Here is a 57,671-nt window from a genome sequence, read left to right as displayed (position 1 = left end):
GCTTTGCATAAGGGATAAGGATGAACGAGAATTTAATTGCTACTTTGAGCATTTTTGTAATTAAATATAAGTGATAAAAATGCTCCCCGATAGACCATTTTCTATTCTGCGGGCGATACCATAGTTGTTCTTGAGATAGTGAATGGAGATGAGGAAGGAACTCGTTCCTTTGTACATGTAATGTATGAAAATGCTTTGAGATATTTTCAGATTTCATATTTTGACACCCTCCACATTTTTTCTAATTATAGCATTTTTCGTGTGGATGTAAGTAGGCCTAGAGCAATTTGCTCTAGGCCTAAAATGTATTGATTAATCGTACTTATGTCGATCTTCCGTAATTCGAATATACTCAATATCCATCAAATCTCTAAGCAATGCACCGTTACTTAGTTCCACACCATGTTTCTCTTTAAAATGAGTACGAATCGTATCTAACATTTCGATTTCTTTCCCATTCACATCTAAAATAATACGTTCAGAATCATCCATGTTGCATCCTCCTTTTTTAAACATATATATTTTGTCCGTCTATTTCTAAAAAATGTATGTTAACGTAATGTTAGGAAATAAGAAAGGGATGGAAAATGAGACGTATTTATTTTATAGGTTTAATTTTGTACACATTAATTGTATTACACAGTGCATTCCCAAATATCTTTTCATTTGAGGATGTAGAAACAGTGCATATCGGGATATTTATCTTTATTCTATTTGTAGTAGACTGCTGTATTTCGATATGGCTTTCGAAAAGAAAACATGTACATGATAAAAAAGAGATAGAACGAAAAAAGAGAAAACGTTCATTTTGGATGACGACGTATTGTTTTTCTTTAGCGATTGCTGCTGCTTTTTTTAGTGAGAATATCCCATTAGAAAGATTAAATATTGGCTTTGGAGCGTTCGTATTTGCATACTATTTTTTCATGCATTTTCTTCCTTATATGAAAGAAAAGCGAGGAGAAGAGGAAGATCCGATTGTAGAAGAAGCGAGAGAACAAGAGCATAAGAGAATAGAAGAAGATATAAAGAAACTCGGGGAACAAAAATGGTATTTGAAATCTAAAATCATATATGTTCTTTGCTTTATTACGCCGCCAATTGGTTATTTGTATGTATTCTGCCTTCGTAAAAAAATGACAGAAGATGCAAGGCAATCTTATTTAACGGTAGCTACGATTATGATGGCACTGTGGTCTTTGAAGTTTCTTCCGCCTTATGTGCTGGCGATTACCGTTGTTGTTATAGCTTGTCTTGTATTTCTAGTAAAATATGTGAAATGAAAACCACCAAGCCCATCTGGACTTGGTGGTTTATTTATAAATTAAAGCTCACCTTGCTCCTCATCACCACGAACAACAAGGACATCGCATTTCGCATAGCGAATAATATGTTCAGAGACGCTACCAATTAGGAAACGCTCAACAGCATTTAAACCAGTTGCACCACACATAATTAAATCTACTTTATGATTTGGAGCGATTTCTTTTGAAATTTTTGATTTAGGATTACCAAACTCTAATACAGTTTCAATTTTTTCAAGGCCAGCTTCAAGCGCAGTTTTTTTGTAGTCTTCTAATAAGTCTTCTGCAAATAGATTTGCACGTTCAGCAATTGCACGGCTATAAGCTTCTACTGCTGAGTATGCTTTTACATCAACGATATGAGCAATAGTTAATGTTGCATTGTTGCGTTTTGCGACTTGAATTGCTTTTTTAAAGGCTTTTTCTGCTTCTTTAGAACCATCCACCGCGATTAAAATATTTGTATATGTATTATTCATAGTAAATTCCTCCCAATCATTTTTATTACCGTTTACAACTTTATTATAAAACAAATTTTGGTAATGTGCTTGTCGGAAACGTTACAGAATTTCGAAAACTCTGTTTTGATTCATTTTAGTTGTAATTGGTGCGAGAACTTGTTACATATGAACTATAGCAATTTAAAAGGAGGCAGTTTTGTGAGACATGCGCTCATTACAGCCGGTACGAAAGGTTTAGGAAAGCAAGTAACAGAAAAGTTATTGGCTAAAGGATATTCAGTAACAGTAACGTATCATAGCGATATCACGGCTATGGAAAAGATGAAAGAAACATATAAAAATATGGAAGAGCGTCTACAATTCGTGCAAGCGGATGTCACGAAAAAGGAAGATTTACATAAAATAGTAGAAGAAGCGATAAGCCGTTTTGGCAAAATTGATTTCTTAATTAATAATGCTGGTCCATATGTATTTGAACGAAAAAAGTTAGTCGATTATGAAGAAGATGAATGGAATGAAATGATTCAGGGTAATTTAACAGCGGTATTTCATTTGTTGAAACTTGTCGTTCCGGTTATGAGAAAACAGAACTTTGGCCGTATTATTAATTACGGATTTCAAGGGGCGGATAGCGCACCGGGATGGATTTATCGTTCAGCTTTTGCCGCAGCGAAAGTAGGACTTGTTTCATTAACGAAAACAGTTGCTTACGAAGAAGCTGAATATGGTATTACTGCAAACATGGTATGTCCTGGTGATATTATTGGTGAAATGAAAGAAGCGACGATTCAAGAAGCACGTCAGTTGAAAGAACATAACACACCAGTTGGTAGATCTGGAACAGGTGAAGATATTGCAAGAACAATTGCGTTTTTATGTGAGGACGATTCCGATATGATTACCGGTACAATTATTGAAGTGACTGGTGCAGTTGATGTTATTCATAGACATCGATAGAGAAAAATAAAGAGAAGTTTCGAATAATTGGACAGTTTATCCTTTATGCAAAGAGGTGCGGATAATACTGTCCTTTCATGTAAGATTAAATCTATCGGAAAACTTGTATTATTTTTTGTCAAATATTGAGATATTATGTTAAAATATAAGAGCGTAGAAAGCGCTTTAAAAAATGATTCAGGGGTCATTTCATAACTCAAGGGGGAACTAATCATGCGTATCGGTATTCCAACAGAAATTAAAAACAATGAAAATCGCGTGGCAATGACGCCAGCGGGAGCAGTACATTTAGTACAAAATGGTCATGAAGTTTTTGTTCAAAAAGGAGCAGGTTTAGGATCTGGCTTTACGGATGAAGAATACGTACAAGCTGGTGCGAAACTTGTTGAAACTGCTGAAGAAGCATGGAATCAAGATATGGTTATGAAGGTAAAAGAGCCAGTAGCAAGTGAATACGGCTATTTCCGTGAAGGTTTAATTTTATTCACATACTTACACTTAGCTCCAGAACCAGAATTAACGAAAGCATTAATCGATAACAAAGTTGCATCAATCGCATATGAAACAGTACAATTAGACAATCGTTCACTGCCATTACTTGCACCTATGAGTGAAGTAGCTGGTCGTATGGCTGCACAAATCGGTGCACAATTCCTTGAGAAAAACAAAGGTGGTAAAGGTATTTTACTTGCAGGCGTTCCAGGGGTAAAACGCGGCAAAGTAACAATTATCGGCGGTGGTCAAGCTGGTACAAACGCAGCTAAGATTGCAGTAGGTTTAGGTGCAGATGTAACAATCATTGACTTAAGTGCAGAACGTCTTCGTCAATTAGATGATATTTTCGGTAACCAAGTAAAAACATTAATGTCTAATCCATACAACATTGCAGAAGCTGTAAAAGAATCTGATCTTGTTATTGGTGCAGTATTAATTCCAGGGGCAAAAGCGCCAAAACTTGTAACAGAAGAAATGATTCAATCAATGGAGCCAGGTTCTGTCGTTGTAGATATCGCGATTGACCAAGGTGGTATTTTCGAAACAACTGACCGTATTACAACTCATGATAACCCAACTTACGAAAAACATGGCGTTGTTCATTATGCAGTTGCTAATATGCCAGGTGCGGTTCCACGTACATCAACTCTTGCATTAACAAACGTAACAGTACCATATGCAGTACAAATTGCGAACAAAGGCTACAAAGATGCTTGCTTAGGCAACACTGCATTATTAAAAGGTATTAACACATTAGATGGATATGTAACATTCGAAGCGGTTGCAGAAGCTCATGGCTTACAATATGCTGATGCGAAAGAGCTTCTTGAAAAAGCTCCTGCTTTATCATAATAGAAATACATTCGAGACCTTCCTTTATGAGGAGGGTCTTTTTTTATGGAGAAATAAAATGTGAATAATTGTTATTTATTGGTGTAAATCGATTTTTATTATGATAATTTAGAATTATATAACAAAAAGAAGGGATTCAATGGGGAGCAAAAAGAGGAAGAAAAAGCAAGCTAAAAGACAAAAGTATATAAAGAAAAAACAGGAACAGAATATACCTCTTTCAAAAAAAGTAGTCCTTATGATAGAAAAAACATTTCGATATATTTGTATGTTCTTGTATGTAATTTTTTGTGTGTTTTTATGTGGGATGGTTAAAAGTTTGGGGATAACCCCTAATGTTATTGAAGGTATTTTTGGCGTTATACTTGTTATGGTAGAAGGAATCTTATTCTTTATATTATTTGATAAAGTGTGGCCTAGTCATGAAAGTAAAAAAGATAGAAAAAGAAGCAAAAAATCTTCATCCGATTCAAGTTTATCAAGTGGATTCGGTGACTACAGTAGCAGTGATTGTAGTAGCTCAAGTGATGGCGGAGGAGATTGTGGAGGTGGTGGAGATTAAATTAGTTTTTTCAGAAGAACGATTAATGAAAGGGTGGGACGAAATATGGAGACTGTGAATTTATTAGAATTAACAAAAGACATTCAAGATCAACATAAAAACTTCGTCGTTTCAAATGTAAATAGTCATTGCCTACGAATTGCTGTATTTACTGGTGAATACGATTGGCACTATCATTCTAATTCGGATGAATTATTTATTGTACTAGAGGGAGAATTACTTATCGATTTTGAAGATGGAGAAACAGTGGTATTAAAGCCGAATGATTCTATCTTAATTCCAGCATGCACGATTCATAGAACGAGAGCATTAAAGAGAACGGTAAATCTTTGTTTTGAAAATATAGAGGCGGATACGATTAAAGTGGAGCAATTATGAAAAAATTATCTGTAGCCGAGTATAGAAAAATCCTTCCGATTTTAGAAAGCCATACAAAAACGACGACGTTTGCTTATGCGGTATGTGATCAAGTAATAGATGGTGAGGTTTTTGCAAACGAGAAATTAACAGCAGGACTAATTCGTACAGCTAACGGTATTTATTATGTATTTGGTCATACGGATGATCAAAATTATAAAGAAGATTTATTTTCTTTTATAAAAAAGGCTATTGAAAAAACAGAGAAGAGATTTACATTGTTCTCTTCGAGTGACGAGTGGGAAATGATGATAGAAGAGCGTTTTAGTCATGTACTTCGGAACATTCCGCGAATGAAATTTCAAAGCGTAACCTTTGAAGAGAGAAAACGAGATTGTAACAAAAATACATATGAAGTGAAGCGTATTGATAGAAGAGATATAGAACGAAGCAGTGAATTTACAGAGGAGTACTACAAAGAATATTGGGGATCAAAAGAAACGTTTTTAAACGGTGGTTTTGGATTTTGTATAGAACAAGGGGGAATGATTGTAGCGGAATGTGTTTCGATATTTAGTGGGAACGGATTTGCGGAGATTGATATTGTGACGCATAAAGCATATCAAGGGAAAGGATTAGCCCAAGCTGTTGCAACACGTTTTATTGAACATTGCATGCAAAATGATATTACACCGTGCTGGGATTGTAATGTAGATAATATTTCTTCTCAAAAATTAGCTAACAAATTAAGTTTTCATAATCCGATAGAATATAGTTTGTTTGTGCGTAAGAAAATGGGGGAATAAAAATGAATGTGGAATTAACGAGATTTAAAGTGAAGCCTGGTAAAAGTCATCGTGTAGATGAATGGATGCAGCTTCTGAATGACAATATGAAAGAAGTGCTTTTGACATTAAACGACGAAAAGATGTACGTTGAGACAATTTTCCGGGAAATAAGAGATGGAGAAGAGTACTTATATTGGTATTCTGTGCAAGGGGAAGGCGGGGCTCTTGTCGAAAATTCTCATCATGAAATTGATAAAAAGCATTTGGAATTTTGGTGTGAATGTATCGATGAGGAAATACCGTCTGTTGATATGAAAACAGAAGTTGTTATGATTCAAGATGTTGTGAAGAACGCGATGAAATAATAGAATAGTATGTCGGAGAGAAGCGCATCAAAATAGATGTGCTTTTTTATTTTGAAAAAAATTAAAGAAAAGCTGTATACATTTTACACTCTTAAACGTTGAGTATATAGAGAGGAGAGCTAGATGAGCCATGATACGTTTGAATCGTTATTAATAGAGAAGTCAAAAGCAGTGTTTGGATACTTAATTAAGATTGGAGCAAACCGAAAAGAAGCAGAAGATATTGTACAAGATACGTTGTATAAAGCTTTATTGCTTATGGAGGAAATACCGTTAGAGCATTTAACACCGTGGCTCTTTAGAGTTGCGATCAATCAGCATCGAGATTTATATCGAAAAGAAAAAAGACTAAATCCCATTGCGATTGAATCTGTTGTTCTTATTGGTCAAAAGTCATTAGATGAGTTGCTTTTAACAAGTGAACTACAAGGCGAGGTGCAAGAAATATTAGAGACGATGACGGAGGATTATCGTCATATTTTACTGTTGAAATATGAATATGAACTATCTTATAAGGAAATTGCCATTTTATTAAACATGAAAGAAGAAACAGTGAAAACAAGTTTGTACAGAGCAAGAAATCAATTTAAAAAATTGTACAGGAGGAGAAACGATGGGGCGGAAGGACTTTGATTTGAATATGGATGATAAGCAGATGAAGACTTTGATGAAGAAGGCAAAGAGGAAGCAGCTTTGGAGAAACCTAGTGATTTCAGTAGTTGTGACATTAATCTTGATTGTAGGTAGTATCAGTTTATTAATTTATTTTAATCAGAAGAGTAAGCGGGAAATGGATCAGAGGGTATATTTACGACAAAGTGTTCAAGGGCCTAATATTATTTTTAATGGACATACAAAACTAAGTATGGGAATAGCTAGTGGTACGATGCTGTACAGTTCCTATAAAAATATTCAAGGACAACCAGTTAAGTGGATTGATGAAATTTATGAGTATTCGATCTTTGGTTATGGTCAAATAAATTATAATGGAAATACAGGTTTAGAAGAAGAGAACATAAATAAACAATCAGAATTTGCGACAAGGCAAGATTATAATAGACAGACAATGCAAAGAGAAATGCGGTTTTATTTACCTTTTGCAGAGTATGTAAACTATGTGAATGATTTAGAGAGGATTAGTGAATTGCAGAATAAGGTTGCAGAGGTAGCACTATCTTTTGATAAGGCATATACAGCGGAGGAAGTAGTAAAAATGCTTCCTGAAGGAATACGACCTGTGTGGCTTTGGGTAGATACATATGATGAAACGAAAGCAGAGACATATACTGGACTAGCAGATCCTGAAACCGGAGCAGTTTTAAATGCAGAGGTATCGATGAATATTTTTGGTTTTAAGGGGAGTTATGCTGATAAGAAGGAAGATGAGTACGAGGATATTAAAGGAAACTCAGCGGGATTTCTTGGATCTATGAAATCTTTAAGTGAAAATAAAGGGGGATATCAAGAGTATTTTAGGACAAACTATGATGAAATAAAAAACACTGAACCGAAAGACTTACGAATATACGGTGTAGTCGTAACAGGTAAAACAGAGGATTTACAAAGTTTACAAGGAGCACCATATATTAAAGCGGCTGTTAGAGGTGTAACAGTTGAGAAATATTAATCACAGTCTATTAATGTGAATAATCAGAAAATTTATGTTATACTATATGAAAAGGAGGTTAATATGAGGCAAATACATGGAGCAATTTATATTTACATAACAATGTTTTTCGTGGCAATATCTTATGGATTAGGGCACGTGTATTCGCATCCTATACTAACTTTTTTAAGCGGAGCATGTATGGCGTTTGCGCTTCTTGTCCACCTTTTCTCAGTTTGGATCGTGAAATTTCAATTAAATATTAGTGAAATAGAAGAAGGCACTTTCTAAGTGGCCTTCTTTTTTTAATAATATTTTGGAAGCTCTTGTAGCAATTTTTCAACTTCACATTCGGTTTCTTCACATATAGAAAGCTTGCGCAGTCTGAAAAATAAGCTGCGTAAGAAAGATTTTATGTTCCCATATAGAAACTCGTACGATTCAATATGTAATGTTTGTTTTTTGACGGGTAATTGAGCTACTAATTCATGAAGGGCTAATAGGAGTACTTCTTCCTTTAAGCCATTTTGCAGCATTGCGACAATTGGATAAACAATACGTTCATCTTCTTCATATTTGTAATAGATGGAATGGACACAAACTTTGTTTAATAAAGTTTGTAATATTTCTTCGTAATGTAAAGTTTCCAGTTTAGGACTACGAACAAGCGCTTCAAATGTATCGGAAGCATGAGCGATACTATGTGCCCAGCCGTGGTCTTGCACATATCCCCGGAAATCATGTTCATTGTTCATATATAGAATCAATTGATCTTTTACATTTAAAATATCATTCTGTGATAAGAAATTATGATTTGTATCGGCATCAATAATGAGCGCAATTAATAATGTTGTAAATGCACGGGTAAATACCGCATCTTCGTCATTTGAATAAATCTTATACAATAAATATTTTTCACTGATGCTTTCTAATAGTAGTTTCTGTAATTGCGTGTGTGAAAGGTATTCCTTTTTGATGAGATGATAAAAAGTAGAGTAAATAAGTTTGTCTCTTAAATAGCTATCGGTAACACCGATGTGCTCAAGCATATTGGAACTTAAAGAATCAATGTTAATTGTGTTATCCAGTATGTAATTATTATTACGAATTTCTTCTAACTGTTGTTGTAACATATAAACCTCCTATTTTAGAAAATTCTGTATTTTAATAGTATAATAAGAGGAAGGAATAAACAATAAATAAGTGCTTTTGAATGGAGGTACATTATGAAGAGAGCATTATTCTTTTTCATTAGTATTTTCTTTTTAGGAAGTTGTTCGATTTCGTATGTTACTTTTTCTAGTGAGAGCAAGAATTGGACGGGGCAATATAAAGGGTATATTAAGGATGACAGTGAAGATGGAATGTTTACATTTCAGTATAAGGGCGGAGATGGAAATACAGAATTTAAAAATTTAGAGATTACTATTAATGGAACCTTTAGTGCGATGACACAAACGTCAGAAAGTCATAGGGGAGCAAGGGTTGAAATGAAATCTTCTTGTGTAAGTTGCGCGCCTCTATCTAAAGATGAACCGATAGAGATTGTGATTAAATGGGATGATAAGTATGAGGAGAAGATGGTTTTAAAGCCGAAATAGCGTAGAGTGAGGAGTTGCGAATGGATAGGCATATGAAATTTTCTATGTTCATGTTTTTAGGTGTAGTTCTAATCATATTAGCAGCGTGTACTACAAAATCAGTAGAGCAAGTAGCGGTAAAAGATGTACCTAAAGAGGGGTATATCATATTAAGAAATGACACAGTGTTTTTGGCCGATGATAAAACGTTTGAAACAAAAGTAGAGTTACAAAATTATATAGAACAACAAATGAATGAAGAACATCTATCACATACGGTTTTAAGTTTTAAGGATAAAAGCGCATATAATCAATTAAAAACAGGGTATAAAATAAAAGTATGGTCTTCTCAAACGCTTAAGAGTTATCCAGCGAAAATGATAGTAGAGAAATTCGAAATAGTAGAGAAATAAGAAGGCAGCAATTAAGCTGCCTTTTTATTATTTCACAAATTGTAATTCTTTCGGGAATTTCGTTAAAATTTCTGATCCGTCTTTTGTGATGTAAATATCATCTTCAATACGAACGCCACCTACGTTTGGTACGTAAATACCTGGCTCGATTGTGAAGACCATACCTTCTTTTAATGGAGATTCGTTGCCAGCTTTTACATCTGGATATTCATGTACGCTAATTCCAAGTCCGTGACCAAGGCGGTGCGGGAAGAAGTCGCCGTAACCTGCATCTGCGATAACAGAACGAGCAGCGTTGTCAATTGCGCCAAGTGTAACACCTGGTTTACATGCTTCAACTGCTTGTAGTTGTCCAGCAAGTACAGTGTTGTAAATACGAGTTTGTTCTTCAGAAATCTCGCCGAATGCTACTGTACGTGTAATGTCAGAGCAATAACCGTCAATGATTACGCCTAAATCAAATAGTACGAAATCGCCGCGTTTCATTTTGTTTGCACCTGGAATACCGTGTGGAAGAGCAGAGTTTGCACCAGCTAATACCATCGTATCAAATGACATTTTATGTATGCCTTTTGTTTTTAATTCGTGTTCAATAATTGCTAATACTTCTAGTTCGCTACGATCTTCTTTAATTGCATTTACACCAACTTCAACAGCATAGTCTGCCATTTTAGCTGCTTCGCGTAAAATAGAAAGTTCTTTTTCGTCTTTAATTAAACGAAGTTCACGAACTTTTTCCTCAGCTGATTTGAAAGCTGCATTTGGGAATAGTTTTGTTAATTCTTCGTAGCGCTCTACGTTTAAATGTTCTTTTTCAATTGCAACTGCATTTGCATTAATACCGCGGTCTTTAATTGCTTTTGCAATCATATCCCATGGTCTGTCAGTATCAGTAAACCCGATAATTTCATGTGCCCAGCCAGCGTTACGTGCTTGGCCTTCTTCCATTTTAGGGCAAATTAAAATAGGTTCTTTTTCTTGGAATACAAACATACCAAGAAGTCTTTCGTGTGGTTCACAGTGGAAGTTTGTCATGTAGAAAACGTTTGGTGTAGAAGTTAAGAACGCAGCTTCTACGTTTTTTTCTTTTAGCCATTGCATTAAATTTTCTAATCTAGCATTCATCGATTGGCACCCCCGAGATATTTAATTACAAATATAACTTTAACTCGGAAGAAAGCGTTATGACAAGTAAATCGATGTTAGAAAAGACAGGGAATTGAAAAATCATGTAGAATAAAAAGTGAGAATGTAATAAGGGGAGGAATGTAATATGAAAGTATCTTATCATGGGCATTCAGTTGTAAAGATTGAAACGAATGGAAAAGTAATTTTAATTGATCCGTTTTTAACAGGAAATCCGAAAACAGATTTAAAGGCTGAAGATGTAAAAGTAGATGCGATTCTTTTATCGCATGGACATGGTGATCATGTTGGAGATACAGTAGAGCTTGCGAAGAAAAATAATGCAGTTGTAGTGGCACCATTTGAACTAGCGACATTTTTAAGTTGGGAAGGTGTAAAAACACATCCGATGCATATTGGTGGTTCACATGAATTTGACTTCGGAAAAGTGAAGTTTACACAAGCATTCCACGGCTCTAGTTATATTGATGAAGAAAATAAGACGATTACATATACAGGTATGCCAGCAGGTATTTTATTTACAGCAGAAGAGAAAACTGTGTACCATGCAGGGGATACCGCTCTATTCTCTGATATGAAATTAATTGGGGAACTAAATAACATTGATGTAGCATTTTTACCAATTGGTGATAATTTCACAATGGGACCAGAAGATGCTGTTTTAGCAGCAGAATGGGTTCAAGCGAAAACGGTTGTACCGATGCATTACAATACGTTCCCGGTTATTGAACAAGATCCATATCAATTTGTAGAAAAGCTACAAAATTGTACAGGGAAAGTATTAGAAGCTGGAGAAAGTATTACACTATAGAAAAGAAACCCTTCATTTGAAAAGACAAGTGAAGGGTTTTTTACGTGTGTAGGACAGCTTTTAAAGGTTGTACTTGTTTTGATGATTCTTTTCTTTTTGGAAGTGGCTGTTCAGGTGTTTCATTCAATTCCATTGCAACTTTTTTCCCGTCTACGAAAGCTAAAAATACAGCACCTACAACTTCTAATAATTTTTTCATCATGTATCCGCTCCTTTGTTTCATTTCTTGTCTTCATTGTATATGGAAGTGGCTGGACAAACTATTGAACGAGATGACAATACCATTACATTGTTGTAATGGAAGCAGTGGTGTAATGTAAGGCGTATTTTGTTATAAAAAAAATAGTACAGATATACAAAGAGAGAGTGTAACAGTTTTGAAAATATAGTATACTGAAAATACAACACATGAAGAATTTAGGGAAAAGAAAGTATGGTGAAACCATTTGGCTACCAAGCATAACCAAATTTTAGAACATATTAATAGCCTGCCAGTAGGGCATAAAATTTCTGTAAGGCAAATTGCAAAAGATTTGAGTGTAAGTGAAGGTACAGCTTATCGTGCAATTAAAGATGCAGAAAATAAAGGGTATGTTAGTACGATTGAACGTGTCGGAACAATTCGAATTGAACAAAAGAAGAAAGAAAATATTGAAAAGCTGACATATGCAGAAGTCGTTAACATTGTCGATGGTCAAGTACTTGGAGGCAGAGAAGGACTACATAAAACGTTAAATAAATTCGTAATCGGAGCAATGAAATTAGAAGCGATGATGCGCTATACAGAAGCTGGAAACTTACTTATTGTCGGTAATCGTACGAACGCACATCAATTAGCGTTAGAAACCGGAGCTGCGGTGTTAATTACGGGCGGATTTGATACGGAAGATCATGTGAAGAAATTAGCAGATGAATTAAAATTGCCGATTATTTCAAGTAGTTACGATACATTTACAGTTGCAACATTAATTAACCGTGCGATTTACGATCAGCTTATTAAGAAAGAAATTGTACTCGTTGAAGATATTTTAACGCCAATTGAAGAAACGTTATATTTAAAGCCAGATGATACAGTGCAGCAATGGCATGCGTATAACGAAGAGACGATGCACGGAAGATATCCGATTGTTGATGAAAATAAAAAGGTATTAGGTATTGTAACTTCAAAAGATATGATCGGTGTAGCGAAAGAAACACCAATTGATAAAGTGATGACAAAGCATCCGATTACGGTAAATGGAAAAATGTCTGTCGCAGCTGCGGCGCGTATGATGGTATGGGAAGGTATTGAGTTACTTCCTGTTGTTGATGAAGGAAATAAGTTGCAAGGTATTATTAGCCGTCAAGATGTACTTCAGGCGTTGCAAATGATTCAGCGTCAACCGCAAGTCGGCGAAACAATCGATGATATTGTAACAAATCAATTCATGACGCCGAAAGAAGCGAAAAATGAGCATCTATATCAATTTTCAGTGACACCGCAAATGACGAATTCAATCGGAACGCTATCTTACGGTGTATTCGCAACGATTGTGACGGAAGCAACAAATCGCGTTATTCGTGCGCAAAAGAAGAGTGATTTAATTGTTGAGAACTTAACAATTTATTTCGTAAAACCAGTTCAAATTGACAATGTTGTATCCGTTCATCCGAAAGTATTAGAAATTGGACGTAAATTTGGTAAGGTTGATGTAGAAGTACATCATGAAGGTAATGTTGTTGGAAAAGCATTGCTTATGGTGCAATTGATCGATAAATAAAAAGATGGAGCAAGCCGCTTTGGTTTGTTCCATTTTTTTTAGAACGCTACAATAGGGAGTTTGTAAATTTAGTTTGCAATCGAATCTATATTCATAAGTATGGGCACGCAATCGTTTGAAGATGCTTGAACAATAATTGTGGAGGTGTCGAATGGGAGTAATAATTCTCTTTTTAGGGGTAGTATTTGCAATAACTTTTCATGTGTTAACACATCGAAGAATGGATACAAAGAAAAAGAAATTGTATGTAGTAAGTTTGATTTTCGCTATTGTTTGTTCCTTTATCTCTACAGCTGGAGAAAATAAGGGCGATTTTCTATACTTTGGTGTACCAGCTGAAACATTTGTTTATTATGGCGGATGGGAAATTTCGTTTCATCCATTAGGCTTTTTCTTTAACTTTATTTTGTTTTATTTTGTTTTGAATTTATTATTTAAGCTACGTAAGGGCTCGGGTAGAGAAGTAAAAAAATAGCAGGATATGTATCGGTGCGGATAGAAAATTGGTGATTACTCGATAAGAAAGTTTAAGCTATTAATTATTACTATGCTTTACTATACGAACTAGGGGGATAGGAATGGATTTTCACACTAGACAATGGTTATGTAAGCAATATGATTTAAATAGTTTTACGAAAGTTTCATTATTGCATGGGGGAGAAAATCAAACATATATATTTGAATCGGACAAAAATAAATTTGTAGTGAGGCAGTATAGAGAAGGTCGTTATACAGCCGAGCAAATAGAAGCTGAAATACATTGGTTAATAGCGATACAAAAACAAATGTTAGTACCAGAAGTAGTTGTAAATAAAGATGGTGACTGGGTCACACCTGTTATGAAAGATGAGGGAAGTATCCAGTATTTTGTTGTCTTTAGGTTTATAAATGGAAGTGAAATTATAGAACCAAAGGATAAAGATTATGAAAAACTTGGATCATTCATGCGCATGTTTCATGAAAAAACAAATGGAGTACTTAAAAGTGTGCCGCAAACTTGGAGAGGTTATGAAAGACCTATATATAGCGAGAAAAAGATGAATCATGAGCCTTTACAATATTTATTAAATACTTCTTTTTTATCTTATGAGGATAAAAATAAATGCTTGAGAATTGCAGAAAGAATACAAGAACTTACAAACTCAATTCAATTGGGAGAAAAACAATTTGTTCACGGAGATATGCATTTTGGAAATATTCTTGTAGACAAAGAGGATTGGTATTTACTCGATTTTGATGAATGTGGATTTGGGTATAAAGAGTTTGATATTGGTGTTCCGAGATTGCATTTAATTGCTTCGGGACAGTTAGAAGATGCATGGGGGAATTTTATGATGGGATATGGGGAACATATTTCAGAACTAGCCATTCGACTTGGAACTGCTTCAAGAATCTTTTATATGGCTGGAAAAATACCATTAAGGCTTGATATTGAACCTATTAGAAAAGATCCTGGCGCTTTTATTCGGCGATATGTTCAGTATGCTGAAAAAGAGTTATGTGGAGAAACAGTTATATAAAGAAAAGACAGAATAGTAATTCATTTAGGTTGTATATTATGTTATGATTATATTGTAAGAAAATGGATTTTAGGAAGGTGGTATGCATTATGTCATCAACAGTACTCTTTTTTGGTAGTATCGCACTATTTTACTTTCTTATAATGATACCGATTCAATATTTATACTTACAAGGTTTACATGAAAAAAAGAAAAAAACAGGATTATCTCAGCGAGAGCTATATGAAAAAATGTCTTTTGGGGAAGAACAATTACACCTTCATGTGCAAGGCAACCCATTTAATATCCCTTCTGCGTTTGTCGCATATATGATTTTAAAAGTTAGAGGACGTAAAAAAGCATCACAATGTTGATGCTTTTTTACGTTGTTTCATAGACTTCGGCTTCTTCAACTGCTAATGGTAAGAAATGTTTATATTGGCGAAATCCATTAAATACACTTGCACTACCAAATAGAACAAATAAAACACCAACGATAATACGAGCGGTTGAAAGTTCTAAAAAGAATTGGTTTATCCCGAAGAATAAGACGAATGAACCGAGTGCCATTGCGGATTTTCCTGAGAGCCAACCTTTCTCCATTGGGCGGTTTGTACGAAAGTATTTTGTTTTGTAGAAGAGATACAACATAAATGAGACGATAATACAGAAGACTAATACTGGCATCATGCACACTCCCATCGTTTTATGAAAAATAATAGTGGAGAAAAAATATCTAAACTTTCTAACTTTTATTATAAAGCAATTGTTCGCATGTATGAAATACTTTCCGTTATAATGGAGGATAAAGTGAGACTTTCATTAGTGTGGGGATGTTTCCGCGCGCTAATGATTAGCCTACATTCATTGTTTTTTTACTGCACGTTGAAGTGAAGAAGTTGAATAAAAAGGAGATTATACATATGCATGAGCAAATTTTAGGAGCAATTAAAGAGTTTGATACAATTATTATTCATCGTCATGTGCGTCCGGATCCAGATGCGTTAGGTTCACAAGGCGGCCTTAGTACAATTCTACAAGAATCGTTTCCAGAGAAAAATATTTATACAGTTGGGTACAATGAACCGTCATTAGCATATTTACGAGTAATGGATGATATTGAAGATAGTGTATACGAAAATGCGCTTGTTATCGTTTGTGATACAGCAAATCAAGAACGTGTTGACGATCAACGCTATACAAAAGGGAAGATGTTAATCAAAATTGATCATCATCCAAATGAAGATCCATACGGAGACATTACGTGGGTAGATACGACAGCAAGTTCTACAAGCGAAATGATTTATGAGTTTTATAATTATGGAAAAGATAAAGGATTACAAATAACAAAAGAAGCAGCTCGTCTTATTTTAGCAGGTATTGTTGGGGATACAGGTCGTTTCTTATTCCCGAATACAACAGCGAAAACACTTCGTTACGTAAGTGAGCTTGTTGATATGGATGTGAAATTCACAGATTTATACAATGAAATGTATAAAACAAAAGAAAAAATTGCTCGTTTAAACGGTTATATTTTACAAAACTTTACGATGGTAGAAGAAGGAGCAGCTTACATTAAATTAACGAAAGAAGTATTAGAAAAGTTTGATGTACTTCCTTCTGAGGCGTCTGGTGTTGTTGGAGCACTTGGTAATATTGATGGATTAAAGGCATGGGTTCTATTTTTAGAGGAAGACGATGTGATTCGTGTTCGCCTTCGTTCAAAAGGACCAGTTATAAATAAATTAGCAATGCAATATAACGGTGGAGGACATCCGATGGCTTCTGGTGCAAAAGCATCTTCTTGGGAAGATGCGGATCGTCTATTTGCTGATTTACGTGAGATTTGTAAATAAGAAATTATATGTTAGAACGAAAAGAAGGAGTGGCGCTAAAGCCCTCCTTCTTTATCCCGCTTTAATGGGCAGTAAGACCCCCACCTCAAATTTCAGCGAAAGCAAAGAAGTTAGGTGGGGATCAACTGCCCATAAAAGCCCGATTGGTTCAACTAATAATCAGTGGGGGATGAAGAAAACCCCCACTGATTAAAGTTTCACTTTATTTTTCTTTCTCTATCGTAATGCTAATTTCAAGCACGGTATCAAAAGATATTGTATCGACTTTAAAACGGTATAGCCGATCGTAATGTTTGTACGTCTTGTTTTCGATTACTTTTTTGAGTAGGTCTTTATTTTTTGCGATACTTTGTATGTTTTTCGTTAAAAGATGCTGGAGGTCATTATGGATAGATGTAGTCATATTTTCGAGTGTAAGATTGTCTAAATCGTATTTTTCTCGATTTATAAGTTTTATTTTAATCTCTTGAATGGTTAAGAGCCGTTTATTTTCAGTATTCAATTTTTCTTGATCTTCGAGAAGGACGTGGAGCTTTGCTTCTTGTTTTTCTATAATTTCTCTTTGTTCTGCTATTTTACTAGCTTGTTCTTCTTGAAAAACACCGTATATGTACAAAAAAATAAACCAGCTCAACACGCCTCCAACAGCAGCGCCAGCTAAAACTAAATACCATCTTTTCGCTGTATTGGCACTTGGTACTCTCATACATGCTCCTGCGTTAGCCATTTAATAATAATAAGACCAGTTTGCATACCACCTGTTGCGAAAAAAATAAGGAGAATTTGTTTTACGATATCTTTCATATCCCCGCCAAAGAAACTTCTTTCAAAACTATAAAAAGTATCAAATGTTCCGCCAATCGCTGCAACGAGTGCCCAAATTCTTAAATTTTGGGCGAATTGATTAATGTAAGTGAGAGTTGGTTTTCCGATAAGAAATGCACCAAATCCACCAATTAATGAACCACCAAGTATAACCCCAAAGGCAATAAAATAACTAATAATAAGCAGAGAGAAAAAAGTATGTTCTCTTACATCCATCGTCATTCCCCTTTCTTCTTCATATATATGGACAAAGTATAAGAAGTATGTTTTGATTTCCTCTTTCCTCTTCACCTATAATAAAAGTAGTCAAATAGGTAAAGAGAGGGTACAACAGTGAAGTTTGTGCATTTACAATGTCAAACCGTTTTTAGTTTATTAAAAAGTGCTTGTAAAATTGATGAACTTGTAGTTAGGGCGAAAGAGCTCGGTTATTCATCACTTGCTATTACGGATGAAAATGTTATGTATGGCGTTATTCCGTTTTATAAAGCATGTAAGAAACATGGTATACATCCTATTATCGGCTTAACAGCTTCTATTTTTAGTGAAGAAGAAGAAAAGTCTTATCCGCTTGTCTTACTGGCTGAAAATGAAATAGGTTATCAAAATTTATTAAAGATCTCTAGTAGCATTATGACGAAGTCAAAAGAAGGTATTCCTAAGAAATGGCTTGCACATTATGCGAAAGGATTAATTGCTATTTCACCAGGTAAAGATGGGGAAATCGAACAATTATTATTAGAAGACAAAGAGAGTCAAGCTGAAGAAGTAGCTCGTATGTATCAAAATATGTTCGGCAATTTTTATATGAGTTTACAGCATCATGCGATTCAAGATGAACTGCTTCTACAAGAGAAATTACCTGTATTTATAAGTAGGATAAATATTCCAGTCGTCGCAACAAACGATGTACGCTACATCAATCAAAGTGACGCACTTGTTCATGAATGCTTATTATCTGTTGAAAGTGGAACGAAAATGACGGATCCAGATAGGCCGAGGCTGAAAACAGATCAATATTATTTAAAATCATCAGATGAAATGGAAGCACTATTTTCTCACGTAGAAGAAGCGATTTATAACACAGTAGAAATTGCAGAACGTTGCAGAGTAGAAATACCGTTTCATGTAAATCAATTACCGAAATTTCCTGTTCCATCTAACGAAACGAATGATATGTATTTACGCCGCGTTTGTGAAGAAGGATTGCAGAAACGTTATGGTACGCCGAAAGAAGTACATATAAAGCGTTTGAATCATGAATTAAACGTGATTTCTAGCATGGGGTTTAGTGATTATTTCCTCATTGTCTGGGATTTTATGAAGTACGCGCATGAAAATCATATTTTAACAGGACCAGGTCGTGGATCAGCGGCTGGCTCACTCGTTTCTTACGTATTAGAAATTACAGATATTGATCCAATTGAATACGATCTATTATTTGAAAGGTTTTTAAACCCCGAACGTGTGACACTTCCAGATATTGATATTGATTTTCCGGATATAAGACGTGATGAGATGATTCGATATGTGAAGGATAAATATGGTCAGCTTCGTGTTGCTCAAATTGTAACGTTCGGGACGCTGGCAGCGAAAGCGGCAATTAGAGATATTGCGCGTGTAATGGGGCTTCCGCCACGAGATATCGACATATTTTCAAAACTTATCCCATCAAAGCTTGGTATAACGTTAAAAGATGCATATGAGGAATCGCAATCACTCCGGGAGTTTATACAAGGAAACCTTTTGCATGAGCGTGTTTTTGAAATTGCAAAACGTGTAGAAGGCTTACCACGTCATACGTCTATTCATGCAGCTGGCGTTATTATGAGCCAAGAGCCATTAACCGGAAGTGTTGCAATTCAAGAAGGGCATAACGATGTATATGTTACGCAATACCCCGCTGATGCATTAGAAGAACTTGGGTTGCTCAAGATGGACTTTTTAGGATTACGTAATTTAACGTTACTTGAAAATATTATAAAGTTTATCGTGCAAAAAACAGGAAAAGAAATCGATATAAGAAATTTACCACTTCAAGATGAAAAGACATTCCAATTGTTAGGTAGAGGGGATACAACAGGTGTATTCCAGCTTGAATCAGGTGGTATGCGAAATGTACTTCGCGGGTTAAAGCCGAATGAATTTGAAGATATTGTTGCTGTTAACTCGTTATATAGACCAGGACCGATGGAGCAAATTCCAACCTTTATTGAATCAAAGCACGGAAAAAGAAAAATTGAATATTTACATCCGGACTTAAAACCGATTTTAGAAAGAACATACGGTGTAATTGTATATCAAGAACAAATTATGCAAATTGCGTCGAAGTTGGCGGGCTTCTCGCTCGGAGAAGCAGATTTATTACGTCGTGCAGTGAGTAAAAAAAATCGTGATATTTTAGATCAGGAACGTAAGCATTTTGTGCAAGGTTGTTTACAAAATGGTTATGACGAGACATCGGCAGAGAAAATTTATGATTTAATTGTAAGATTTGCAAATTACGGTTTTAACCGAAGTCATGCTGTAGCCTACAGTATGATTGGATATCAACTTGCCTACTTAAAAGCGAATTATACGCTGGAATTTATGACGGCACTATTGTCGAGTGCAATTGGAAATGAAGATAAGATTGTGCAGTATATACGAGAAACGAAGCGAAAAGGTTTTCATGTTTTGCCGCCTTCTCTTCAGAGAAGTGGTTACAATTTCCAAATAGAAGGAAATGCGATACGTTACAGCTTACTTTCCATTCGAAACATCGGAATGGCTACAGTGACAGCATTAATCGAAGAACGAGAGAAAAAAATGTTTGAAGATTTATTTGAATTTTGTCTGCGCATGCCATCAAAGTTTGTAACAGAGCGAAATTTAGAGGCGTTCGTCTGGTCTGGATGTTTTGACGATTTTGGTGTTTCGAGAACGAATTTATGGAAAAGTCTTAAAGGAGCCTTAGAGTATGCCAATCTTGCACGTGATTTAGGAGATGCTGTTCCAAAATCAAAATACGTACAAGGAGAAGAGCTCTCTTTTATTGAACAGTTAAATAAAGAGAAGGAAGTACTAGGTTTTTATTTATCAAGCTATCCGACAGCGCAGTATGTGAAGTTAGCGAAAGAATTAGAAATTCCATCTCTCGCTCAGGCGATGCGACATAAGAAAAAAGTACAAAGAGCTATCGTGTACATAACAAGCGTGAGAGTGATTCGTACGAAAAGGTTGCAAAAGATGGCATTTATTACATTTTGTGATCAAAATGATGAAATGGAAGCAGTTCTTTTCCCCGAAACGTATATACATTTCTCAGATAAGTTACAAGAAGGAGCAATTGTTTTAGTTGACGGCATGATTGAGCTTAGAAATCATAAGCTGCAATGGATTGTAAATGGACTATATCCGTTAGAAGAAATGGATGTGTATGAGGAAAAAAAAGATGCGTCTGTTTACGTGAAATTGCCGTCTCAATATGAGAAAAAGCTTTTAAATCAGGTTACTAAAATATTGTTTGACTATTCGGGTTTTGCGAAAGTACTAATTTATTATGAAAAGGAACATAAAATGGTACAATTATCTCGAAGTTTATCGATTCATCCAAGTGAAGAATGTTTAGGAGCACTTCGTGAAATTGTCGGGGAAGAAAATGTGGTTGTGAAAATATAATGGACAATTTCCCTACACTTCGATTATTATAGTAGTAGTGTTCGTGGTCAGACCACTTGGAGAAATTGATATCAGCAAGAATAATTTGAGGAGAGTGGATAGTTTGTCAACACTTCGTGAAGAAGCACTTCACATGCATAAAGTGCATCAAGGAAAATTAGAAACTGTATCAAAAGTAAAAGTAGAAAATGCAAAAGATTTAAGTCTTGCATATTCTCCAGGGGTTGCAGAACCTTGTAAAGAAATTTATGACGATAAAAGTAAGGTATATGAATATACGATGAAGGGAAATATGGTAGCAGTTGTGACTGATGGAACGGCTGTACTTGGTCTTGGTAACATCGGACCTGAAGCATCTCTTCCAGTAATGGAAGGTAAAGCTGTATTATTCAAGAGCTTTGCTGGTGTAGATGCATTCCCAATTGCCTTAAATACAAACGATGTAGATAAAATTGTTGAAACTGTAAAATTAATGGAGCCAACTTTTGGCGGCGTTAACTTAGAGGATATCGCAGCACCAAACTGCTTCATTATTGAAGAACGTTTGAAAAAAGAAACAAATATTCCTATCTTCCATGATGATCAACACGGAACAGCTATCGTAACAGTAGCAGGTCTTGTGAACGCGCTAAAATTAGTTGGAAAGAAAATGTCTGACATTAAAGTTGTCGCAAATGGCGCAGGTGCAGCAGGTATTGCAATTATTAAACTTTTATATCGCTATGGCGTACGCGACATTATTATGTGTGACCGTAAAGGCGCGATCTATGAAGGTCGTCCTACAGGTATGAATCCGGTGAAGGATGAAGTGGCAAAATATACAAATAAGAATCGTATTGAAGGTTCTTTAGCTGATGTTGTACAAGGTGCGGACGTATTCATTGGTGTATCTGCAGAAGGTGCATTAACAGAAGAGATGGTTCGTACAATGAATGACGATGCGATTATTTTTGCAATGGCGAATCCAGTTCCAGAAATTATGCCAGAATTGGCAAAAGCAGCGGGCGCAGCTGTTGTTGGAACAGGTCGTTCTGACTTCGCAAACCAAGTAAATAATGTACTAGCGTTCCCTGGTATTTTCCGCGGTGCACTTGACGTACATGCGACACAAATTAACGAAGAAATGAAGATGGCAGCTGTACAAGCTATTGCTGAGCTTGTAGCAGAAGATGAGTTAAATGCAGACTATATCATTCCAGCACCGTTTGACGCGCGTGTAGCGCCTCAAGTAGCAGCTTACGTTGCGAAAGCTGCAATGGAGACAGGAGTAGCTCGCCGTCAAGTAGATCCAAATGAAGTTGCTGAGAAAACAAAACAATTAGCGCTGATTGGTAAAGAATAAGCGAGGAATTTCCATTGACATCATCAAATACAAAAGTATATCTCGAAATTGTAAAAAAAATCCGTTCCATTATGGAAGAGGATGGATTGGTAGCAGGGGATCGTTTGCCGTCTGAGCGTGAGTTAAGTTCACGTTTAAACGTAGGACGTTCCTCTGTAAGAGAAGCGTTGCGGGCTTTAGAACTTGTAGGATTAATTGAAACGAGACGTGGTGAAGGGACGTTTATTCGAAACTTTTACGATAACGGTCTTGTACAATTGATTGCTCCGTTCTTGCTGCAAGATGAGAAAACAATTCGTGATTTATTACAAACAAAACGATTGCTTGAGAAAGATATGATTCGAATTGTATGTAATTTACCGAAAGAAACGTTTTCTAAAGTGCTAAGTAAATTACATCAAGTGCTTGAAGGAAATGAAAACTCAGTTCCAATGCTTCACCAAACGTTCTTTAAAACACTTATTGAACAAGTCGATAATTATTTACTATATCGCATTTGGATGATCGTAAATGATTACGTATCAACTCTTTCTTGTAAAGTTTCAGGAGATTCTATTGATATGTATAGAAAGCTTTACGCTATTTTGGAAGAAAAACAAGAAAATGATGCACTAAAAATTTACGATGAATTAGTAGAGAATATACAGTTTCACTCGTAATGTATAAAATTTGTCGAAATGACCATGACACGTTATGACAAACATTCTATCGCGTAGCGGTTAAAGTTAAACGTAAAGAGTGAGGTTATTAGACAGATTGAGAAGATAAGGCTAACATCAAACTTTGGTGTTAGCCCAATTTTCTTCTTACGCTAACCTTAGCTCTCAACGAAGGGGGTCAAATTGTGCTAAGAGATTTATTCGTGAAAAAGAAAAAGTACGCTGCAATACCTTCAGAACAAGTACGAAAAGATGTGCCAGACGGCGTTATGACAAAATGTCCGAAATGTAAAAAAATCATGTATACGAAAGAGCTTCTAAAAAATTTAAAAGTATGTGTGAATTGTGGATATCATCACCCTATGAATGCATGGGAACGTCTTGATAGTATATTGGACGAAGGGTCATTCCGTGAGTATGACAAAGAAATGGTTTCATTAAATCCACTCGAGTTTCCAGGATATGAAGAGAAACTAGAGAGCGATCGTAAAAAGACTGAATTGAACGAAGCGGTTGTAACTGGTGAAGGAACAATTGATGACATGCTTGTTGTTGTTGCAGTAATGGATTCTCGTTTTCGAATGGGGAGCATGGGCTCTGTTGTAGGAGAAAAAATTGCCCGTGCAGTTGAAAAGGCGTACGACTTACAAGTTCCATTTATTATCTTTACTGCTTCGGGTGGTGCCCGTATGCAAGAAGGGATATTAAGTTTAATGCAAATGGCAAAAACAAGCGTAGCTTTGAAAAAGCATAGTAATGCAGGAGGATTATTTATTTCTGTTATGACTCACCCAACGACGGGCGGGGTTTCAGCGAGTTTCGCTTCACTTGGTGATTATAATCTTGCAGAACCAGGGGCGCTGATCGGATTTGCTGGTAGACGTGTAATTGAACAAACCGTGCGTGAGAAACTACCGGAAGATTTCCAAACGGCAGAATTCTTACTAGAACATGGTCAATTAGATGCGGTGGTACATCGTGATGATATGAGAGAATCGCTTCGTAAGATTTTAGAAGTTCATCAAGGAGGGGAAATGGCTGTATGGCAGAGCTAGAATTTGAAAAACCAGTTGTTGAGCTAAGAAATAAGATTCGTGAACTGAAAGACTATACGAAAAACAGCCAAATGGACTTCAGTGAGGAGATTCGTATTTTGGAAGACAAGCTAGAAAATTTAGAGGAAGATATATACGGCAATATGAAAGTATGGGACCGTGTTCAAATTGCTCGTCATGCAGAACGACCGACAACGCTCGATTATATTGAGCACTTATTTACTGATTTTTTTGAATGTCATGGAGATCGTCTATTTGGCGATGATGCAGCGATTGTCGGCGGCATTGCGAAGTATAAAGGGATGCCTGTAACTGTAATCGGGCATCAACGCGGAAAAGATACGAAAGAAAATATTCGCCGTAATTTTGGGATGCCTCACCCAGAAGGATATCGAAAAGCATTACGTTTAATGAAGCAGGCGGAAAAGTTCAATCGTCCAATTATTTGTTTTATTGATACAAAAGGAGCTTATCCTGGTAAAGCTGCTGAAGAACGTGGTCAAAGTGAAGCTATCGCCCGCAATTTATTTGAAATGGCAGGATTAACAGTGCCTGTTATTTGTATCGTTATCGGCGAAGGTGGTAGTGGTGGTGCACTAGGTCTTGGAGTAGGAGATTACATTCATATGCTAGAAAATTCCACTTATTCTGTTATTACGCCAGAGGGTGCAGCGGCAATTCTTTGGAAAGATGCAGGAAAAGCAAAGGAAGCTGCAGAGGCGATGAGAATTACAGCAGCAGATTTGAAAGAATTAGGTGTAATTGACGAAATTATTCCAGAGACAAAGGGTGGAGCACACCGTAATATTTTGAAACAATCAGAAAATATAGATTTAATGCTAGGGAAAACTTTTGAACAATTAAACGGAATTTCGAAAGATGAATTAATCGAAAAACGTTATGAAAAATATATGAAAATTGGGCAAGTTTCGTTTTCAAACGCTTCCATTTGGATAAAATAAGAAAAGCGTGCGTTCCACTTCGCGAATGCACGTTTTTATTATGAAAAGACACATCTTCTCCATTGTATTTTTATATTTTTTCGTGTTATTTTATTATAAGGCAAATAATCTTTATGAGGTGAGTACAAATGAAACGTATTGGTGTATTAACAAGTGGTGGAGATTCACCTGGTATGAATGCTGCCATTCGTGCAGTTGTTCGTAAAGCGATTTTCCATGATATTGAAGTATATGGTATTTACCATGGATACGCTGGATTAATTTCTGGTCACATTGAAAAATTAGAATTAGGTTCTGTTGGCGATATTATCCACCGCGGTGGTACGAAATTATATACAGCAAGATGTCCTGAGTTTAAAGACCCAGAAGTACGACTAAAAGGTATCGAGCAATTAAAGAAACACGGTATCGAAGGACTTGTTGTTATTGGTGGAGATGGTTCTTACCAAGGCGCTAAAAAATTAACTGAACAAGGATTCCCATGTGTTGGTGTACCAGGTACAATTGACAATGATATCCCTGGAACAGACTTCACAATTGGTTTCGATACAGCTTTAAACACTGTTATTGATGCAATTGATAAAATCCGTGACACAGCTACATCTCATGAACGTACATATGTTATCGAAGTAATGGGACGTCACGCTGGTGATATCGCATTATGGGCTGGTTTAGCTGATGGTGCGGAAACAATCTTAATTCCAGAAGAAGAGTATGACATGGAAGATGTTATCGCTCGTCTGAAGCGTGGTAGTGAACGTGGTAAAAAACACAGTATTATCGTTGTAGCTGAAGGTGTTGGAAGTGCAATTGACATCGGTAAGCACATTGAAGAAGCAACAAACTTTGATACTCGCGTAACTGTATTAGGTCACGTACAACGTGGTGGATCACCAAGTGCACAAGACCGTGTATTAGCAAGCCGTCTTGGCGCAAGAGCAGTTGAATTATTAATTGCTGGTAAAGGTGGACGTTGTGTAGGTATTCAAGATAACAAACTTGTTGATCATGACATTATCGAAGCGTTAGCTCAAAAGCATACAATCGATAAAGATATGTATCAATTATCTAAAGAATTATCCATCTAATCGGCTTAATGTCGGATATTTGGGAACGGTTTCATAATTTTCGGAGGTGCAATATGCGTAAAACTAAAATTGTATGTACTATAGGTCCTGCTAGTGAAAGTATTGAAAAATTAGAGCAATTAATCGAAGCAGGTATGAACGTTGCTCGTTTAAACTTCTCTCATGGTAGCCATGAAGAGCACGGCGCTCGTATTAAAAACATTCGTGAAGCTTCAAAGAAAACTGGTAAAACAGTTGGTATCTTACTTGATACAAAAGGTCCAGAAATCCGTACTCACGACTTCGTAGACGGACAAGCTGAGCTTGTAACAGGTGCAGAAGTAGTTCTTTCTACTGAGCAAGTATTAGGTACTGCAGAGAAGTTCTCTGTATCTTATGCTGGTCTTTATGACGATGTAGACCCAGGTTCTCGCATTCTAATCGATGACGGTCTTATCGAACTAGAAGTAATCGAAAAAGCTGACGGAAACATCCGTACAAAAGTTCTTAACAGCGGAACTGTAAAAAATAAAAAAGGTGTTAACGTACCAAACGTAAGCATTAAGCTTCCTGGTATCACTGAAAAAGACGTAAAAGATATCATCTTCGGTATCGAGCAAAAAGTTGATTTCATCGCAGCTTCATTCGTACGTAAAGCAGCTGACGTATTAGAAATCCGTGAATTATTAGAAGAGCATAACGCTCAGTATATCCAAATCGTACCAAAAATCGAAAACCAAGAGGGTATCGACAACATCGATTCAATCTTAGAAGTTTCTGATGGTTTAATGGTAGCTCGTGGTGACATGGGTGTAGAAATTCCACCAGAAGAAGTACCATTAGTACAAAAACGTCTAATCAAAAAATGTAACGTGTTAGGTAAACCAGTTATTACTGCAACACAAATGTTAGATTCTATGCAACGTAACCCACGTCCAACTCGTGCGGAAGCAAGTGACGTAGCTAACGCAATTTTCGATGGTACAGACGCAATCATGCTTTCAGGTGAAACAGCTGCTGGACAATACCCAGTAGAAGCAGTAACAATGATGGCTAACATTGCAGTACGTGTTGAAAAATCATTACAATATGAAGATATGTTCAAAAAACGTATTAAAGAGTTCACTCCAACAATTACAGATGCAATTAGCCAATCTGTTGCGCATACAGCACTTGCTCTTGATGTAGCTGCAATCGTAGCTCCAACAGAAAGTGGATATACTGCGAAAATGATCTCTAAATACCGTCCAAAATCTCCAATCGTAGCTGTAACATCTGACGAGCAAGTAGGACGTCGTCTTGCACTTGTTTGGGGTGTACAAGCATTTATGGCTGAGAAGCGCGCAGCTTCTACTGACGAAATGTTAGATACAGCGATTCAAACAGGTATGGATGCAGGTCTAATCGGACTTGGAGACACTGTAGTAATCACTGCTGGTGTTCCGGTTGCTGAAACTGGTACAACAAACTTAATGAAAATCCACGTTGTTGGTGAAGAAGTTGCTAAAGGACAAGGAATTGGTCGTAAAGCTGCAAAAGGTAAAGTAGTTGTAGCGAAAACAGCTGCTGAAGCTGTAGCGAATGTAAACGAAGGTGATATCCTTGTTACAACAAGCACTGATAAAGATATGATCCCTGCAATCGAAAAAGCTGCTGCTCTAGTTGTAGAAGAAGGCGGTCTAACAAGCCATGCGGCTGTTGTAGGTGTATCAATCGGTATTCCTGTTATCGTTGGTGTAAACGGCGTAACAGCAACTTTAAAAAATGGCCAAGAAGTAACAGTTGATGCAGCACGCGGAATTGTTTATAATGGACATGCGGAAGTGCTATAAGTAATACGGAGAGAAGGATCGGAGTCCTTCTCTTTTTTTTACGCAAAAATGAGGTGAAACTAGCTTAAAACGTCTGAAATTGCTTTTAAAAGCTGTTTATTATGAAGTTTGATGGGAAAGTACATTTGGCTATTATATGGTGTATATGGACGTTGTGAGGGTGTTTAAAGTGATGATATATGAAAGGAGTGTAGAACGATGAAGTGGTTACTATTCTTGTTTATTTTAATACCGGCGATTGAGATTACAGTCTTAATTGGGTCGAGTCATGTAATAGGTTTGTGGTCTACGTTCGCTATGATCGTATTTACAGGTGTTGTAGGTGTATATTTGGCGAAAAGACAAGGGTTTAAAGTACTTGGAGAGATTCAATCTAAGTTGAATAGAGGAGAAATGCCAGGAGCAGCGGTCTTAGATGGTATTTTTATCTTTGTAGGAGGTATTCTTTTAGTGCTTCCTGGATATGTAACGGATATAATAGGTTTCATCTTTGTTGTCCCTATGACAAGGGCTTTATTGAAGCCGTTTGTTATGAAGTGGATGGAATGGAAGTTTAGAAAAAACTCAACTATTATTGTGCAGAAATAGTGCTTAGATTATAGCGATCTAAGCACTATTTTTTTGTCTGTAAAAGGATGAGAGGGTGGTTAAAGTTCAGTTAACGAAAGATGTGTTTTAACATGCGGCGAATGTGACGGTTAATAATCGACGGGGAATGAAGAAACCCCCCACTGATTAAAGTTTCACTTTATTGTATTTGTTGTGTATTTTTTCGATTGGATATGTGATTTGGGGAGTTATGAGCTCTTAATCAGTGTGTTTAAAGCGGGGATCTAAACTTAAGATTGTTTTTGTATGTAAAAGAATGAATTGGAACGAAAAAAGTTAAATAAGAGCAGGGAAATGGTCAGTTTAAGTCTCATTCTGCGCTATTTTGTATAATTATTCATTTACATAAAAAGCAATAAATGTAAGTAATAATTATAAAATTAATAGAATAAATATGTAAAAACACCGCGAAATATGCGTTTTTTATGCAAAAAAACAAGAGAATTATCTTTTTTGATTGCAATTCTCTTGTTTTATGTAATGAGTATGAAAAATAAGTGCAAGGAATAATCAGTGGGAATTTCCCACTGATTACATGTAAGTTTTTTGTTGTGTATGAATTAGAAACTATTATTTTGAAGGTGAGCCTTTAATATATTTCCACAAATCATGGAATACACGAGCTTTGTGCAATGTATTAAGTAGTACTAAGGTGACTGGACCGATGATTAATCCTAAGAAGCCGAAGAGCTTAAAGCCGACAAATAGAGCAATCAGTGTTGCTAATGGATCAAGGCCGATATTAGATGAAAGTACCTTTGGCTCCATAATTTGTCTTTGGACAATCACGACGATGTATAAAATGAGAAGACCGATGGCGAAAGCAGTGTCGCCAGTGAAAAATACGTATATAACCCAAGGAACGAAGACAGCTCCTGTTCCTAAATACGGGAGTAAATCTACAACTCCTGTAATAATCGCGATAGTAATGGCGTATGGTACGCGTAATATTAAAAGTCCGATTAATACAATAACAGTTGTCATAGATACGAGTGTAAGTTGTGCTTTAACAAAACCGAATAAAGCTTTTCTTAAATCCACAAAAATAGTTTTTCCATAGCCATGAACACGGTTGGGCAAAAACTTTCTTACTTTCTGAGCAAGACGATGCCAATCGTAACTAATGAAGAAAGTGGCTAATAAAACGAAAACAAGTACAGTTAAAGTAGTTGGTAGTGCACTAATAAAATTTGTTAACCCGCTTATAATAGCGGTTAAAAGTTCTTTCATTTGCGTCGTTGCTTCAGTTCCTAAGTTTTGAATGTTTTGTGTAATCGTATAGCGCTGTGGTTCCCCAAGATGATTAAATTTAGAAATTAAATCATCATAGAGAGGCATAATATGATTAAGTGCAAACTGCTGAGCGAATGCAACGATATCCGGAAATTTTACTGTAACAAGTTGTAGTAAGTATGTTGTAGCAGATATTGCTTCTGTTACAAGGTATGTAACGAGTCCGACGATAGCTCCAAATACAAGAATTAAGCTAACGAGTACTGCGAGTGCGCGAGGAAATTGTAGTTTTTGATTAAGGAAATTGACGACAGGATTAATCAAATAAGCAAATGCGAAAGCGATAATAAAAGGATAGATAAGTCCTGACATATATAGTAATGCATAGAACCCGGCTACCGTAGCTACAATGACAAATATGAGTCGCAATATCATATATAGTAAGTTTCGATTCAAAGATGTATACCTCCCATTCCAATTTGGATTATCCTAATTCGTTCAACTTATAACGAGTGTGCCCCACTGATTAAAGTTTCACTTTATGTTATAGTGGAATGATGGATTTTTCCTGCTTTTTCAGTATGTGAGTGACTGTGAAAGCTTGGTGTTGATGCTTCTACTATATGGTAAAAACTTCATTTTCTCTTCTTTTTATTTTACCTGTTTCTAATTAGAAAAGAAAGGAGAGACGCCCGTTTTTTAAAATGTATACATGCTTACATTTGGATGGTGAAAGTCTCAGTTTTTCATTTTAAAATGCATAAAAAATGAAGTGATTCATGTTGGATAGGCATCGATATAGCATGTATAACGATAGGTTTAAAGGTATTTTTGTTTGGAAATGAGTTCATTATTTTCAGAAAGGAAGTGCAAACATGATTAGTCAGTCAACGTTATTTTTATTCATACTACTTATTATAGGACTTATTGCGAAAAACCAATCGCTTACTGTAGCTATTGGTGTGTTATTTCTATTGAAATTTACGTTTCTAGGAGATAAAGTCTTCCCTTATCTACAAACGAAAGGGATTAACCTAGGTGTTACGGTTATTACAATAGCAGTACTCGTACCGATTGCAACGGGGGAAATAGGTTTTAAACAACTTGGGGAAGCGGCGAAATCGTATTATGCATGGATTGCTTTAGCTTCAGGGGTAGCAGTTGCTCTGTTAGCGAAAGGTGGCGTACAATTATTAACGACAGATCCTCATATTACAACTGCACTCGTTTTCGGGACAATTATAGCAGTTGCTTTATTTAATGGGGTCGCTGTAGGTCCATTAATTGGGGCTGGAATTGCCTATGCAGTTATGAGTATTATACAGATGTTTAAATAAAAAATTTTATAGTAATATAAAATTTTTGAATTCTTTCTGTTCACAAAAGTCAGATAATTGTTTATAATAGGATTAGAAACTTTGAAAAGTTACATAACAGCAGAGACTTTACACCAGATAAAATAAAAACAACATAAAACAATTTTATAATGATATTGCTTTATGTTGTTTTTATCATAAAACTCTTCGGAATTCATTTTCCTCACTAACTTGTTGTTTTGAGCGTGAGGATTCGGGGAGACATTCACGCTCATGCTTTCCATGTAAACAATGGACAATAAGAGGGGAACATCGCAACAAATTTGCATGATCGTGCATTTTGCTTGCCTAAAGAGTGAACGGGCGTTCATAATTCAAAAGGGGAGCAAATAGATATAAGGAGCAAGGTTGGGAGAATTTTCAGGAAAAGGAGAGAATGTCATGACTGTTATTCGAGGTTTAGAAGGGGTAGTAGCAACAACATCATCTGTGAGCTCTATTATTGATGATACATTAACTTATGTTGGGTATAATATTGATGATTTAGCTGAGAATGCTACATTTGAAGAAGTAGTGTACTTATTATGGCATCGCAAGCTTCCTAACGAGCAAGAACTAGCGGAATTTAAGGAGATTGTATCGGAATACTATAAAGTTCCAGGTGAGATTTTAGCATATTTGAAACAAGTAGATTTAAAAATCGCACATCCGATGTCTGTTTTACGAACTGCAATTTCCATGCTATCATTATACGATGAGAGCGCTGAAATTATGGATGAAAAGTCCAATTATTTGAAAGCGGTTAAATTACAGGCTCAAGTGGGAACTTTAGTTGCTGCTTACGCAAGAATCCGTAAAGGCTTAGATGTTGTTGAGCCTAGAAATGATTTATCATTAGCTGCAAACTTCTTGTACATGTTAAATGATCGCGAGCCAAATGAAGTTGAAATTGAAGCTTTTGATAAGGCGCTTGTACTTCACGCAGATCATGAGTTAAACGCTTCTACATTTACTGCACGTGTTTGTGTAGCTACACTTTCAGATGTATATTCTGGTATTACAGCAGCAATCGGTGCGTTAAAAGGTCCTCTTCACGGCGGGGCAAATGAAAATGTAATGAAGATGTTAACTGAAATTGGCGAAGAAGAAAATGTAGAATCATATATTCATAATGCTCTTCAAAATAAAGTGAAAATTATGGGCTTTGGCCACCGTGTATATGAGCATGGTGATCCACGTGCAAAACATTTACGCGAAATGTCTAAGAGATTATGCGTGCTTTTAGGAGAAGAGAAATGGTATAATATGTCTATCAAAATTGAAGACATTGTAACAAAAGAAAAAGGTCTTCCACCAAATGTTGATTTCTATTCAGCTTCTGTATACCATTGTTTAGGAATTGACCATGACTTATTTACACCTATTTTTGCAATTAGCCGTATGTCAGGCTGGTTAGCTCATATTCTAGAACAATATGAAAATAACCGTTTAATCCGTCCGCGTGCTGATTATAATGGACCAACACATCAAGTGTATGTTCCGATTGCACAACGATAAGCGAATAACACTATTTTGATAGTGAAAATACGCTTTCAAAAGTCTGATTTTTTCGGAAAGATGTAATGATTAGAATATTTTAATTTGACTAACGGTTTGAACTGAGGGGTTATTCCCTCAGTTTCATACATATGAAATTTCAAACATGGGGGTTATCACATTGACGACAGGTGAAAAAATTACTGTAACTAATGGTGTTATGAATGTACCAAACAATCCGATTATTCCATTTATTGAAGGAGATGGAATTGGTCCTGATATTTGGGCAGCTGCATCTCGTGTACTAGAAGCAGCAGTTGAAAAAGCTTATGATGGTGAGAAGAAAATCGTTTGGAAAGAAGTGCTTGCAGGGGAAAAAGCATTCAACCAAACAGGCGAGTGGTTACCAGAAGAAACTTTAAATTTAATTCGTGAATATTTAATCGCGATTAAAGGTCCACTTACAACTCCAGTTGGCGGTGGTATTCGTTCTCTAAACGTAGCACTTCGTCAAGAATTAGATTTATATGTATGTCTACGTCCAGTTCGTTATTTTGAAGGTGTTCCTTCACCTGTAAAACGTCCGGAAGATACTGATATGGTTATTTTCCGTGAAAATACAGAAGACATTTATGCTGGAATTGAATATGCGCAAGGATCTCCAGAAGCAGAAAAAGTTCTTACTTTCTTAAAAGAAGCAATGGGTGTGAATAAAATCCGCTTCCCAGAAACATCTGGTATTGGTATTAAACCAATCTCAGAAGAAGGGACAAAGCGTCTTGTTCGTGCTGCAATTCAATATGCAATTAACGAAAAACGCTCTTCTGTTACATTAGTTCATAAAGGAAACATTATGAAATTTACAGAAGGTGCTTTCAAAAACTGGGGTTACGAAGTGGCGGAACAAGAATTCGGCGACAAAGTATTTACTTGGGCTGAATATGATCGTATCGTTGAGAAAGATGGAAAAGATGCAGCGAATAAAGCGATGGCAGACGCTGAAGTGGCTGGAAAAATCATCGTAAAAGATTCTATTGCAGACATCTTCTTACAACAAATTTTAACTCGTCCACGTGAGTTCGATGTTGTTGCAACAATGAACTTAAACGGAGACTACATCTCTGATGCACTTGCTGCACAAGTAGGTGGAATTGGTATTGCACCTGGTGCAAACATTAACTATGTGACTGGACATGCTATCTTTGAAGCTACGCACGGTACAGCTCCAAAATATGCAGGTTTAGATAAAGTAAACCCATCTTCAGTTCTTCTTTCTGGTGTATTATTATTAGAGCACTTAGGATGGAACGAAGCTGCGAAATTAGTAACTGCTTCAGTTGAGAAAACAATTGCTTCAAAAGTAGTGACTTATGATTTCGCACGCTTAATGGAAGGTGCAACAGAAGTGAAATGTTCTGAGTTCGCTAATGAACTTATTAAAAACATGGATGTAGCGATAATCAAAAACGCATAATTAAAGCGGGGGGTAAATTATGACAATCAAACGCAAGAAAGTTTCAGTCATCGGTGCAGGATTTACAGGAGCAACAACAGCATTCTTATTAGCACAAAAAGAACTTGCAGATGTTGTATTAGTGGACATTCCACAACTGGAAAATCCAACAAAAGGGAAAGCGTTAGATATGTTAGAAGCGAGCCCAGTACAAGGTTTTGATGCTAACATTATTGGAACATCTGATTACGCAGATACTGCTGATTCTGACGTTGTTGTGATTACAGCAGGTATTGCGCGTAAGCCTGGTATGAGCCGTGATGACTTAGTAGCAACAAACTCTAAAATTATGAAAAGTATTACGCGCGACATTGCAAAACATTCACCAAATGCGATTATTGTTGTATTAACAAATCCAGTTGATGCAATGACATATTCTGTATTTAAAGAAGCGGGATTCCCGAAAGAGCGTGTTATCGGTCAATCGGGCGTATTAGATACAGCTCGTTTCCGTACATTCATCGCACAAGAATTAAATCTTTCTGTGAAAGATATTACAGGATTTGTTCTTGGTGGACACGGCGACGATATGGTACCTCTTGTACGTTATTCTTATGCAGGTGGCATTCCGTTAGAAACGTTAATTCCGAAAGAGCGTTTAGAAGCAATCGTAGAACGTACCCGTAAAGGTGGCGGCGAAATTGTAGGCTTATTAGGAAACGGTAGTGCATATTACGCACCAGCTGCTTCTTTAGTTGAAATGACAGAAGCAATCTTAAAAGATCAACGCCGTGTATTACCGGCTATTGCATACCTTGAAGGTGAATATGGTTATAGCGACCTTTACTTAGGGGTACCAGTAATTCTAGGTGGTAACGGAATTGAAAAAATTATTGAATTAGAACTTCTTGCAGATGAAAAAGAAGCGTTAGATCGCTCTGTAGAATCTGTACGTAATGTTATGAAAGTTCTTGTTTAATAATGAAATAGAAGTAGAAAAAGATTCGGGGCCCCGAATCTTTTTCTACTATTTATACAAATGTTTTTTTGAAATAATATGAAAACGCTATCATTTGTAATATCCTATAATGAAACTGTAGATTTATACTATATATTGCCCTCATCATAGTAAATTTCGGATCAGATATCGCTTTTAGTAGGATAATAAGGTGGAAAAATCGGAGGGGGTTGTAACATGTTAAAGAAAAAAGTTCAAATTGGTCGTAAAATGGATGAAATTACAGTAGGAGAGAAATTATCTATCACTGAAAAAATTGAGGATAAAGATTTGTTATTGTACTTAGGGTTAACGAATGATGCCAATCCATTATATATTCAGCATGATTACGCATCCCAAACTCCGTATGAAAAGCCGATTGTACCAAGCATTATGCTAACTGGAATGATTACAACGGCAGTTACGAAATATTTACCAGGTCCAGGTAGTCATATTACGAGAAAGGACCTTACGTTCGTGAAGCATGTTCACCATTATGAAACGTTACAAATCCACTTTGAAGTAGTGGCTGTTTCTGAGGAGGAACATACAATTGATATGCTTGTATCTGCTCATGATGAAAAAGGAGAAACGGTTGTAAAGGGTTCTTTAACAGTAACGCCGCCTTTTAAATCAGTTTCTATTATGGAAAAAGCATTAGATAATTTTTAAAAACTAAAAATATAGCGCTAGCATACCTTTCTATAAGGAGGCTAGCGCTATTTTTAGTTGAAGAATCCTTGTGTGAATCCTTCGGCGAAATCTGAACAACCTGTTTTAATTGTATCCCAGCTTGGGGCGTTGAATGTAAGAATACACGTTACTATTAAAGATAGAATAGGTAGTACTAGTCGCATAATAGACCTCCACATTGTTTATATCTATATATTTAAATTTATAATATATAAATTGTTAATGTAAGTCAATGAAAGGAGTGATTTTTAAGGTGAGATGGAAAAGAGAAGACGTTATCTTTGAAACGATGAGAGAGGCTGAAGTGTGGGCGGATTCAATTGTGAATGAAATGCATGGAAGAGTATTTGATGGGTATGAAACGCTAGATTATAAAATAGCGTATGCTCTTTCTTTTTTTTTAGCCCAGGAGAGGGAGTTTACGGTTTGTACGGAAAAACATTTTGAAAAAGGTAGATTCATCTATCGAGTTTGGAGAGCGGAGAGGGGATGAAGTTTTAATTGCTTTTATTTTCGAAGTGTTAGTACAAATGAGCTCCATGTATAGACAATTATATTGAGAGGGACCTTGTTTTCTAGTATGATGAGAATAACGGGGAAAATACTAGGATGAAGAAGGTTTCAAGTCTATAACTTGGAGGAAAAGAATGAACAATCGTATTTTAGTAGTTGATGATGAGGAGTTTATCTTAACTTTAATCGAATTTAATTTACAACAAGCTGGTTTTGAAGTGATAACAGCGATGGATGGAGAAATGGCGCTTCAAAAAGCGACAACAGAACGTCCAGATTTAATTATATTAGATTTAATGCTTCCAAAAATGGATGGTATGGAAGTATGTAAAGAATTACGATTGCAGCGCGTTATGACGCCGATTTTAATGTTAACAGCAAAAGATGATGAATTTGATAAGGTGCTAGGTCTTGAACTTGGGGCTGATGATTATATGACGAAGCCATTTAGTCCAAGGGAAGTTGTCGCGCGTGTGAAGGCAATTTTACGCCGTACGAAATTACAACAAGAAGAGCAAGTTACAGAATCATCAGATGAAGAGAGCATTACAATTGCTGAACTTAAAATTTTACCAGAGTTTTATGAGGCTTATTTCCAAGGAAGAAAGCTTGAATTAACACCAAAAGAATTTGAACTACTTGTTTATCTTGCGAAAAATAAGAGCCGCGTGTTGACGCGTGATCAATTATTAAGTGCTGTATGGAATTATGATTTCGCTGGTGATACACGAATTGTTGACGTTCATATTAGCCATTTACGCGATAAAATTGAACAAAATACGAAAAAACCGACGTACATTAAAACGATACGTGGTTTAGGATATAAATTAGAGGAGCCAAAAGGGGATGAATAAATTTCGTTCCAGGCTTCTTTTTACATTTGTTTCTCTTATTGTTTTTATTTTAGTCGGACTCGGTTTATTGCTGGAGACCGTGTTTGAAAACTATTATATAGATCATGCGAAAGAGAGAATGGTAAAAGAGACAGAGTATGTTGCGGTATTAGCAGAAGAACAAGGTTTTGATGATGTTTTAAAAAATCCATATGTATTTGAGAAGTTAGAAGAAAAAATACAGGCTTCTATTGCATTTGTAGATGAAAAAAAGAAGGTTCAATATAGCGGAGGAGAACAATCTGCTTTTAGCCAAGGGATAATGAAAGAACTTACTTCTGAAACAACGAAACAAAGAAATAAAGTCATTACGAAAGAAACAGATCAGAATAATGAATTTTACCATGCGGTGTTCGTGCAAGATGTAGCAGGGAAACAAGGATACATTTTGGTGAAGAGCACAATTGAGCCTTTGAAAGACGTTCATCAAAAAACGTGGGGATTATTAATTATCGGATTTGTTATCGCGTGTCTCGTCGTCGTATTTTTAGGTATGAAAATTACAGGGCAATATATTAGGCCGATTGAATCCGTTACGAAAGTTGCCATCGAATTAGCGAAGGGGAATTATAAAGCACGCGCTTATGAAAGTCATTCGGATGAAACGGGAATGTTAAGTAAAGCGATTAATATTTTAGCTCGTAATTTACAAGAGATGACACTTGAGCAAGAAATGCAACAAGATCGTCTGCATACGTTAATTGAAAATATGGGAAGTGGAATGATTTTAATTGATAGCCGCGGTTATATCAACCTTGTAAACCGTTCGTATAAGGAAACTTTTCACGTCACAGATGAAGAATATTTAGATCGTTTATATTATGAGTCGTTTCATCATCCGGAAATTATAGAGCTTGTGGAAGAAATCTTTATGACAGAAGTGAAAGTGCGCAAACAAATGTTATTGCCACTTGGAATTGAGCGAAAGCATTTCGAGGTATATGGAGCACCGATTATCGGGACGAACCATGAATGGAAAGGGATTGTCCTTGTATTCCATGACATTACTGAGCTGAAAAAGTTAGAACAAATGAGAAAAGACTTTTTAGCGAATGTTTCTCATGAACTAAAAACGCCGATTACTTCTATTAAAGGTTTTTCAGAAACACTTTTAGACGGTGCTATGGATAATAAAAAATTCTGCGAGCATTTCTTGCATATTATTTTAAAAGAAAGTGAACGTATGCAAGGATTAATTGAAGATTTATTAGATTTATCAAAGATTGAGCAACAAGGATTTAAATTGAGTATGGGGACCGTTGATATGAAGGGGCTTCTTGAAGACATTCATATGGTGCTTGATAATAAAGCGGGAGAAAAAGAAATCTCTTTACAAGTAAATACACTAAAACGTGTCTCTGTCATTGGAGATCCAAGTCGTTTGCAGCAGATCTTTATTAATTTAATGAATAACGCAATCGTATATACACCGGCTGGAGGCGTTGTTTCTGTAGAATTAGCAGAAGATAAATATAATGCTTATATAAAAGTATCAGATACTGGAATTGGTATTAGTAAAGATGAAATTCCACGTATTTTTGAACGCTTTTACCGAGTGGATAAAGCGAGAAGTAGAAATACTGGTGGTACAGGCCTTGGGTTATCGATTGTAAAGCATTTAGTTGAGGCGCATCACGGTACGATTACAGTGGATAGTGAAGTTGGGGAAGGGACAACATTTACAGTTGTTTTACCAAAATCAGCAACTGAAAAATAGGATGAAGGATGTTTACAATATATTAACAATGGCTTAATTAAATATTAATAAAGCTCTGTTAATATAATACATGAAAACCCCTTCATCCAAGGAGTAATTTTGGACGAGAATAGTTAAGCTGTTCTCGTCACTTCCCTTTATGCCAATATAAGTCTGTTTTATATATGAAAGAAAATAACCGTTATTTTTCTTCTCTCTATTAGTCATGTTAATATAGAGGGAGGAAAGAAACGGTTTTTTTCTGTGAAAAAAATCATTTCAAATTTGTATGGGGAGGTTTCTGATTTGGAAAAAAAGGTCGTATTAGTAGATGGTAATAATATCGCGTATCGTGCTTTCTTTGCACTACCGCTTTTAAATAACGACAAAGGTATACATACGAACGCAATTTACGGTTTTACAATGATGTTAATGAGAATATTAGAGGAAGAAAAACCGACGCATATGTTAGTAGCATTTGATGCGGGTAAAACGACATTCCGTCATAAAACATATAGTGAGTATAAAGGAGGACGTCAAAAGACTCCACCTGAGTTATCAGAGCAATTCCCGTTTATTCGTGAGATGCTCGATGCATTCAACGTACCGCGTTATGAATTAGAAAATTATGAAGCGGATGACATTATGGGAACGCTAGCGAAAGAAGCGAGTGAACAAGGAGCTAGTGTAAAAGTTATTTCAGGAGATAAAGATTTACTTCAACTTGTTTCTGATAACACGCTTGTATGCATTCCTAGAAAAGGGATTACGGAAGTAGATGAATATACGAAAGAAGCTTTATTTGAGAAATACAGCTTATCACCAAAGCAAATTATCGATATGAAAGGTTTAATGGGAGACCAATCAGATAATATTCCAGGTGTACCAGGAGTTGGTGAAAAAACTGCGATTAAATTGTTAACACAGTTTGGAACGGTTGAAGAAGTGTATGAAAATATAGATCAAGTAAGCGGGAAGAAATTAAAAGAAAAGCTGGAAGCAAATAAAGACCAAGCTCTTATGAGTAAAGATCTTGCAACGATTATTACAGATGCGCCGATTACAGTGCATGTGGATGATATGGAGTATAAAGGGTATGAAGCAAGTGATGTCATTCCAATGTTCGAGAATTTAGGATTCACATCTCTTTTAAATAAATTAGGCGTTACTCCAGAAGAAACGGCTCCAGCTGAATTAGATGATATTACATTTGATATCGTGGAAGAAGTTACAGAAGAAATGCTTCAACAAGATAGTGCGCTTATCGTTGAAGTACAAGAAGATAATTATCATAAAGCAGACATTCAAGGTTTCGGTATTCAAAATGAAAATGGATGTTACTTTATTCAGACAGACATTGCTCTTAAGTCAGATGCTTTTAAAGAGTGGCTTGCAGATGGAGAAATGAGAAAGTATACATTTGATGCGAAGCGTGCGATCGTTGCACTGAAATGGAACGGTATAGATATGCAAGGGATTGACTTTGATCTATTAATCGCTGCTTACTTACTTGATCCAGCTGATACAGATAAAGATTTCCGTACTGTAGCGAAAATGAAAGAAACGCATGCTGTGAAATCCGATGAAGAAGTTTACGGAAAAGGCGCGAAGCGTGCTGTTCCAGAGCTAGAGATAGTAGCGGAGCATGTAGCTCGTAAAGTGCATGTATTATATGATGTGAAGCAAACATTCGTTGAAGAGTTAGAAAAGAATGAGCAATATGAACTGTTTACAGAGTTAGAATTACCACTTGCACGTGTATTAGCTGATATGGAAGTAAAAGGTGTAAAAGTTGATACAGAACGTCTTCGTAATATGGGAGTAGAACTTGCAGGTAGATTAAAGGAAATGGAACAGGAAATTTATAAGCTGGCGGGAACAGAATTTAATATTAATTCACCGAAGCAGCTTGGCGTTATTCTGTTTGAGAATTTAAACTTACCGGTTATTAAGAAGACGAAAACAGGTTATTCTACGTCAGCTGATGTACTAGACAAGCTGATGGATCACCATGAAATTATTCCAAACATTTTACATTACCGTCAATTAGGGAAACTAAATTCAACTTATATTGAAGGTTTATTAAAAGTTGTACATGAAGATTCATCTAAAATTCATACTCGTTTCAATCAAGTATTAACGCAAACGGGCCGATTAAGTTCAACGGATCCAAACTTGCAAAATATCCCGATTCGACTAGAAGAAGGAAGAAAGATTCGTCAGGCATTCGTTCCATCAGAAGAAGGGTGGATTATGTACGCGGCAGATTATTCGCAAATTGAACTTCGTGTATTGGCTCATATTGCAAATGATAAAGGGCTAGTTGAAGCGTTCCAACATGACATGGATATTCATACGAAAACAGCTATGGATGTATTTGGCGTTGAAAAAGATGAAGTAACTTCAAATATGAGACGACAAGCGAAAGCTGTTAACTTCGGAATTGTGTATGGTATTAGTGATTATGGTCTTTCACAAAACTTAGGAATTACAAGAAAAGCAGCAGCGGAATTTATTGAAAAGTATTTAGAAAGTTTCCCTGGTGTACAAGAATACATGGATGACATCGTAAAAGATGCGAAACAAAAAGGATATGTGGCTACATTATTAAATCGCCGCCGTTACATTCCGGAAATTACGAGTCGTAATTTCAACTTGCGTAGCTTTGCTGAGCGTACAGCTATGAATACACCAATTCAAGGTACTGCAGCAGATATTATTAAAAAAGCGATGATTATTATGGCAGATCGTTTAGAAGAAGAAGGATTACAAGCGCGTCTTCTATTGCAAGTACACGATGAATTAATATTTGAAGCGCCAAAAGAAGAAATTGAAAAATTAGAGAAGCTTGTACCAGAAGTAATGGAGCATGCAATTGAACTCGCAGTTCCGCTGAAAGTTGATTATTCTTACGGCCCAACTTGGTACGACGCAAAATAAGGAAGTGATGAAATGCCTGAATTACCAGAGGTTGAAAACGTCAGACGGACACTTGAAAATCTTGTAACAGGAAAAACAATTGAAGATGTCATTGTTACCTATCCCAAAATAGTAAAACGTCCAGATGATGCAGAAATCTTTAAAGAAATGCTAAAAGGCGAGACGATTGAAAATATAAAGCGAAGAGGAAAGTTTTTGCTTTTATATGTAACGAATTATGTCATTGTTTCACATTTGCGTATGGAAGGTAAGTTTTTACTGCATCAAGAGGATGAGCCAATTGATAAGCATACGCACGTCCGTTTCTTATTTACAGATGGAACTGAATTACATTATAAAGATGTGAGAAAGTTCGGTACGATGCATCTCTTTAAAAAAGGTGAGGAAATGAATCAAATGCCTCTTGCTGACTTAGGTCCGGAGCCATTTGATGCTGAATTGACACCACAGTATTTACAAGAGAGATTGCAAAAGACAAATCGTAAAATAAAAGTTGTATTATTAGACCAGCGCCTTTTAGTAGGACTTGGAAATATATATGTAGATGAAGTTTTATTCCGTTCTCAAATTCATCCAGAACGAGAAGCGTCGTCTTTAACAGTAGAAGAAATTGAGCGAATTTATGAGGCGACTGTTACAACGTTAGGCGAAGCAGTGAAGCGTGGCGGAAGTACAATCCGAACGTATATCAACTCACAAGGGCAAATTGGCTCATTCCAAGAACTTCTAAATGTATATGGAAAAAAAGGAGAACCGTGTGTGACTTGCGGTACGATATTAGAAAAAACAGTTGTTGGCGGAAGAGGAACGCATTACTGCCCGATTTGTCAGCCAAGAATATAGAAAAGAGATAACATCGGATAGGCATTTGTCATATACATACAGCAGAGCTATGTATAAGGGAGGAGCTTACCGATGTACCTTTATTTATCTCTTATTTTATTAGCTTTTACATTAAGCTTGGATAGCTGTAGTGTAGGGCTAACATATGGTTTAAGAAGCGTAAGAATTCCACTAAGATCAATTATAATTATCGGAATGTGTTCAGCGGCTGTTATGCTTGTTTCAATGGGAATTGGACATATGATCGCGAAAATATTTTCACCTGTTATCGCAACGCGTATCGGTGGGCTTGTTCTTATTGGAATAGGAATTTGGGTATTATACCAATTTTTTCGAAGTGAGAAAAAAGAAGAACCGAAGCAAGAGGAGAAGGTCTGGAAGTTAGAGATTGCCTCGCTTGGGTTAGTCATTCAAATTTTACGGAAACCGACTGTAGCAGATTTCGATAAATCAGGCACCATTTCTGCAGGAGAAGCATTGCTTCTTGGTATCGCTCTTTCTGTAGATTCATTCGGTGCTGGAATTGGTGCATCTTTATTAGGGTATACACCCGCTATGATGGCGATATTAGTTGCAGTGATGAGTTCTTTGTTTTTATTTATTGGAATGAAACTTGGAACGGTTTTATCAAATATGAAATGGTTGCAAAAATTTACATTCCTGCCTGGAGTATTACTCATTATTATTGGAATTTGGAAAATGTAAGTACGGGCGTGGAACATTAGTTTCGCGCCTTTTATTATGAGGAGGATTATTATGACAGTAGTAATTGGATTAACGGGAGGTATTGCAAGCGGAAAAAGTACAGTATCTCAAATGTTTCGCGAGCTCAGTATACCAGTTATTGATGCAGATATTATTGCACGAGAAGTTGTAGAACGAGGAAAGCCAGCATATAACAAAATTGTAGAAGTGTTTGGAACGGAAGTATTACAAGAAGATGGGGAACTGGATCGGCCGAAATTAGGAAGTGTCGTTTTTTATAATGAAGAGAAACGATTGCAGTTAAACAAAATTGTTCATCCTGCAGTGCGTGAGGAAATGAATAGGCAAAAGGAAATGTACATAAAAGAAGGTGCGCAAGCGGTTGTGTTAGATATTCCTCTCTTATTTGAAAGTAAATTAACAAGTCTCGTTGACCGCGTTTTAGTTGTAGCAGTTAAGCCACGTACGCAATTAGAACGTTTAATGAAGCGAAACAATTTTTCAGAAGAAGAAGCAACAGCTCGTATTCAATCTCAAATGCCGTTAGAAGAAAAAGTGAAACGTGCAGATGAAGTGATAAATAATGATGGCACAATTATGGGAACGAAAACACAATTACAGGTGATTTTAAAGAATTGGAACATTATTGACTAAAAAATTGTGAAATTAATGAAAATGCTTAGTGACATATCCCCTTTTTGTGTTATACTATTATTGGGATTGGAGATAAATAGTATAACGCATTCAAGGGGGATAACATATTATGACTCGTGTGGCAATTAATGGATTTGGACGTATTGGGAGAATGGTATTTCGTCAGGCAATAAAAGAAAGCGCATTCGAAATTGTAGCAATCAATGCAAGCTATCCATCTGAAACGTTAGCACATTTAATTAAATATGATACAGTTCACGGCAAGTTTGACGGAACAGTAGAAGCATTTGAAGATCACTTATTAGTTGATGGGAAAATGATTCGCCTTTTAAACAACCGCGATCCAAAGGAATTGCCTTGGACAGATTTAGGTGTTGAAGTTGTAATTGAAGCAACTGGTAAATTTAATTCAAAAGAAAAAGCAATTCTTCACGTTGAAGCTGGAGCGAAAAAAGTTATTTTAACGGCGCCTGGTAAAAATGAAGATGTAACAATTGTAGTAGGTGTGAACGAAGACCAATTAGATATTACAAAGCATACTGTTATTTCAAATGCATCTTGTACAACAAACTGTTTAGCACCTGTTGTGAAGGTGTTAGATGAGCAGTTTGGAATTGAAAACGGTTTAATGACGACAGTTCACGCTTATACAAATGACCAAAAAAATATTGATAACCCACATAAAGATTTAAGAAGAGCACGTGCTTGCGGACAATCAATTATTCCGACAACGACAGGTGCTGCGAAAGCGCTAGCAAAAGTTCTTCCGCATTTAAATGGAAAACTTCATGGTATGGCACTTCGTGTACCAACACCAAACGTGTCTCTTGTTGACTTAGTAGTAGATGTAAAACGCGATGTGACAGTTGAAGCTATTAACGATGCATTCAAAACTGTTGCAAACGGTGCGTTAAAAGGTATTGTAGAATTCAGCGAAGAGCCTTTAGTATCTATTGACTTTAATACAAATACACACTCAGCTATTATTGATGGTTTATCTACAATGGTAATGGGTGATCGTAAAGTGAAAGTACTTGCTTGGTATGATAACGAGTGGGGCTACTCTCGTCGTGTTGTAGATCTTGTAACGTTAGTTGTGGATGAATTAGCGAAACAAGAAAATGTGCAGCATATTTAATTGAATAAGGAGAGGGCAAGTGAATGTTTGCCCTCTTTTTTTTATTTTTTTCTGAAAAGGAAAAAAATTATATAAGTATATTTTTAGAAGTGGACATACCACGAAACGTTGGGGTTACTGTATTCGTGAATCATTTATTTTTTTTAGGGAAAAGTAAAGAGGAAAATATGACAGAAAATCGAAAAAACTGTTGTTGCAAAATGAAAATAAACAAAGTATACTAACACTCGTAAACTTAAGAGCTGAGGTACGTAGTCACTACTTAAAGGGTTAGGACCTCTCTGGACTAACTTTCCCCCGTGGTAGTGGAGCAAGCCAAATTGCAAATTAGTTTTCAATTCGAACAGTTAGAATAAATTTACAAGGGGGAACTGTAGAATGGATACTATGGATACGATGGGTCGTCACGTGATCGCTGAACTTTGGGATTGCGATTTCGACAAGCTTAATGACATGCCGTATATTGAACAATTATTTGTGGATGCAGCACTAAGAGCTGGTGCTGAAGTGCGTGAGGTAGCTTTCCATAAATTTGCACCACAAGGTGTAAGTGGAGTAGTTATTATCTCGGAATCACATTTAACAATTCATAGCTTTCCGGAGCACGGTTACGCGAGTATTGATGTTTATACTTGTGGGGATCGTATTGATCCAAATGTTGCTGCAGAATATATTGCAGAAGGTTTAAACGCGAAAACGCGTGAGAGCATCGAGCTTCCTCGAGGCACTGGTAGCTTCGAAATTAAGCAGAGAGAAACAAAAGCTCTTTAAAAAAGAACATAATTGATTTAAAATGTAAAGAGGTGTATAATGCACCTCTTTTTTAGTTTATAAAAAAGGAAAAATATGACGTACTCGTTAGTTGAATGAATTGAGCTCTTGCGAATAAGTTAACGCCCTATTCCACCATCTTATTTTTGGAACCGAGATGATAACATAATGCGTTTAAACTTAAAGTGGTAAGAGAGTTAGAATGAGTTATATAATACTGTATATATATTGTCAGATGAAGTAAGTAGAGAAAAATAAAGAGTATAGTGTAAAGGAGTGAATATATTGCGTTGTCCATCCTGTTCTCATAATGGTACAAGAGTGTTAGATTCGCGTCCGGTAGACGAGGGGCGCTCTATTCGAAGAAGGAGAGAGTGTGAAAGTTGTTTAAGCCGCTTTACGACATTTGAAAGAGTGGAAGAGTCACCTCTTATCGTTGTAAAAAAAGAAGGAACACGAGAAGAGTTTAATAAAGAAAAGATTTTACGTGGCTTAATTAAAGCGTGCGAAAAAAGACCAGTATCTTTAAGACAATTAGAAGAAGTAACTCAAAGTGTGGAACGTGAACTTCGTAATTTAGGTATATCAGAAGTGAAAAGTGATATGATTGGTGAAATTGTTATGGAAGAACTACGTGATATCGATGATGTTGCTTACGTGCGTTTTGCTTCTGTATATCGCCAATTTAAAGATTTAAATGTATTTATTGAAGAATTAAAAGATATACTGCAAAAAGAAAGAGAGTAGAATCTGTATTGTATTCTCTTTACATACCGTAAATAATGAGATAAGAGAGCTAGAAGCGAAAGCTAATAGCTCTTTTTCGCTAATAAATTATATAGTGAAGATTGGATGAGAGAAAGGAAAAGCAAGAATGGAAAAACAGTCATGGATGGAGCTATTGCCGATTGATCGTTATAAAGTAAGTGCGAAAGGGTTACTGCATAATTACGACCGAAAAGTGTTAACGATGTTATATCAGCCGTTAATAGGTAGTAGAGCTTTTAGCTTGTACATGACGCTATGGGGAGAGTTAGAGCAAGATCGTGTGTTTGGAAAAGAGAATACGCATCATTCCCTTATGGTGACCATGCAAATGCAACTTCCCGAAGTGTATGAGGAACGAGTAAAGTTAGAAGCAATTGGGCTTTTGAAAGTATATATTAAGAAAGAAAAAGATATTCGAATGTTTATATATGAGCTGCAACCACCTTTATCCCCGAAGCAGTTTTTTGATGATATTGTTTTAAGTATCTTTTTATACAATCGATTGAGTCGGACAAAATATAATCAAGTAAAACAATATTTCTTGGAAGAAGAATTTGATTTTGTATCGTATGAAAATGTTACGCGTTCTTTTAATGATGTATTTGGTTCGTTTAATCCAGGACAGCTTGAGCATGCGCAAGAAGATCTTCGTATTCCAAAAGCGACAGCTATGCCAAGTAATGAAAAGGGAGATGCTCCAAAAGTTTGGAATGATTTCTTTGATTTCTCCTTATTTGTAGACGGCTTGTCCGCTCTTGTTCCTAAAAAGGCGATTACAGATCAAGTGCGAGAATGTGTCATTACACTTGCTTACGTGTATGATGTAGATGTGTTATCGATGCAAAATATCGTTCTTGGTGCGGTGACAGAGATGCAGACAATTGATATCGAAAGGCTTAGAAAAGGAGCACGTGATTGGTATCAGTTCGAAAACGGTCAAGCGTTACCTGTATTAAGTGAAAGAGTACAGCCTCACGCTGCACGTATGATGAAAGAAAAAGAGCCTACATCCCAAGAAGAGATGTTAATCAAACAGTTAGAGGAAATCTCACCAAAGCAACTATTGAAAGAAATCTCTGGCGGTGCAGAGGCAACGAAGGCTGACTTGCAAATCGTTGAAGATGTAATGATGAATCAAAAGTTAACACCAGGTGTTGTGAATGTACTTATTTATTATGTTATGCTACGCTCAGATATGAAACTTGCGAAAACGTATGTGGAGAAGATTGCTGGACATTGGGCACGTAAAAAGGTCGGTACAGTTGCTGAAGCAATGGCATTAGCGAAAGAAGAAAATCGTCAATATCAAGAATGGGCTGAGACGAAGAAGAAAGGTCGTACATCCAAGAAAACAGTACGAAAAGAAATGGTACCAGATTGGCTGAAAGAAGAGCCGAAAGAACAAGAGAAAGAAACTGTGAAAAAAGATGTAAGTGCTGAAAAAGGTGCAAGTACGTTAGAGGACGAACGAAAACGATTAGAAGAAGTGTTAAAAAAATATAAGCGTGATTAATAGAAGAGAATGAACGCTCTTTGAGGTGAGAAAATGGAGCATATTCAAAATTCATTTGCAAAGTTAATGGAAAATGAAAATTTTAAAAATAGATATGAAGTATTAAAGGCGGAAGTAATGGCACATCCGCGTGTGAAAGAATTTATAGACGAACATAAAGGGGAAGTAACAACGTCTATGATTGAGCGCAGCCTTGTGAAATTATACGAATATATTGGACAAAGTGTAGGTTGCGCGGATTGTCCGGATCTAGGTTCGTGTAAAAACATGCTGCAAGGATATGAGCCAAAGCTCGTTATCCAAGGGAAGATGATTGATATTCAATATGATCGTTGCGTTAGAAAAGTAGCATATGACGAGAGGAAGAAATATGAAAAGCTCGTTCAAAGTGTATATATGCCAACTGATATTTTACAAGCAACGATGGAAAACTTAGACCCTTCAGATTTAGATGCGCGTATTGATGCGATTGGTGCAGCTAATGAGTTTTTAAGTACATATGAACCTGGTAAAAAAGTACAAGGTTTATATTTGTACGGTAAATTTGGTGTAGGGAAAACGTATTTGTTAGGAGCAATTGCGAATGAGCTTGCTCGAAAGAAAATAAGTTCGATGCTCGTATACTTCCCTGAATTTCTACGTGAAATTAAAAGTTCGATTCAAGATAATTCAATTGGGGAAAAGATTGATGCGGTGAAACGCGTACAAGTTTTAATGTTAGATGATATTGGAGCAGAAGCGATGTCAAGCTTTGTGCGTGATGATGTACTCGGTGCAATTTTGCAATTCCGTATGTTAGAAAACTTACCGACGTTCTTTACGTCTAACTTTGATTTTAAACAGCTAGAACATCATTTAACATATACGCAGCGCGGTGAAGCGGAAGAAATGAAAGCAGCTCGTATTATGGAGCGAATTAAATATTTAGCGAAACCAATTCCAATTGGCGGGAAAAACCGTCGTCATAAGTAAAGAGTAAGCTGAGAAGCTTGCTCTTTTTTTCGTAGTTAAACGCTTTTTAAAGTAGTCGAATGATAAAATGAAAAGTTCTTATTGAAAATTCCTAGTAGCTTGTATCATTTTTTTCTCCCTCCCTTAATATATATAAAATTAGCAAGCCATATCGAGTGGATTTTCTAACGATAGGAAATGTAATTCTACTAAGAGTGAACTTTCACGCGGGACGGACTCTTATAGGATTTGTAACGTATAGATACAGTCCTTTAGAGCAGGGATAAAAGGGGGGACAAAAGTGATTGAAATTTGCTTCGAAGAAAAAAATGATGCTATGCATGTATATAGACAACTACTGAAAAGAGCGGAACTGTTATATAAGGAAACGAGTGTATATTTACAGGAACAAAAAGTGGTGATTCACATACCAGTATGTGAATCAAATTATATTGAAAAGATTTTATTGCCAGTAATGGTATATTTCATTGTGAATGTGAAACAAAATGAGTGGATATATACAATATTAAAAGAGAAGTTTTTTTATGAAGAAGAGGAAGAGTGTCATCAAATATTGCATATGGCACAAGAGATTTTAAAAGGAAGAAGAAAAGGAATTGCTCGTGAATTAACACGTCACACATTTGAATCATATATTAAATCCTCTTTAAATAACTGGCTTTGTGATCCACTTTCATTCTCGTTTTCATCATATGTTCGTTTTCGTCTTCGTACATATAGGGAAATGGTAGCTAAGCTTGCTGAAGTGGCAATTGATGAGTATAAGTTAGAACAAGAATATCAAATGTTTATTGAAACGCTCCGGCAACAAGTTCGTAGCCGGAAATCACGTTTGTCATGTGTGCATCTTATTTTTGATGAAAGTTTTATTTTCTATGATGATAAAGGTAGACGTTTAAAACAAGAGAAATTGGTTCAATATATAGATGAAGACTTATTAAAACAAAAGGATGTATATATTGATACGAAAGTAATTGCACCACTTCTTTCTATTTCGCCGAAAAAAATTTATTTATATACGAAAGAACAAGACCATAATATGATTATTACTTTGCGAAATGTATTTCAAGAACGGGTACAATTACATGGATTACATGAGTTTGAGCGCAATGTGAAAAATTTAAAAAATAAAGGTAACGCCCTTGATTTTCTAAGTTTTTGAGCATATAATTACCTACATAAATGAAATATATTGAAATGTCATGATGAGGACATGAGTAGTTTTCTACGATTTTCAGAGAGGGAAGCCTTAGGGTGTGAGCTTCCTAGTACGGGATTATTACTTACCACCTCTAAACTTTAGCAGTGAACGGTTTTTCTAGTAATTGCTAACGGACAACACCGTTATGTTGAACTTGAGCAATTAACAATTATGTTAATTGGAACAAGGGTGGAACCACGAATTCAACACTCGTCCCTTTTTACGGGATGAGTGTTTTTTATTTTGAGAAAAAGAGGAGTGACCAGTGATGGCAGATGTAGTTAAAATTACTTTCCCTGATGGAGCTGTGAAGGAGTTTCCAAAAGGCGTAACAACTGAAGAAATCGCAGCTTCTATTAGCCCAGGCTTAAAGAAAAAAGCTGTGGCTGGAAAATTAAATGATGAGATGATCGATCTTGTTACACCAATCGAAGAAGATGGTGCAGTTTCTATCATTACATTAGATTCTGAAGATGGCTTATATATTTTACGCCACTCAACAGCTCACCTTTTAGCACAAGCGTTAAAACGTTTATATAAAGATGTTAAGGTTGAGCTTGGCATTGGTCCAGTAATTGAAAATGGCTTCTACTACGATATTGATATGGAAGAAGCAATTACAGTTGAAGACTTCAAGAAAATTGAAAAAGAAATGCAAAAGATTGTGAACGAGAACTTAGAAATCGTTCGTCATGAAGTACCACGTGCAGAAGCAATTCGTCGTTTTGAAGAAATCGGCGATGAGTTAAAATTAGATTTAATTAACGATCTTCCAGAAGATGCAGTTATTTCAATCTATGAGCAAGGCGAATTCTTCGACCTTTGCCGTGGTGTTCACCTTCCATCTACAGGGAAAATTAAAGTATTTAAATTATTAAGCGTTGCGGGTGCTTACTGGCGCGGCGATAGCAATAATAAAATGCTACAACGTATTTACGGTACTGCATTTGTTAAGAAAGCAGAATTAGATGAGCACTTACGTATGCTTGAAGAAGCGAAAGAGCGAGATCACCGTAAATTAGGTAAAGAATTAAAACTATTTACTAATAGCCAAAAAGTAGGACAAGGTTTACCACTTTGGTTACCAAAGGGTGCAACAATCCGCCGCATTATCGAGCGTTACATCGTTGATAAAGAAGCAAGCTTAGGCTATGATCACGTATACACTCCAGTACTAGGAAGCAGAGAGCTTTATGAAACTTCTGGTCACTGGAACCACTACCGTGATGGCATGTTCCCATCAATGGAAATGGATAATGAAGAGTTAGTTCTTCGTCCAATGAACTGCCCTCACCACATGATGGTTTATAAAAACGATATTCACAGCTACCGTGAATTACCAATCCGTATTGCGGAACTTGGAACAATGCACCGCTATGAAATGTCAGGTGCGTTATCTGGATTACAACGTGTACGCGGAATGACTTTAAACGATGCGCACATTTTCGTACGCCCAGATCAAATTAAAGAAGAGTTAAAACGTGTTGTAAACTTAACGCTAGAAGTGTACAAAGATTTCGGTTTAGAGAACTACTCATTCCGTCTATCGTATCGCGACCCAGCAGATACTAAAAAGTACTATGCTGATGATGAGATGTGGGAAAAGGCACAAGGTATGTTAAAAGAAGCTATGGATGAAATGGGTCTTGATTACTATGAAGCTGAAGGGGAAGCGGCATTCTACGGTCCAAAACTTGACGTTCAAGTTCGTACTGCTCTTGGAAAAGACGAAACACTTTCAACTGTACAATTAGACTTCTTACTTCCAGAACGCTTTGAATTAGCTTACGTTGGTGAAGATGGTAAACAACACCGTCCAGTTGTAATTCACCGTGGCGTTGTATCAACTATGGAACGTTTCGTAGCCTTCTTAATTGAAGAATACAAAGGTGCATTCCCAACTTGGTTAGCTCCAGTTCAAGCACAAGTAATTCCAGTTTCTCCGCAAGTACATTTAGACTATGCGAAGAAAGTACAAGATGAATTACGCCGTGCTGGTATCCGTGTTGAATTAGATACTCGTGAAGAGAAAATTGGTTACAAAATCCGTGAAGCACAAATGCAAAAAATTCCGTACATGCTTGTAGTAGGTGACAATGAAGTAACTGAAAACGGCGTAAACGTACGTAAATACGGTGAACAAAAATCAGAAACAATCGCATTAGATGCTTTTGTTGATATGATTAAAGTAGAAGGAAAACGATAAGAAAAAGCCGCGGTATACCGCGGCTTTTCTATGTAATATGAGTAAGGGAAATTAGAAAAAAAAACCATGTAACACTTATCGTAAAAAAGTATTGCAAGTATGTTAGTTGTTTGTTACAATATTTCTTGTTGTTAGTAAAACACATCGCGTCTTCTTGACAGACGTCATGTCCTATGATAAACTCATCAAGGATAATAGAATATTGTTTTGTGGAACAAGTAGAAGCACCCGCTTCTCACCTGATGGACGCATTCGCAGTTTACAGGTAAATGTATTTCTTACTTAAGATTTTACAAGTGTGGGTGTCGTATGCCCGCACTTTTTTTGTCGGGTTCTATGACTACAAACTATGTTCTGAGAAAACCTTGGAGGTGGCTTACTATTAGCAAGGATATGATGATTAACGAGCAAATTCGTGCACGTGAAGTACGTTTAGTTGGCGCAAATGGCGATCAACTTGGAATCAAGTCTCGTAATGACGCTTTAGACTTAGCTGCAAATCTTAATCTTGATTTAGTATTAGTTGCTCCAAATGCGAAACCGCCAGTATGCCGCATTATGGACTACGGTAAATTCCGCTTTGAGCAACAGAAGAAAGAAAAAGAACAGCGCAAAAATCAAAAAGTAATTAGCATGAAAGAAGTTCGTTTAAGTCCAACAATTGATGAACACGACTTTAACACAAAACTTCGTAATGCTATCAAGTTTTTAGAGAAAGGCGACAAGGTTAAAGCGTCAATTCGCTTTAAAGGACGTGCCATTACTCATAAAGAAATCGGTCAACGTGTTTTAGATCGCTTCTCAGAAGCTTGTGCTGAAGTTAGTACAATCGAATCTAAGCCTAAAATGGAAGGACGCAGTATGTTCTTAGTTTTAGCACCGAAAAACGATAAGTAATAGATAGAGGAGGAAATACCTATGCCTAAACAAAAAACTCATCGCGGCGCTGCAAAGCGTTTCAAAAAGACTGGATCAGGTAAACTGAAACGTTCTCACGCTTACACAAGCCATTTATTCGCTAACAAATCTACAAAAGCTAAACGTAAACTACGTAAAGCTGGTGTAGTAAGCGCTGGTGACTTCAAACGCATTCGTCAAATGCTTGACAACTTAAAATAAGTTCGGCTGATATATAGAACAATTAGGAGGTAATATTATGCCAAGAGTAAAAGGTGGTACAGTTACTCGTCAACGTCGTAAAAAAGTAATTAAATTAGCAAAAGGTTACTACGGTTCAAAAAATACATTATTCAAGGTTGCTAACCAACAGGTTATGAAATCTCTAATGTATGCATTCCGTGACCGCCGTCAAAAGAAACGTGACTTCCGTAAATTATGGATTACACGTATCAACGCAGCAGCTCGTATGAATGGTCTTTCTTACAGCCGCTTAATGCACGGTCTTAAAAATGCTGGCATCGAAGTTAACCGCAAGATGCTTGCTGACTTAGCTGTTCATGACGAAAAAGCTTTCGCTGAATTAGCAACAGTTGCAAAAAACAACATTAACTAATTAATTAGTTGAAACCTTAGAAGATTTTTCTTCTAAGGTTTTTTTATTTGTATGCAAAGAGAAGTGTGTCGTTATCGATATGACAAAATCAATATAAAAGTTATAGCAATATAGAAGAATATATATATGAAGTCAGGAGAATCCTCCTGGCTTCTTTTAATTATCACCCTCTGGAAAGAAGAGTATCTTTCCTACCTGAAACGACACTGCTATAATGGAAAGATGATATGGAACTTTCATCAGATAAAATAACATTTTCATTAGTGGACAATACACAGATAATGATTACCTATCACCAATCGGAGTGAACAATCTAATCGTGATGACTGAAACGTATTTGTAAATTAAGGACAAGCTATTTTGTAAAGAGGTAAATGGCTTACTTATTAATAAGAAACGAAAAATAATAATGAACTTTGAAATGAAACAACATTGTTGCGTAACATGCGATGTTGGAGGAGGACAATAGAGTGGACTTACTACAACTATTTAAATTACAAAAAGAATTAGATGACCGTATTGCGAAAGAACATGACTTACAGCCGAAAAAATTGTTAAAAGAGAAAATGTTAGCTCTTCTTGTAGAAATTGGAGAACTTGCAAATGAAACACGTTGTTTTAAATATTGGAGCAACAAACCAGCATCAGAACGTGAAGTAATATTAGAAGAATACGTAGATGGTTTGCATTTTATTTTATCAATCGGAATTGATTTAGGTATTGATAAAAACTTCTTATTCTATAAGTGTGCACAGACGAATAAAACACAAGTAGAAATTTTCTTAGACACATATGCGAAGGTGATTCGTTTTACAGATCAACCGTCTATTACGAACTATATTGAATTATTTACAAGCTACCTTCGACTTGGACAAGCACTTGAGTTTGAACAAGAAGAGATTGAAAAGGCATATTTAGATAAAAACGAAGTAAATCATCAGCGTCAAACACAAGGATACTAAGTTAATTTTTGAATATTTCAATTTCCTTTTGTATAATGAAGTGACTGAAGAAAAAGGAGGGTGTTGGCAATGACAAAATTAGACGAGACATTGACAATGCTAAAAGAATTAACAGATGCACGTGGTATTGCGGGTAACGAGCGTGAACCACGTGAAGTAATGAAGAAATATATTGAGCCGTTTGCGGACGAACTTTCTACTGATAATTTAGGAAGTTTAGTTGCGAAAAAAGTAGGGGAAGAAAACGGCCCGAAAATTATGGTTGCAGGTCATTTAGATGAAGTTGGCTTTATGATTACACAAATTGATGATAAAGGTTTCCTTCGTTTCCAAACAGTTGGTGGCTGGTGGTCACAAGTTATGCTTGCACAGCGCGTAACAATTGTAACGCGTAAAGGAGATGTGACAGGTGTTATCGGTTCAAAACCACCTCATATCTTACCTCCAGAAGCGCGTAAAAAGCCAGTTGAAATTAAAGACATGTTCATCGATATTGGTGCTTCTAGCCAAGAAGAAGCAATGGAGTGGGGCGTACGACCAGGAGATCAAGTTGTACCTTACTTTGAATTCCAAGTAATGAAGAATGAAAAAATGTTACTTGCAAAAGCATGGGATAATCGAATTGGTTGTGCAATTGCAATTGACGTATTAAAACAATTAAAAGATGAAAAGCATCCAAATGTTGTATACGGCGTAGGGACTGTACAAGAAGAAGTCGGTCTTCGTGGTGCAAAAACATCTGCAAACTATATTAAACCAGATATCGCGTTCGCAGTAGATGTTGGTATCGCTGGCGATACACCTGGTGTAACGTCAAAAGAAGCGCAAAGTAAAATGGGTGATGGACCACAGATTATTTTATATGATGCTTCTGTTATTGGTCATACAGGTTTACGTGACTTTGTAGTTGATGTTGCTGATGAATTACAAATTCCATACCAATATGATTCAGTAGCGGGCGGCGGAACGGATGCAGGTGCAATTCATATTGCTGTAAATGGTATTCCGTCTATGGCCATTACGATTGCAACGCGTTACATTCATTCTCATGCGGCAATGTTACACCGTGATGACTATGAAAATGCAGTGAAGTTAATTGTAGAAGTTATTAAACGTCTTGATAAAGAGGCAGTACATAACATTACATTTAATTAATAGAAAAAGCGAAGGAGCCTCTCCTTCGCTTTTTTATGTTTTAAAAAGGCCGTTCTAATCCAGCTGCAGTATGAGCCCCTAAAATGATTAAACGAGTTAATTGCATAGCCATAAAATGTGGGGTATATATCATTCCTTTTTTTAGCCATGACATAATCATCCCAAGGTGGGCACCAGTAACGTAACTAATGAGAATATCACGTGGAACCATTAGTTTTTCATCGTTAGGTTGTGAAATAGAGAGGCTTAATGTTAAATGTGTTTGAATTGCTTTCATCATTTTATACGTATAATTTCCGGCAGCTTTATCACCAAGCATAACGTTATAGAAGTTCGCATTTTCTGCAATATGTTCGAACAAGGCCAAAAAACTTGGATGTGGTGAATCAAATGTAAGTTGAAAATCTTCTTTATTTCTATTTTTCGGTTTAATGACTTCTGTTAACTTCTCTAACATTTCTTCAATGCTTTTGTCTAATAAGTCATATTTATCGTGATAATGGCTATAAAACGTAGCACGATTTACAGGAGCACGTTCTGCAATATGTTGAACAGTTACATTTTCAAACCCTTTTTCGCCTACTAAAGCGACAAAAGCATCCTGTATGAGTTGTCTCGTCCGTTTTACACGTGGATCATTTGTATTTTTAATAGACATTTTTATTTCCCCTCGTTTAATTTTCTTTACTTAAACAACATATCAGCATTATATTGTTGTTTAAACGACATTTCATACGTAAATTGTCGGTTGTAGATTTAAAATAATTATTTATAATTATAAACGATAGTCCTTCAGAAATCAGCACCGCTCGCAGGTAGATAAATTTCGATTTACACCGCAGATGGTGTGATTTTTTTGTTTAAAAGTTAATATAATTAACAATTAAGCAATCTAAACAATAAGGACATAAATAGTTTAGAAAAAAATTATATGCGATATAAGGAGAGGAATGCAATGAATCAGTTTCGAAGAATGGTAATTATCAACATTATCACATTAATTGTACTAGTTGGCGGCGGTATTGGCGCTTATTACTATTACAACCAAACGGAAAATTACTTAAAAACAGACAATGCAAAGGTTGACGGAAAGGTAATTCCGATTGCCTCACCAGTAGCAGGTAAACTAACTGACTGGAAAGCTGAAGTAGGTAAGAACTACAATGAGAACGATAAA

At 36.2% G+C, this 57,671-nt stretch carries 62 protein-coding genes, 1 pseudogene and 2 other annotated features (1 of these 65 running past the window's edge); of the genes and pseudogenes, 51 read left to right on the top strand and 12 right to left on the bottom strand.

Going from position 1 to position 57,671, the window contains the following annotated elements; all coding sequences use genetic code 11:
• Both MR079_RS06025 and MR079_RS06020 read right to left on the bottom strand, forming a co-directional pair.
• Positions 1-217 carry the 5' end (the start) of a DinB family protein gene (locus MR079_RS06025; RefSeq protein ID WP_242293720.1) on the bottom strand. 314 nt of this gene lie to the left of the window's left edge, so the window shows 217 of its 531 coding nt (coding positions 1-217); it begins with the start codon at positions 215-217; the stop codon falls past the left edge of the window.
• Between the two features lie 95 nt (positions 218-312).
• Entirely contained in the window at positions 313-492 is a 180-nt protein-coding gene (locus tag MR079_RS06020) for a hypothetical protein (protein WP_000342760.1), read from the bottom strand.
• A gap of 95 nt (positions 493-587) precedes the next feature.
• On the opposite strand from MR079_RS06020, the gene MR079_RS06015 reads away from it, so the two are divergent.
• Positions 588-1,283, top strand: coding sequence for a hypothetical protein (locus MR079_RS06015; RefSeq protein WP_139866442.1), 696 nt, complete (start codon positions 588-590; stop codon positions 1,281-1,283).
• 41 nt (positions 1,284-1,324) lie between these two features.
• On the opposite strand, the gene MR079_RS06010 is transcribed toward MR079_RS06015, so the two are convergent.
• The gene (locus MR079_RS06010; protein ID WP_001066673.1) at positions 1,325-1,783 is read right to left on the bottom strand and encodes a universal stress protein; all 459 of its coding nucleotides are present in this window, start codon (positions 1,781-1,783) and stop codon (positions 1,325-1,327) included.
• Between the two features lie 147 nt (positions 1,784-1,930).
• Between MR079_RS06010 and MR079_RS06005 the strand changes: the two genes are divergently transcribed.
• The 9 genes from MR079_RS06005 to MR079_RS05965 all read left to right on the top strand — a co-directional run bounded on the left by MR079_RS06005 (position 1,931) and on the right by MR079_RS05965 (position 8,038).
• Entirely contained in the window at positions 1,931-2,722 is a 792-nt protein-coding gene (locus MR079_RS06005; protein WP_087954921.1) for an SDR family oxidoreductase, read from the top strand.
• Between the two features lie 213 nt (positions 2,723-2,935).
• A complete protein-coding gene (ald, locus tag MR079_RS06000; RefSeq protein WP_001219398.1) occupies positions 2,936-4,069 on the top strand; it encodes an alanine dehydrogenase in 1,134 nt (377 codons plus the stop codon).
• A 139-nt stretch (positions 4,070-4,208) separates the two neighbouring features.
• Positions 4,209-4,631: a hypothetical protein gene (locus MR079_RS05995; RefSeq protein WP_242293719.1), complete on the top strand. Its 423-nt coding sequence runs from the start codon at positions 4,209-4,211 to the stop codon at positions 4,629-4,631.
• Positions 4,632-4,676: 45 nt separating this feature from the next.
• Positions 4,677-5,009 (top strand): cupin domain-containing protein, encoded by a 333-nt coding sequence (locus MR079_RS05990; protein WP_139866444.1) that lies wholly within the window; start codon positions 4,677-4,679, stop codon positions 5,007-5,009.
• Positions 5,006-5,794, top strand: a complete 789-nt coding sequence (locus MR079_RS05985; RefSeq protein WP_139866445.1) for a GNAT family N-acetyltransferase — start codon at positions 5,006-5,008, stop codon at positions 5,792-5,794. Before MR079_RS05990 ends, MR079_RS05985 begins: the two co-directional genes overlap by 4 nt.
• 2 nt (positions 5,795-5,796) lie before the next feature.
• Positions 5,797-6,141, top strand: coding sequence for a DUF6176 family protein (locus MR079_RS05980; protein WP_139866446.1), 345 nt, complete (start codon positions 5,797-5,799; stop codon positions 6,139-6,141).
• Positions 6,142-6,264: 123 nt separating this feature from the next.
• Positions 6,265-6,774: an RNA polymerase sigma factor gene (locus tag MR079_RS05975; RefSeq protein ID WP_139866447.1), complete on the top strand. Its 510-nt coding sequence runs from the start codon at positions 6,265-6,267 to the stop codon at positions 6,772-6,774.
• Entirely contained in the window at positions 6,755-7,768 is a 1,014-nt protein-coding gene (locus MR079_RS05970; protein WP_242293718.1) for an anti-sigma factor, read from the top strand. Before MR079_RS05975 ends, MR079_RS05970 begins: the two co-directional genes overlap by 20 nt.
• A 63-nt stretch (positions 7,769-7,831) precedes the next feature.
• On the top strand, positions 7,832-8,038 hold the full coding sequence (locus tag MR079_RS05965) for a hypothetical protein (protein ID WP_001248905.1): 207 nt from the start codon (positions 7,832-7,834) through the stop codon (positions 8,036-8,038).
• Positions 8,039-8,052: 14 nt separating this feature from the next.
• Here MR079_RS05965 and MR079_RS05960 read toward each other — a convergent pair whose 3' ends face one another.
• Positions 8,053-8,880 carry a DUF2785 domain-containing protein gene (locus MR079_RS05960; protein ID WP_242293717.1) on the bottom strand — a complete coding sequence of 276 codons (828 nt, stop codon included), beginning with the start codon at positions 8,878-8,880 and terminating at the stop codon, positions 8,053-8,055.
• 93 nt (positions 8,881-8,973) lie between these two features.
• Here MR079_RS05960 and MR079_RS05955 point away from each other — a divergent pair, with 93 nt between their 5' ends.
• Both MR079_RS05955 and MR079_RS05950 read left to right on the top strand, forming a co-directional pair.
• The gene (locus MR079_RS05955) at positions 8,974-9,348 is read left to right on the top strand and encodes a hypothetical protein (RefSeq protein ID WP_242293716.1); all 375 of its coding nucleotides are present in this window, start codon (positions 8,974-8,976) and stop codon (positions 9,346-9,348) included.
• A 20-nt stretch (positions 9,349-9,368) separates the two neighbouring features.
• Positions 9,369-9,740 (top strand): DUF3221 domain-containing protein, encoded by a 372-nt coding sequence (locus MR079_RS05950; protein ID WP_242293715.1) that lies wholly within the window; start codon positions 9,369-9,371, stop codon positions 9,738-9,740.
• Between the two features lie 27 nt (positions 9,741-9,767).
• Here MR079_RS05950 and pepQ read toward each other — a convergent pair whose 3' ends face one another.
• Positions 9,768-10,865, bottom strand: a complete 1,098-nt coding sequence (pepQ, locus tag MR079_RS05945; protein WP_000994026.1) for a Xaa-Pro dipeptidase — start codon at positions 10,863-10,865, stop codon at positions 9,768-9,770.
• 148 nt (positions 10,866-11,013) lie between these two features.
• Between pepQ and MR079_RS05940 the strand changes: the two genes are divergently transcribed.
• Complete coding sequence (locus tag MR079_RS05940) at positions 11,014-11,697, top strand: metal-dependent hydrolase (protein WP_139866452.1); 684 nt, start codon at positions 11,014-11,016, stop codon at positions 11,695-11,697.
• 40 nt (positions 11,698-11,737) lie between these two features.
• Here MR079_RS05940 and MR079_RS05935 read toward each other — a convergent pair whose 3' ends face one another.
• Positions 11,738-11,899: a hypothetical protein gene (locus MR079_RS05935; protein WP_000976301.1), complete on the bottom strand. Its 162-nt coding sequence runs from the start codon at positions 11,897-11,899 to the stop codon at positions 11,738-11,740.
• A gap of 244 nt (positions 11,900-12,143) precedes the next feature.
• Between MR079_RS05935 and MR079_RS05930 the strand changes: the two genes are divergently transcribed.
• From MR079_RS05930 to MR079_RS05915, 4 genes are all read left to right on the top strand, one after another.
• A complete protein-coding gene (locus MR079_RS05930; RefSeq protein WP_000201583.1) occupies positions 12,144-13,457 on the top strand; it encodes a CBS domain-containing protein in 1,314 nt (437 codons plus the stop codon).
• Positions 13,458-13,608: 151 nt separating this feature from the next.
• Entirely contained in the window at positions 13,609-13,932 is a 324-nt protein-coding gene (locus tag MR079_RS05925; RefSeq protein WP_000538209.1) for a hypothetical protein, read from the top strand.
• A gap of 103 nt (positions 13,933-14,035) precedes the next feature.
• Positions 14,036-14,977, top strand: a complete 942-nt coding sequence (locus MR079_RS05920; protein ID WP_242293714.1) for a phosphotransferase enzyme family protein — start codon at positions 14,036-14,038, stop codon at positions 14,975-14,977.
• A gap of 89 nt (positions 14,978-15,066) precedes the next feature.
• On the top strand, positions 15,067-15,330 hold the full coding sequence (locus tag MR079_RS05915; RefSeq protein WP_049111430.1) for a DUF3949 domain-containing protein: 264 nt from the start codon (positions 15,067-15,069) through the stop codon (positions 15,328-15,330).
• Between the two features lie 7 nt (positions 15,331-15,337).
• Here the strand turns inward: MR079_RS05915 and MR079_RS05910 are convergent, their stop codons facing one another.
• Positions 15,338-15,643: a YtpI family protein gene (locus MR079_RS05910; RefSeq protein ID WP_001144773.1), complete on the bottom strand. Its 306-nt coding sequence runs from the start codon at positions 15,641-15,643 to the stop codon at positions 15,338-15,340.
• 236 nt (positions 15,644-15,879) lie between these two features.
• Between MR079_RS05910 and MR079_RS05905 the strand changes: the two genes are divergently transcribed.
• Positions 15,880-16,812: a DHH family phosphoesterase gene (locus MR079_RS05905; RefSeq protein ID WP_242293713.1), complete on the top strand. Its 933-nt coding sequence runs from the start codon at positions 15,880-15,882 to the stop codon at positions 16,810-16,812.
• A 202-nt stretch (positions 16,813-17,014) separates the two neighbouring features.
• On the opposite strand, the gene ytrI is transcribed toward MR079_RS05905, so the two are convergent.
• Together ytrI and MR079_RS05895 are read right to left on the bottom strand one after the other, a co-directional pair.
• Entirely contained in the window at positions 17,015-17,518 is a 504-nt protein-coding gene (gene ytrI / locus MR079_RS05900; protein ID WP_001265736.1) for a sporulation membrane protein YtrI, read from the bottom strand.
• Positions 17,515-17,928: a YtrH family sporulation protein gene (locus MR079_RS05895; protein WP_001998397.1), complete on the bottom strand. Its 414-nt coding sequence runs from the start codon at positions 17,926-17,928 to the stop codon at positions 17,515-17,517. Before MR079_RS05895 ends, ytrI begins: the two co-directional genes overlap by 4 nt.
• Before the next feature lie 42 nt (positions 17,929-17,970).
• Here MR079_RS05895 and dnaE point away from each other — a divergent pair, with 42 nt between their 5' ends.
• The 8 genes from dnaE to MR079_RS05855 all read left to right on the top strand — a co-directional run bounded on the left by dnaE (position 17,971) and on the right by MR079_RS05855 (position 28,802).
• Positions 17,971-21,297, top strand: a complete 3,327-nt coding sequence (gene dnaE, locus MR079_RS05890) for a DNA polymerase III subunit alpha (protein WP_242293712.1) — start codon at positions 17,971-17,973, stop codon at positions 21,295-21,297.
• 133 nt (positions 21,298-21,430) lie between these two features.
• Positions 21,431-22,639, top strand: a complete 1,209-nt coding sequence (ystJ, locus tag MR079_RS05885) for an NADP-dependent malic enzyme (RefSeq protein ID WP_011199012.1) — start codon at positions 21,431-21,433, stop codon at positions 22,637-22,639.
• A gap of 14 nt (positions 22,640-22,653) precedes the next feature.
• Positions 22,654-23,298 carry a FadR/GntR family transcriptional regulator gene (locus MR079_RS05880; protein WP_000204442.1) on the top strand — a complete coding sequence of 215 codons (645 nt, stop codon included), beginning with the start codon at positions 22,654-22,656 and terminating at the stop codon, positions 23,296-23,298.
• A gap of 185 nt (positions 23,299-23,483) precedes the next feature.
• Positions 23,484-24,353, top strand: coding sequence for an acetyl-CoA carboxylase, carboxyltransferase subunit beta (accD, locus tag MR079_RS05875; RefSeq protein WP_000942865.1), 870 nt, complete (start codon positions 23,484-23,486; stop codon positions 24,351-24,353).
• Complete coding sequence (gene accA / locus MR079_RS05870; RefSeq protein WP_000818797.1) at positions 24,341-25,315, top strand: acetyl-CoA carboxylase carboxyl transferase subunit alpha; 975 nt, start codon at positions 24,341-24,343, stop codon at positions 25,313-25,315. The genes accD and accA overlap by 13 nt, the downstream gene beginning before the upstream one ends.
• Before the next feature lie 128 nt (positions 25,316-25,443).
• A complete protein-coding gene (gene pfkA, locus MR079_RS05865; protein ID WP_000821163.1) occupies positions 25,444-26,403 on the top strand; it encodes a 6-phosphofructokinase in 960 nt (319 codons plus the stop codon).
• A 53-nt stretch (positions 26,404-26,456) separates the two neighbouring features.
• On the top strand, positions 26,457-28,214 hold the full coding sequence (gene pyk, locus MR079_RS05860) for a pyruvate kinase (RefSeq protein ID WP_001232664.1): 1,758 nt from the start codon (positions 26,457-26,459) through the stop codon (positions 28,212-28,214).
• Between the two features lie 198 nt (positions 28,215-28,412).
• Positions 28,413-28,802 carry an FxsA family protein gene (locus MR079_RS05855; RefSeq protein WP_000871625.1) on the top strand — a complete coding sequence of 130 codons (390 nt, stop codon included), beginning with the start codon at positions 28,413-28,415 and terminating at the stop codon, positions 28,800-28,802.
• Positions 28,803-29,393: 591 nt separating this feature from the next.
• On the opposite strand, the gene ytvI is transcribed toward MR079_RS05855, so the two are convergent.
• A complete protein-coding gene (gene ytvI / locus MR079_RS05850) occupies positions 29,394-30,512 on the bottom strand; it encodes a sporulation integral membrane protein YtvI (protein WP_001081377.1) in 1,119 nt (372 codons plus the stop codon).
• 419 nt (positions 30,513-30,931) lie between these two features.
• Between ytvI and MR079_RS05845 the strand changes: the two genes are divergently transcribed.
• The 5 genes from MR079_RS05845 (at position 30,932) to MR079_RS05825 (ending at position 36,030) form a co-directional block, all read left to right on the top strand.
• The gene (locus MR079_RS05845; RefSeq protein ID WP_000625507.1) at positions 30,932-31,393 is read left to right on the top strand and encodes a DUF441 domain-containing protein; all 462 of its coding nucleotides are present in this window, start codon (positions 30,932-30,934) and stop codon (positions 31,391-31,393) included.
• Positions 31,394-31,780: 387 nt separating this feature from the next.
• Entirely contained in the window at positions 31,781-32,929 is a 1,149-nt protein-coding gene (citZ, locus tag MR079_RS05840; protein WP_000503657.1) for a citrate synthase, read from the top strand.
• A gap of 160 nt (positions 32,930-33,089) precedes the next feature.
• Complete coding sequence (gene icd, locus MR079_RS05835) at positions 33,090-34,382, top strand: NADP-dependent isocitrate dehydrogenase (protein ID WP_000206903.1); 1,293 nt, start codon at positions 33,090-33,092, stop codon at positions 34,380-34,382.
• A gap of 19 nt (positions 34,383-34,401) precedes the next feature.
• Entirely contained in the window at positions 34,402-35,340 is a 939-nt protein-coding gene (gene mdh, locus MR079_RS05830; protein WP_000153232.1) for a malate dehydrogenase, read from the top strand.
• 216 nt (positions 35,341-35,556) lie between these two features.
• On the top strand, positions 35,557-36,030 hold the full coding sequence (locus tag MR079_RS05825) for a MaoC family dehydratase (protein ID WP_000914180.1): 474 nt from the start codon (positions 35,557-35,559) through the stop codon (positions 36,028-36,030).
• A 53-nt stretch (positions 36,031-36,083) separates the two neighbouring features.
• Here MR079_RS05825 and MR079_RS29205 read toward each other — a convergent pair whose 3' ends face one another.
• Positions 36,084-36,215, bottom strand: a complete 132-nt coding sequence (locus MR079_RS29205) for a hypothetical protein (RefSeq protein ID WP_001241581.1) — start codon at positions 36,213-36,215, stop codon at positions 36,084-36,086.
• Positions 36,216-36,304: 89 nt separating this feature from the next.
• Here MR079_RS29205 and MR079_RS05820 point away from each other — a divergent pair, with 89 nt between their 5' ends.
• The 19 genes from MR079_RS05820 to MR079_RS05730 all read left to right on the top strand — a co-directional run bounded on the left by MR079_RS05820 (position 36,305) and on the right by MR079_RS05730 (position 56,494).
• Positions 36,305-36,544: a hypothetical protein gene (locus MR079_RS05820; RefSeq protein ID WP_088326046.1), complete on the top strand. Its 240-nt coding sequence runs from the start codon at positions 36,305-36,307 to the stop codon at positions 36,542-36,544.
• Between the two features lie 154 nt (positions 36,545-36,698).
• Positions 36,699-37,418, top strand: coding sequence for a two-component system response regulator PhoP (phoP, locus tag MR079_RS05815; RefSeq protein WP_001065225.1), 720 nt, complete (start codon positions 36,699-36,701; stop codon positions 37,416-37,418).
• Positions 37,411-39,174, top strand: a complete 1,764-nt coding sequence (phoR, locus tag MR079_RS05810) for a sensory box histidine kinase PhoR (protein ID WP_242269472.1) — start codon at positions 37,411-37,413, stop codon at positions 39,172-39,174. The genes phoP and phoR overlap by 8 nt, the downstream gene beginning before the upstream one ends.
• A 285-nt stretch (positions 39,175-39,459) precedes the next feature.
• Complete coding sequence (gene polA / locus MR079_RS05805; protein ID WP_139866457.1) at positions 39,460-42,093, top strand: DNA polymerase I; 2,634 nt, start codon at positions 39,460-39,462, stop codon at positions 42,091-42,093.
• Positions 42,094-42,105: 12 nt separating this feature from the next.
• The gene (gene mutM, locus MR079_RS05800) at positions 42,106-42,936 is read left to right on the top strand and encodes a DNA-formamidopyrimidine glycosylase (RefSeq protein ID WP_001114483.1); all 831 of its coding nucleotides are present in this window, start codon (positions 42,106-42,108) and stop codon (positions 42,934-42,936) included.
• Positions 42,937-43,008: 72 nt separating this feature from the next.
• A complete protein-coding gene (gene ytaF / locus MR079_RS05795; protein WP_000281741.1) occupies positions 43,009-43,641 on the top strand; it encodes a sporulation membrane protein YtaF in 633 nt (210 codons plus the stop codon).
• Between the two features lie 51 nt (positions 43,642-43,692).
• On the top strand, positions 43,693-44,295 hold the full coding sequence (gene coaE / locus MR079_RS05790) for a dephospho-CoA kinase (RefSeq protein WP_073529853.1): 603 nt from the start codon (positions 43,693-43,695) through the stop codon (positions 44,293-44,295).
• Between the two features lie 109 nt (positions 44,296-44,404).
• Positions 44,405-45,433: a glyceraldehyde-3-phosphate dehydrogenase gene (locus tag MR079_RS05785; RefSeq protein WP_000198972.1), complete on the top strand. Its 1,029-nt coding sequence runs from the start codon at positions 44,405-44,407 to the stop codon at positions 45,431-45,433.
• A 387-nt stretch (positions 45,434-45,820) separates the two neighbouring features.
• On the top strand, positions 45,821-46,204 hold the full coding sequence (gene speD, locus MR079_RS05780) for an adenosylmethionine decarboxylase (protein WP_002003660.1): 384 nt from the start codon (positions 45,821-45,823) through the stop codon (positions 46,202-46,204).
• A 285-nt stretch (positions 46,205-46,489) separates the two neighbouring features.
• Positions 46,490-46,951 (top strand): transcriptional regulator NrdR, encoded by a 462-nt coding sequence (gene nrdR, locus MR079_RS05775; protein WP_001203687.1) that lies wholly within the window; start codon positions 46,490-46,492, stop codon positions 46,949-46,951.
• A gap of 127 nt (positions 46,952-47,078) precedes the next feature.
• Positions 47,079-48,485, top strand: coding sequence for a replication initiation and membrane attachment family protein (locus MR079_RS05770; protein WP_087954135.1), 1,407 nt, complete (start codon positions 47,079-47,081; stop codon positions 48,483-48,485).
• Between the two features lie 33 nt (positions 48,486-48,518).
• Entirely contained in the window at positions 48,519-49,457 is a 939-nt protein-coding gene (gene dnaI, locus MR079_RS05765; protein ID WP_000400101.1) for a primosomal protein DnaI, read from the top strand.
• 280 nt (positions 49,458-49,737) lie between these two features.
• The gene (gene ytxC, locus MR079_RS05760) at positions 49,738-50,619 is read left to right on the top strand and encodes a putative sporulation protein YtxC (RefSeq protein WP_000569618.1); all 882 of its coding nucleotides are present in this window, start codon (positions 49,738-49,740) and stop codon (positions 50,617-50,619) included.
• A 31-nt stretch (positions 50,620-50,650) separates the two neighbouring features.
• Positions 50,651-50,879, top strand: a binding site (T-box leader).
• Positions 50,880-50,926: 47 nt separating this feature from the next.
• Complete coding sequence (gene thrS / locus MR079_RS05755) at positions 50,927-52,864, top strand: threonine--tRNA ligase (protein WP_000786081.1); 1,938 nt, start codon at positions 50,927-50,929, stop codon at positions 52,862-52,864.
• A gap of 210 nt (positions 52,865-53,074) precedes the next feature.
• Positions 53,075-53,195, top strand: a sequence feature (ribosomal protein L20 leader region).
• 62 nt (positions 53,196-53,257) lie between these two features.
• Complete coding sequence (gene infC, locus MR079_RS05750; protein ID WP_000973214.1) at positions 53,258-53,761, top strand: translation initiation factor IF-3; 504 nt, start codon at positions 53,258-53,260, stop codon at positions 53,759-53,761.
• A gap of 21 nt (positions 53,762-53,782) precedes the next feature.
• Positions 53,783-53,983 carry a 50S ribosomal protein L35 gene (gene rpmI, locus MR079_RS05745; RefSeq protein WP_001125945.1) on the top strand — a complete coding sequence of 67 codons (201 nt, stop codon included), beginning with the start codon at positions 53,783-53,785 and terminating at the stop codon, positions 53,981-53,983.
• 37 nt (positions 53,984-54,020) lie between these two features.
• Positions 54,021-54,377 carry a 50S ribosomal protein L20 gene (gene rplT, locus MR079_RS05740; RefSeq protein WP_001138362.1) on the top strand — a complete coding sequence of 119 codons (357 nt, stop codon included), beginning with the start codon at positions 54,021-54,023 and terminating at the stop codon, positions 54,375-54,377.
• A gap of 470 nt (positions 54,378-54,847) precedes the next feature.
• A complete protein-coding gene (locus MR079_RS05735) occupies positions 54,848-55,339 on the top strand; it encodes a dUTP diphosphatase (protein ID WP_000365050.1) in 492 nt (163 codons plus the stop codon).
• Between the two features lie 69 nt (positions 55,340-55,408).
• Positions 55,409-56,494, top strand: coding sequence for a M42 family metallopeptidase (locus MR079_RS05730; protein ID WP_000163568.1), 1,086 nt, complete (start codon positions 55,409-55,411; stop codon positions 56,492-56,494).
• A gap of 40 nt (positions 56,495-56,534) precedes the next feature.
• Here the strand turns inward: MR079_RS05730 and MR079_RS05725 are convergent, their stop codons facing one another.
• Entirely contained in the window at positions 56,535-57,152 is a 618-nt protein-coding gene (locus MR079_RS05725) for a TetR/AcrR family transcriptional regulator (RefSeq protein ID WP_087954137.1), read from the bottom strand.
• A gap of 297 nt (positions 57,153-57,449) precedes the next feature.
• Here MR079_RS05725 and MR079_RS05720 point away from each other — a divergent pair.
• A pseudogene (locus MR079_RS05720) lies at positions 57,450-57,671 on the top strand (HlyD family secretion protein); the annotation flags it as partial.

The organism is Bacillus cereus group sp. BfR-BA-01381 (genome assembly GCF_022663555.1).
Classification (GTDB): domain Bacteria; phylum Bacillota; class Bacilli; order Bacillales; family Bacillaceae_G; genus Bacillus_A; species Bacillus_A pacificus.
Note: the sequence above shows the minus strand (reverse complement) of the source record. Positions and strands in the feature narration are given on the sequence as shown.

Coding starts and splice junctions, on each gene's coding strand:
- MR079_RS06020 (WP_000342760.1), bottom strand. CDS start 492: ATGGATGATTCTGAACGTATTATTTTAGATGTGAATGGGAAAGAAATC.
- MR079_RS06015 (WP_139866442.1), top strand. CDS start 588: ATGAGACGTATTTATTTTATAGGTTTAATTTTGTACACATTAATTGTA.
- MR079_RS06010 (WP_001066673.1), bottom strand. CDS start 1,783: ATGAATAATACATATACAAATATTTTAATCGCGGTGGATGGTTCTAAA.
- MR079_RS06005 (WP_087954921.1), top strand. CDS start 1,931: ATGAACTATAGCAATTTAAAAGGAGGCAGTTTTGTGAGACATGCGCTC.
- ald (WP_001219398.1), top strand. CDS start 2,936: ATGCGTATCGGTATTCCAACAGAAATTAAAAACAATGAAAATCGCGTG.
- MR079_RS05995 (WP_242293719.1), top strand. CDS start 4,209: ATGGGGAGCAAAAAGAGGAAGAAAAAGCAAGCTAAAAGACAAAAGTAT.
- MR079_RS05990 (WP_139866444.1), top strand. CDS start 4,677: ATGGAGACTGTGAATTTATTAGAATTAACAAAAGACATTCAAGATCAA.
- MR079_RS05985 (WP_139866445.1), top strand. CDS start 5,006: ATGAAAAAATTATCTGTAGCCGAGTATAGAAAAATCCTTCCGATTTTA.
- MR079_RS05980 (WP_139866446.1), top strand. CDS start 5,797: ATGAATGTGGAATTAACGAGATTTAAAGTGAAGCCTGGTAAAAGTCAT.
- MR079_RS05975 (WP_139866447.1), top strand. CDS start 6,265: ATGAGCCATGATACGTTTGAATCGTTATTAATAGAGAAGTCAAAAGCA.
- MR079_RS05970 (WP_242293718.1), top strand. CDS start 6,755: ATGGGGCGGAAGGACTTTGATTTGAATATGGATGATAAGCAGATGAAG.
- MR079_RS05965 (WP_001248905.1), top strand. CDS start 7,832: ATGAGGCAAATACATGGAGCAATTTATATTTACATAACAATGTTTTTC.
- MR079_RS05960 (WP_242293717.1), bottom strand. CDS start 8,880: ATGTTACAACAACAGTTAGAAGAAATTCGTAATAATAATTACATACTG.
- MR079_RS05955 (WP_242293716.1), top strand. CDS start 8,974: ATGAAGAGAGCATTATTCTTTTTCATTAGTATTTTCTTTTTAGGAAGT.
- MR079_RS05950 (WP_242293715.1), top strand. CDS start 9,369: ATGGATAGGCATATGAAATTTTCTATGTTCATGTTTTTAGGTGTAGTT.
- pepQ (WP_000994026.1), bottom strand. CDS start 10,865: ATGAATGCTAGATTAGAAAATTTAATGCAATGGCTAAAAGAAAAAAAC.
- MR079_RS05940 (WP_139866452.1), top strand. CDS start 11,014: ATGAAAGTATCTTATCATGGGCATTCAGTTGTAAAGATTGAAACGAAT.
- MR079_RS05935 (WP_000976301.1), bottom strand. CDS start 11,899: ATGATGAAAAAATTATTAGAAGTTGTAGGTGCTGTATTTTTAGCTTTC.
- MR079_RS05925 (WP_000538209.1), top strand. CDS start 13,609: ATGGGAGTAATAATTCTCTTTTTAGGGGTAGTATTTGCAATAACTTTT.
- MR079_RS05920 (WP_242293714.1), top strand. CDS start 14,036: ATGGATTTTCACACTAGACAATGGTTATGTAAGCAATATGATTTAAAT.
- MR079_RS05915 (WP_049111430.1), top strand. CDS start 15,067: ATGTCATCAACAGTACTCTTTTTTGGTAGTATCGCACTATTTTACTTT.
- MR079_RS05910 (WP_001144773.1), bottom strand. CDS start 15,643: ATGCCAGTATTAGTCTTCTGTATTATCGTCTCATTTATGTTGTATCTC.
- MR079_RS05905 (WP_242293713.1), top strand. CDS start 15,880: ATGCATGAGCAAATTTTAGGAGCAATTAAAGAGTTTGATACAATTATT.
- ytrI (WP_001265736.1), bottom strand. CDS start 17,518: ATGAGAGTACCAAGTGCCAATACAGCGAAAAGATGGTATTTAGTTTTA.
- ystJ (WP_011199012.1), top strand. CDS start 21,431: ATGCATAAAGTGCATCAAGGAAAATTAGAAACTGTATCAAAAGTAAAA.
- accA (WP_000818797.1), top strand. CDS start 24,341: ATGGCAGAGCTAGAATTTGAAAAACCAGTTGTTGAGCTAAGAAATAAG.
- pfkA (WP_000821163.1), top strand. CDS start 25,444: ATGAAACGTATTGGTGTATTAACAAGTGGTGGAGATTCACCTGGTATG.
- pyk (WP_001232664.1), top strand. CDS start 26,457: ATGCGTAAAACTAAAATTGTATGTACTATAGGTCCTGCTAGTGAAAGT.
- MR079_RS05855 (WP_000871625.1), top strand. CDS start 28,413: ATGAAGTGGTTACTATTCTTGTTTATTTTAATACCGGCGATTGAGATT.
- MR079_RS05845 (WP_000625507.1), top strand. CDS start 30,932: ATGATTAGTCAGTCAACGTTATTTTTATTCATACTACTTATTATAGGA.
- mdh (WP_000153232.1), top strand. CDS start 34,402: ATGACAATCAAACGCAAGAAAGTTTCAGTCATCGGTGCAGGATTTACA.
- MR079_RS05825 (WP_000914180.1), top strand. CDS start 35,557: ATGTTAAAGAAAAAAGTTCAAATTGGTCGTAAAATGGATGAAATTACA.
- MR079_RS29205 (WP_001241581.1), bottom strand. CDS start 36,215: ATGCGACTAGTACTACCTATTCTATCTTTAATAGTAACGTGTATTCTT.
- phoP (WP_001065225.1), top strand. CDS start 36,699: ATGAACAATCGTATTTTAGTAGTTGATGATGAGGAGTTTATCTTAACT.
- phoR (WP_242269472.1), top strand. CDS start 37,411: ATGAATAAATTTCGTTCCAGGCTTCTTTTTACATTTGTTTCTCTTATT.
- mutM (WP_001114483.1), top strand. CDS start 42,106: ATGCCTGAATTACCAGAGGTTGAAAACGTCAGACGGACACTTGAAAAT.
- ytaF (WP_000281741.1), top strand. CDS start 43,009: ATGTACCTTTATTTATCTCTTATTTTATTAGCTTTTACATTAAGCTTG.
- coaE (WP_073529853.1), top strand. CDS start 43,693: ATGACAGTAGTAATTGGATTAACGGGAGGTATTGCAAGCGGAAAAAGT.
- MR079_RS05785 (WP_000198972.1), top strand. CDS start 44,405: ATGACTCGTGTGGCAATTAATGGATTTGGACGTATTGGGAGAATGGTA.
- speD (WP_002003660.1), top strand. CDS start 45,821: ATGGATACGATGGGTCGTCACGTGATCGCTGAACTTTGGGATTGCGAT.
- MR079_RS05770 (WP_087954135.1), top strand. CDS start 47,079: ATGGAAAAACAGTCATGGATGGAGCTATTGCCGATTGATCGTTATAAA.
- dnaI (WP_000400101.1), top strand. CDS start 48,519: ATGGAGCATATTCAAAATTCATTTGCAAAGTTAATGGAAAATGAAAAT.
- thrS (WP_000786081.1), top strand. CDS start 50,927: ATGGCAGATGTAGTTAAAATTACTTTCCCTGATGGAGCTGTGAAGGAG.
- infC (WP_000973214.1), top strand. CDS start 53,258: ATGATGATTAACGAGCAAATTCGTGCACGTGAAGTACGTTTAGTTGGC.
- rpmI (WP_001125945.1), top strand. CDS start 53,783: ATGCCTAAACAAAAAACTCATCGCGGCGCTGCAAAGCGTTTCAAAAAG.
- rplT (WP_001138362.1), top strand. CDS start 54,021: ATGCCAAGAGTAAAAGGTGGTACAGTTACTCGTCAACGTCGTAAAAAA.
- MR079_RS05730 (WP_000163568.1), top strand. CDS start 55,409: ATGACAAAATTAGACGAGACATTGACAATGCTAAAAGAATTAACAGAT.
- MR079_RS05725 (WP_087954137.1), bottom strand. CDS start 57,152: ATGTCTATTAAAAATACAAATGATCCACGTGTAAAACGGACGAGACAA.